Origin of the sequence: Flavobacterium sp. N1719 (assembly GCF_025947045.1) — a bacterium.
GTDB classification, from domain to species: Bacteria; Bacteroidota; Bacteroidia; order Flavobacteriales; family Flavobacteriaceae; genus Flavobacterium; species Flavobacterium stagni.
The window spans coordinates 1,903,158-1,960,828 of the sequence record NZ_CP109993.1 but is presented as its reverse complement, the minus strand read 5'-3'; the positions used below and the strand labels follow the sequence as shown (position 1 = coordinate 1,960,828).

Sequence of the window (57,671 nt, the reverse complement as noted above, 5' to 3'; positions counted from 1 at the left end):
AACGCACGAAAATTCAGTGGTTAATCGTTCCTGCGATTATTGGTGGTAGTGCCCTTTTAGCCGACGGTATTATTACACCACCCGTATCGGTTTCTTCTGCGGTTGAAGGATTACGCAACTTTAATCCCGATATCCCTACCATTCCTATTGTTATCAGTATTTTATTTGTATTGTTTACGATACAACAGTTTGGTTCCAAATTGGTTGGTAAATTCTTTGCGCCAATGATGTTGATTTGGTTTACCATGTTGGGCGTTTTGGGTGTTATTCAGATGACACAGAATTTAAATGTTTTTAAAGCCTTAAATCCGTACTATGCCTATCACCTTTTAACCAGCGATATAAGCGATCAGGGGTTCTTTATTCTAGGAGCTGTATTTTTATGTACTACCGGGGCTGAAGCCTTGTATTCGGATATGGGACACTGTGGACGTAAAAACATTCGAGTGAGTTGGATGTTTGTCAAAACTACGTTGATCTTAAATTACTTCGGACAAGGGGCTTATTTACTTTCTCATGAAGGGCTAACCTTGATGGATTTAGGGAGTTCGAACCCGAATCCGTTTTATTTAATCATGGCTAAATGGTTTCAACCTATCGGAATCGTAGTGGCAACTTTAGCGGCAGTAATTGCATCACAAGCTTTAATTAGCGGTTCATTTACCTTGATTAATGAGGCGATGCGCCTTAATTTCTGGCCAAAAGTTCGTATCAAATTCCCCACCGATCAAAAAGGTCAGTTATACATTCCGTCCATCAACTGGCTACTTTTTTTAGGTTGTGTTGGAATCGTGTTGTACTTCAAAGAATCCAGCAATATGGAGCATGCGTATGGTTTGGCCATCATTCTATGCATGATCATGACTACCATATTGTTGAACTATTATTTGATCATGAAAAGGGTAAAATGGTATTTTATTGCCCCATTAATCATCACTTATTTAGCCATCGAATTTAGTTTCTTAGCAGCAAACATTGTCAAATTCATGGACGGAGGTTTTGTAACGCTTTTCATCGCCTTACTTTTGATTGGCATCATGTCTACTTGGTATTTAGCGAAAAAGATCAGTAAAAACTACACCAAAATTGTAAAAATTGACAATTATAAAAAGGTTTTGGCTGAATTGAGTTTGGACTTATCCATCCCAAAGTATGCGACCCATTTGGTGTACATGACCAACTCCAACCGAACCGATGAGATTGAAGAAAAAGTGATGTATTCCATTCTTCAAAAACGTCCGAAACGCGCCGATATGTACTGGTTTATTCATGTGAATGTATTGAACGAACCGTATCGTAAAGAGTATAAAGTTACCGAGATTATTAAAGATGATTTATACCGTATCGACTTCTATTTAGGTTTCCGTGAAGCGACAAAAATCAACTTGATGTTTAAAGAAGTAATCAAAGACATGGTTCAAAATGGTGAAGTGGACATCACAAGTCGTTATGAATCTTTAAATAAAAACAACATTATTGGAGATTTCAAATTTGTATTGTCTGAGAAATTTTTGTCCAATGACAGTGACATTACTTTCTTTGAAAACATCGTAATGAATTCTTATTTCGTTTTGAAAAAATATTCCCTTTCCGAAGAAAAAGGATTTGGTTTGGATTCGAGTTCAGTGAAAGTCGAACAATTCCCGATGGTATTGCATGCGCCAGAACGCATCGAGATGCGCCGATTGGACCATCAAAATTGTGAATTAGAAAAAAATTAAAAATAAGGAAAAGCAGTTCGATTTGAACTGCTTTTTTTATCCAAATAATTCGCTTCGAAGTATTTTAAAATTCCTGTTTATCAAAATGAAAAAATGCCCTACATTTGCGGGCTTACTTTTTTTACAATGAGATTACACCGTAATTTAGTTTTTACTACGATAGATGCCCTTCATGCCATTTTCAATGAAGGCGAATATGCCGACAAAGTGGTTGCCCGTTCACTTAAAAAAGACAAACGCTGGGGAAGTCACGATCGAAAATTTGTAGCAGAAACCATTTACGACCTGGTTCGTTGGAAACGATTGTATGCAGAAATTGCGGAAGTAAAAGCTCCATTTGATCGGGATAAACTATGGCGAATGTTTGCCGTTTGGGCCGTATTACGTGGTTATCCTCTACCCGATTGGAAATATTTTGAAGATACCCCACAACGAAAAATCAAAGGTCGTTTTGACGAATTATCCAAAGTGCGTAAACTGCGCGAGTCCATTCCGGATTGGATGGACGAAATTGGAGTTCAAGAATTGGGTGAAGAAATTTGGACCAAAGAGATTGCAGCTCAAAACCGAATGGCTGATGTGGTGCTTCGCGTCAACACTTTAAAAACTACGCGTGAGAAAGTAAGAGCCCGTTTAATGGACTTGAACATTGTCACCGAACCCATACCCAATTTACCTGACGGGTTGATTTTACCTGAACGTGCCAATGTATTCTTAACCGATGTCTTTAAAGACGGTTGGTTTGAAGTACAAGATGGTTCATCCCAGTTGGTTGCTCCTTTATTGGATGTTAAACCCGGAATGAAAGTGGTAGATGCTTGCGCAGGTGCGGGAGGAAAAACCTTGCATTTGGCTTCATTAATGGAAAACAAAGGGCAAATCATTGCCATGGATTTGTACGAAAGCAAATTAAAAGAATCCAAATTACGTGCCCGTAGAAATGGCGCTCACAATATTGATTACCGCGTGATTGACTCCACAAAAGTCATCAAAAAACTTCATGAAAAAGCAGACCGTGTCTTGATTGACGCGCCTTGTAGTGGATTGGGCGTATTAAAACGCAATCCCGATTCAAAATGGAAATTGCAACCCGAATTTTTGGACAGCATCCGAAAAGTACAAGCTGAAGTTTTGGAAAACTATTCCAAAATGGTCAAGCCAGGCGGCAAATTAGTCTATGCTACTTGTTCTATCTTACCATCTGAAAATCAGGAACAAATTAAGCATTTTTTAAGCACTGAAACTGGGAAATCCTTTACCTTTGTCAAGGATGTAAAAGTCCTTGCCCACGAATCTGGATTCGACGGCTTCTACATGGCCTTATTAGAACGAAAATAAACTTAACGAATGAATAAAATTTTTACAGTATTGGCAACCTTTGCCATCGGGATTTTGTCGGCTCAAAACGGAGCCCCAGCAAATCCATATTACAACGGATTCAACTGGACATTAACCGGAATGAGTCTCAAAGATGCTTTAGCTACTAAAATTACAACTACACATACCAATGAATTAACTTACACCCCGGGTGTTTGGAACGCAATTAAAGCAGTAGATTTAGATCCAACAAATACAGCCAATGTATTATTGGTATATGGTTGGGAATCTGGAAGTGATGCCGACGTAACCAATGACCGCACCCGTGATAAAAATGCCAATAGTGGAAACAATGGCGACTGGAATCGCGAACATATTTATGCACAATCATTAGGAACACCCGATTTAGGTCAAATCGGACCCGGAGCCGATGCACACATGCTTCGTGCTTGTGATGTACAACGTAATGCTTCACGCGGAAATCGTTTGTATGCTACTGGTTCTGGCGCAGCATCATATACAATTGGAGCTAACAATTGGTATCCTGGCGACGAATGGAAAGGTGATATTGCTCGAATTTTAATGTATATGTACTTACGTTATGGTTCACAGTGTTTGCCTACAGCTGTTGTGGTGGGTTCTCCTGTCGCATCGGACAGCAATATGATTGACTTACTATTGCAATGGAACGCCGATGATCCGGTTACTCAAAACGAGGATAACCGAAACACTTACATGAACAATACGAGTAATACGTATGCACAAGGCAATCGTAATCCTTTCATTGATAATCCGTATTTAGCGACACGTATTTGGGGCGGACCTGTGGCACAGAACCGTTGGCCGAATATATTTTTGGCCAATGATCATTTTGATACAACTGATGTGGGTATTTTCCCAAATCCATCCAACAATCATGCGGTGTATGTACAAACGAATACAAGTATTGATCGCATTGCTGTGTATAATTTAAATGGACAAGAAGTGATGCACTTCGAACACCCTACTTTTGCCAATGAACAATTACAAATTGAAAATATACCGAGTGGTTTCTATTTCTTTAAATTAGAATCTGGTATGGAATCGGTTACCCAAAAAGTAATCGTCAACTAAAAAAAAGCCTCTGATAGTTCAGAGGCTTTTTTTTATTCTTCTTCTAACGTATGGGATTTGGAATAGGTGCGCCATTTCTCCACACATTCCACTAAATCATTCGGGATTTCTGAGTCAAATCGCATCATTTCTCCCGTTACAGGATGTACAAACCCTAATGTCTTGGCATGAAGCGCCTGACGCGGTAATACTTTAAAACAGTTCTCCACAAATTGCTTGTACTTGGTAAAGGTTGTTCCTTTAAGTATGGCATTACCTCCGTAACGTTCATCATTGAATAATGTATGTCCGATGTGCTTCATGTGCACACGGATTTGGTGCGTGCGACCCGTTTCTAATTTACAAGAAACCAAGGTCACATAGCCCAATCGTTCCAAAACTTTATAATGGGTAACCGCATGTTTTCCAATTTCAGGATCCTCAAAAACGGCCATTTGCATGCGATCGCGAACATGTCGGGCAATATTACCTTCAATCGTTCCTGCATCATCTTCAACATTTCCCCAAACCAAAGCCACATATTCACGCTCAGATGTTTTTTCTTCAAATTGCTTGGCCAGATGGGTCATCGCATGTTCGGTTTTGGCAACTACTAACAAACCTGAAGTATCTTTATCAATGCGATGAACCAAACCCGGACGTTCTGAACTATTTAATGGCAAACGGTTGCCATAATGATACGCTAAAGCATTGACCAACGTTCCTGTGTAGTTTCCATGCCCCGGATGCACCACCAATCCTGGTGGTTTGTTAATGACCACCAAAGCTTCATCTTCATATACAATATCCAAAGGAATGTCTTCGGGGATAATTTTATGTTCGAACGGTGGATGGGTCAACACGATACGAATAATATCGCCCGGTTTGACTTTGTAATTTGACTTTACTCCCACTTCATTGACCAACACATTACCGCTGTCAGCCGCATTTTGCAATTTATTTCGTGAAATATTGGGGATTTGCAATTGCAAGTACTTGTCAATTCGCATCAAACCCTGCCCTTTGGGCACTTCAAATCGAAAATGCTCAAAAAGTTCGTCCTCGGGTTCTAACCATGGGGTATTAGAATCCATCCGTTAAACTATCTTGGGGTTCGGTATCCGGAATAGAATCCGTTTCTGTTTCTTCAAAAACCACTTTTCCATCACCTAAAACGAGATCAATTTTGGAGGACTTCAATACTTTGGTGCCCGGTTTTATTTTTTTCCCATTCATCCACATCTCCAAGACCATGTCTTTTCCGATGTAGGGTTTATAGGTAATCTCACCTTCTTGTAAACCGACGGCTTTTAGAGTTGGAACCGCCTGACGATAGGTTTTTTCAACCAAATCAGGAACAGCAACCATCGTATAGGTTGACGCATTGATTTTCACATAAATGGTTCGTCCCCCTTTTACCTTACTACCTGCAGTAGGTTCTTGTTGAACGATGGTTAACTTCGGAAAATCAGCAATATAATCGACCGTATCAATAATTTCATATTCCAAATCCAATTCGTCTAATTTCTCCTCGGCTTGTTCGGGAGTCATTTTACTGAGATTAGGAACGGTAATTTCCTCTCCGTGATTGGTCACAAAGGTTATCCAATGAAAAAACAAAAAACCCAACACGGCTACAATTAACAAGGCCGCCGCTGCTTGGGCAAAAAAGACTTTACTGGTCAAATAATTCCGTAAACTCATACGATTCAATTTCTCGCAAAGATAGGATTTTAGTTGCAACAATTATGTTATTTTTGCGAGGTACAATTAAAAAATATCCCCGATGAACGTTGCAGTTGTAATGGGCGGATACTCCGATGAATCGGTAATTTCGCTTCGAAGTGGTCAGTTAATTTTAAACCAATTAGACCGTTCAAAATACAAGCCGTATGAAGTACATATTCTCAAAGAAGGATGGTCTGTTCTCATCGATGGGGAAAAAATCGCAGTAGACAAAAGTGATTTTTCATTTCAATTCGAAGGAAAAAAAATCAAATTTGATGTGGCTGTAAATACCGTTCACGGCACACCGGGAGAAGACGGCCATTTGCAAGCGTATTGGGAGTTAATTGATGTACCGTATACGGGTTGTAATTTTTACCAATCGGCACTCACTTTCAATAAAAGAGATACGTTATCGGTACTTTCGAAATTTGATATACCAAAGGCCAAATCGGTGTATTTACGATACGGCGACCCCATTCATGCGGAAGCATTGGTGGCGGAATTAGGTTTGCCTTTTTTCGTAAAACCGAATCAGTCGGGAAGTTCGCTGGGCGTTTCCATGGTTCAGTCAATCGACGAATTGGATAAAGCTCTTGCCTTTGCCTTTGCAGAAGATCATGATATTTTAATTGAATCGTATCTAAAAGGAACTGAAGTCTCCGTGGGTGTTTTGCGCTATCGCGGAGAAGTAATGGTTTTGGGGATAACCGAAATTGTTTCTCAAAATGCTTTTTTTGATTACGAAGCCAAATACCAAGGTAAATCCGAAGAAATAACACCTGCCCGATTGGATGCCGCCACTGAAGCTTTAGTAAAAACCACTGCTAAAAAGGCTTATGAGGCTTTGGGAATGACGGGCTTTTCGAGAACCGATTTTATCATCATGGATGGAATTCCGCATTTTATAGAGATGAATACCAATCCAGGGTTATCCCCACAAAGTATTTTTCCGCAACAAGCGGCTCATGCACAAATTGCTTTCAGTGATTTATTGGACAATGAAATTCGATTAGCTTTAGGAAGAAAAACAATCTGGGCTAAATTATGATTGTCATCTTAGGCACAAAAACGCACTTGCGTCATGCGGCAACGTTTCAAGGAAATTGCCCCCATTGTCATTTGAACCAAGTGGATTTCGAACTCCAATTGTATTGCGATTATACACATTTGACGTTTATTCCGCTATTTCCCGTTAAGCGTCACGGGGAAATTCATTGTACCCACTGCAATGCTTATATTGAATATGCTGATTTACCCCAATTGAGCAAATCAAAAGTAGATGCTATTGCCCATCAAAAAAGATTATTCCCTGTTTGGACTTTTACAGGCTCGGCAGTTCTACTAGTAGTGATTTGCTTATTTTTAAAAAATTGGTATGTAAAATCGCATACCGATTACCCGCTCGAGCAACTTCAAAAAGGCGATGTCGTTTTCTATGAAACGGAAAATGGTTATTATTCGACATTTAAAATTTTGGAACGAAAAGGAACCACATTTCAAGTGTTGGTCAATGAATATGTCCAAGACACCTATTTCGATTTAGAGGATTTGGATGTACCTTCTAACTACAGTAAACAAAAGGAATCGTTGACATTGGAAGACTTAAATGCGATGGAAGAAAATGGACGTATTGAAGGGATTGAAAAATCGAATTTGAATTCATATTAAATCGCTAACTTTACATTACTTATTCCAACAATTATGAAACGAGCAATTTTTCCAGGTTCATTTGACCCCATAACGTTAGGACACTTTGATATCATTCAGCGAGGAGCTTCCTTGTTTGATGAAATCATTGTTGCCATTGGGGTGAATGCCGAAAAAAAATACATGTTCTCATTGGAAGAACGCAAACGTTTCATTGAAGAAGCTTTTCGGGACGAACCCAAAGTGAGAGTGATCACGTATGAAGGGTTAACTATTGATTTGTGTAAAAAAGAAAAAGCAGATTTTATTCTCAGAGGTTTACGAAATCCCGCTGATTTTGAGTTTGAAAAAGCGATTGCCCATACCAACCGTAAATTGTCCCAAATTGAAACCGTCTTTTTATTGACTGCTTCGCGAACCTCTTATATTTCTTCCAGTATTGTTCGGGATGTATTGCGAAATGGTGGAGATTACACCGTTTTAGTGCCGGATTCTGTTCGGGTGAAAAAATAATTAAATCAAACTATTTTCTTCTTCAAAAAGTAATTTGATATTTTCATACGAATTACCCAGTGCATCGCGAACTTCTTCAGGAGATAACCAGGCTACTTTTTCAATGCCTTCATTCGCTTGAGGTGTTGGTGTCCCTTGAAAATTGGTTTTCATTTCGAACCAATGGGTAATTTTCAATCGGTATTTGCCACCACGTTTGAAGATATGATACGTTTTTTGAAGTTTACGGGTAATTTTTAATTGATTGACACCTGTTTCTTCTTCCACTTCACGTAAAGCGGTATCCTCTATGTCTTCATTTTTTTCAATGCCGCCTTTGGGTAAATCCCATTTTCCATTGCGATAGATAAAAAGAACCTTGCCTTCTGCATTGTAAACTAAACCACCGCCGGCCTTTTTCACAGGAATTTTCTCTTTTACCTTTTTTAAAATTTCTTTTTCATCCGGATAGTACAAATAGGCTTTCTTAATCTTGTTATTGAACATCTTTACAATAAGCTGCTCGATGTCAACGCTTTCCAACAAAAACAACTGAAAGTCGGTTTCCTTGGCGACCTCGTTTGTCAAAAAAAGTGGCTTATCGTTTACAAAAACTTTATACATTTGTACTATGATTTTTAATACTGCAACTGCCGAGAAAACTGCCGAATTGCTCTTACAAATAAACGCAATTAAATTAAATCCGTCAAATCCTTTTTTATGGGCTTCCGGATGGCACTCCCCTATTTATTGTGACAACCGCCTAACCCTTTCATTTCCAGCGATTCGAAATTTCATTCGCGATGAATTTGCCAAAAATATTGAAGAAAAATACGGCAAACCCGATGTTATTGCTGGTGTAGCCACTGGTGCAATTGGTATCGGAATTTTAGTGGCTGAAGAAATGGGACTTCCGTTTGTCTATGTTCGACCCGAACCCAAAAAACACGGACGTAAAAATCAGGTGGAAGGTTTCCTTCAAAAAGGGCAAAATGTGGTTGTCGTTGAAGATTTAATCAGCACGGGAAATAGTAGTTTACTTGCGGTTGAAGCCCTTCGTGAAGCAGGCGCCAATGTAAAAGGTATGGCCGCCATATTTTCCTATGGTTTTGAAATTGCCAAAGCGAATTTTGAAAACGCGAATGTGAATTTAAATACCTTAAGTGATTACGAACATTTACTTCCTTTAGCGGTAGAAAAACAATACATCAACGAAAACGAATTAAGCACATTAAAAGACTGGCGTATGCATCCAGACACTTGGAATGTCGCTGTAAAATAATATAATATGCAATTAGAAAGTCCGAAAGTCTCCGTATCCAAGTCAGCTGAATATCTATTCAACGCATTAACAGATGTCAAAAATTTTGAAAAATTAATGCCTGAAAACATTGCAAAGTTTGAAGTTACGGATGAAAACACCTTTTTATTTGGTTTAAGTGGGATGCCCGAAATCAAATTACGCTTGAAAGAACAAACGCCACACAGCTACATCAAATTAGGTGCTGCCAGTGATAAAGTTCCTTTTACGCTCATCGCCAATATTGAAAATACAGGACCCGAAAGTGCAAATGTACAATTGCAATTTGAAGGCGAATTCAATGCCATGATGGCGATGATGGTTAAAGGCCCGATCACCAAATTTCTCGAAACCCTTTCATCCAATATGGGCAAATTATAAAATAAAAAAATCCCGATTATCATCGGGATTTTTTTTTACACTTCGGCGATCTCATGAACCTGATCCTTTACCAATTGCTTTTGAATTTCTAAAGGTAATGGTTGATAGCCTCCCGTTTCTAATGTAAATCTAGCTCTTCCTTGGGATAAAGCGCGTATTTCTTTACCCAAATCATCCATAGCTTCATAAGGAACATGGGCATGTATTTTTGTGAAATGGCCTTCTGCATCCATTCCTTCAACGACACCTCGGTTTGTTTGTATCGCACTCATAAGTGATCCAGTTAAATTTTCTGGAGTATGAATTAAAATGTGATAATAAGGCTCTAAAAGCAAAGGATCGGCTTGATAAAAACAGGTTTTAAAGGCCATCATCCCTGCCGTTTTAAAGGCCAAATCATTACTATCTACACTGTGCATTTTTCCATCAAAAACAAGGACGCGTACATCCCGAACATAAGAGCCTGTTAATGGTCCCTCCTGCATTTTCTCCATAATTCCTTTTAGAATTGAAGCGTGAAATCGGGTGTCAATAGCACCGCCTACGATACAATTATAATACATCAATTTACCACCCCAAGGCAAATCAATCGATTCTGAACTTCGAATTGGATATCCTTTGGGCTCTTCGATTCCGTCATACCAAGGTTCGATTTTCATGGCAATTTCAGCAAACTGACCGGCACCTCCGGTTTGTTTTTTATGACGGTAAACAGTTTCAGCTGCTTTTCGAATCGTTTCACGGTAGGGAATTTTTGGAGCAACAAATTGCACGTGCAACTTAGCTGATTGTTCTAATTTCCAACGAATCACATATAAATGCAATTCACCTTGACAATGAATTAAGGTTTGTTTCAATTCGGGAGACACTTCAATTTTTATGGTAGGATCTTCTTCAATTAATTGATGTAACGCTTGAGATAACTTTTCTTCTTCTCCTTTAATTGTGCTTTCTACGGCTCGAGTTAAAACGGATTCAGGATAAGGAATTGGAGGTAATTCTACAGGAAATCCTTTCGCATGTAATGTATTGTGGGTATGGGTATTTTTAAGTTTTAATGTCGCACCAATATCACCTGCTACCATCTCATTAACTGAATTGCGTTTGTTAGCAACCATTTCGAAAATTTGATGAATACGTTCAACCTGACCTGTATTCTCATTGGTCAACTCGTCTCCAACTCGTATTTTTCCAGAAAGCACTTTGAAAAATGACAAATCCCCTACATGGGGTTCTGTCAGCGTTTTGTAGATGTAAATTGCAGTTGGTTCGTTTTCATTACATGAAATCGCTTTTCCTTCAATGGTAATTTCGTTGGGCATTTCATTTGCGGAAGGACAAACATGATCAATAAATTCCATTAATCGATTGACACCTCTATTTTTTAAACCCGACAAACAGAATACAGGAAATAATTCATGGTGAATTAACGCTTGATGCAAGCCTTCTTTCATTTCAACTTCTGTCAACGAACCCTGTTCAAAAAATCGTACCATCAAAGTTTCATCATAACCAGCAATGGCTTCTACTAATTCTTGATGCAACTGATTGGCTTTTTCTAAGTGAATATCAGGAATTTCTTCAACTGCAACCGTTCCATCAGTATCCGAATACCGGTACAATTTCATGTGCAATACATCAATTACGGCATCAAATGAAGCTCCCGAGTGAATAGGATATTGCACAATCACTACTTTTCGCCCAAAATGTTGAATGGCTTCTTGAACTGTAGCGTCAAAATCAGCCGATTCATGATCGATTTGATTCACTGCCAAAAGCATCGGTAATTTGTAGTTATCGGTATATTCCCATATAATATCCGTTCCGACTTCCACCCCGGTTACCGCATTCAATAGCATTACACCACAATCGGCAACACGCATGGCGCCAATAATTTCACCTGAAAAATCATCACTACCTGGAGTATCTAAAACATTGATTTTAAAGCCTTCCCATTGTGTAGCAATTAATTTCGAAAAAAAGGATTTTCCCTTTTCTTGTTCTAAATCGGTATAGTCTGCTAAGGTGTTTTTTTCTTCGATAGTTCCTCTTCTACTTAGAAATCCGGCATTATAAGCCATTGCTTCAGCTAATGTAGTTTTACCACTACCGGTATGGCCCACTAAAACAATATTTTTTATGTGTTGAATATCAAAATTTGCCATTGTACTTCGAATTTAAAGTTTATCCCTTCAAAGTTCCGAAGCTAATAGGAAATGAATCATGACATTCGTCATACATCTAATACAATAAGCGAATTTCTTTAACCCCAAAATGTTGAATTGTATCATCTTCCTGCATGACGTGCAAACGTCCGTTTGTATCGACATCTTGAATAATCCCCATAAATCGGGTCCCATCAGGTAATTCAAAAGGCATGGGAATTCCTTTTTTGAAAAGATGCGCTTTATAAAAATCCCATAAAACATCCGTTCTTCCTTCAACAATCAAGGTGGTATATTCAATCAACTGGTTTACAATTTCATGACAAAGTGAATCAGGATCAAACTCCTGACCTGACACGTTCAAAAGTGAGGTTGCCTGTGGCAGATGATCAAATTTTTGCTGATTCACATTGAGTCCGACACCAATCACAGCCTCAATTTCTGTGTCCGACTTGAATAAATTCTCTATTAAAATACCGGCGACCTTCTTTTGGGCTGACAGAATGTCGTTGGGCCATTTGATGCTTAACTTAGGAATTTTATGGGCTTCCAAAACGGTAAAAACGCTGCACGCTATGGCAATATTTAAGTGAAAAATAGATGCTGGCGATTGGATAATATTTTTAACCAAAATACTCATTATCAAATTTTTACCTGATTCTGTTTCCCATGTTGCACCCATTTGACCACGCCCGTTGGTTTGCATTTGTGCAGTGACTGTAGTGAAATTTTCAAGCCGATTTTGCCGTGAAATTTCTTTTAAATAATCATTGGTCGAACCTATGGCATCGAGTTTGATAAATTGCATGGGATAACGGATAAAAAAATGAAATTTAAACTTCTGTTAAGCCTCAAAAATAATGACAAAAAATAATACCTTTGCAAAATTAGACGCTATTTTAAATGACGAAAAAAGAAGTTAGTACCGATGTCCTCTTAGCAGGCATCATTAAAGGAATTGAAGAAGTTAAAGGAAATGAACTTGATATTCTGGATTTAAGAGAAATAGATACGGCTGTGTGTGATTATTTTGTGATTTGCACCGGTACTTCCAATACACAAGTAAATGCTATTGTGAACTCTGTTCAGAAAGTAGTCTCCAAAGAATTTAAAGAAAAACCTTGGCATGTTGAAGGAACTGACAACGGAGAATGGGTATTGATGGATTATGTGAGTATTGTTGTCCATGTATTCCAAAAAGAACCCCGAGACTATTACAATATTGAAGGATTATGGGGTGATGCCAAAATTACCCGAATAGAAACCAATTACTAAAAAAGCACGCTACATATTATGTCAGAAGATAAAAAACCGAATAACGGGATGCGTTTCAGCCCATGGTGGGTAACAGGAGCGGTTCTTTTCTTGCTTATTGCACTCAACATTATGGGTGGAACAGCCTTAGAAGATCCAACTTCGATAAGCGTATCTCAATTTGATGCCTTATTAAACAAAGGAGAAATTCAAAAAGTGGTAGTGTATAACAAGTCAAAAGCCGAAGCGTATTTGACTGAAAAAGCACAAAATAGCAAACAACATGAAAAAGTTGTCAAAGATGTTTTTGGATCCAAAAACAAAGGACCCCATTATGTTTTTGACATTGGAAATGACGAACTTTTTGAAAAAGAATTAGCTGATGCCGTAGCACATAAAAAATTAGTGAATTACCAATTTGAACAACGCAGTGATTGGTCAAGCTTTTTAGTCAATTTATTGCCTTTCATTTTACTGATTGGAGTTTGGTTGTACTTTATGCGTCGCATGTCTGGCGGCGGTGCCGGCGGTGGCGGTGGTCAGATTTTTAATATTGGAAAATCCCGCGCCCGTTTATTTGACGAGAAAAATGATGTAAAAGTAACCTTTAAAGATGTTGCCGGACTAGAAGGCGCAAAAGAAGAAGTGCAAGAAATTGTAGAATTCTTGAAAAATCCCGAAAAATATACTTCTTTAGGAGGAAAAATCCCAAAAGGTGCTTTATTGGTCGGACCTCCAGGAACCGGTAAAACCTTATTAGCGAAAGCGGTAGCTGGTGAAGCACAAGTTCCCTTCTTCTCTTTATCAGGATCTGATTTTGTGGAAATGTTTGTGGGTGTTGGAGCGTCTCGCGTTCGCGACTTATTCAAACAAGCAAAAGACAAATCTCCAGCTATTATTTTCATTGATGAAATTGATGCTGTGGGTCGAGCTCGTGGTAAAAATAATTTTTCAGGATCCAACGACGAACGGGAAAATACCCTCAACCAACTATTGACAGAAATGGATGGTTTTGGCACGAATACCCATGTCATTGTACTTGCGGCGACCAACCGTGCCGATATTTTGGACAAAGCCTTAATGCGTGCAGGTCGTTTCGACCGCCAAATTTATGTGGACTTACCGGACATTCGCGAACGTAAAGAAATTTTTGAAGTGCATTTGGGTCCGTTGAAAAAAGCCGAAGGTTTGGATACTGAATTTTTAGCTAAACAAACACCTGGATTCTCAGGGGCTGATATTGCTAATGTTTGTAATGAAGCGGCTTTAATTGCGGCTCGTAACAACAAAACATCAGTCGACAAACAAGACTTCTTGGATGCGGTGGATCGTATTGTAGGCGGATTAGAAAAGAAAAATAAAATTGTTACTGCTGAAGAAAAACGAGCAATTGCCGTTCACGAAGCCGGTCATGCTACGGTGAGTTGGATGCTTGAACACGCGGCTCCATTGATTAAAGTAACGATTGTACCACGAGGACAAAGTTTGGGTGCTGCTTGGTATTTACCCGAAGAACGCTTGATTGTTCGCCCCAACCAAATGCTGGATGAAATGTGTGCCACCATGGGCGGACGTGCGGCAGAGAAAGTCGTTTTTGATACGATTTCTACAGGCGCTTTATCCGATTTGGAAAAAGTAACCCGTCAAGCGAGAGCAATGGTGACCATTTACGGATTGAACGAGAAGATTGGAAATATCACCTATTACGACTCCAGTGGACAATCCGAGTACAATTTCAACAAACCCTATTCTGAAGAAACAGCTGTTTTAATTGATAAGGAAATTTCAGAATTGGTAGAAGGTCAATACCAACGAGCAATTCTATTACTTCAAGAAAACAAAGAAAAGCTATTGCAACTCGCTGATATTCTGATTGAAAAAGAAGTGATTTTCAAAGACGATTTGGAAACCATTTTCGGTAAACGTCCTTTCGAATCCAATCAAGATTCCGAAAGCGTTATCGCTGAATAAAATCTTATTAACAAAATTTTAAAAATCTTAATTCGAATCGTTTTTTGAATTAAGATTTTTTTATCTTTGAAATATTCCAACCTTTTTAAAGAATTATACCCAATATATGAGTCTTTTTAGAAAAATATTTGGTTCCGGCCACGATGATTCCGATGAGGAAAGCCAAAGTGAATATAATTCCCCAAAACCTTCTAACCTACCTGTAGATGAACAGTTCACCTTCAATTTCAAAAAAAATGGAGGAAAATTTATCTATTGTGAAAACTTAAACGAAGTCAAAGAACAATTTGAAAATATATTAGAAGAAAACGATTGGTTTGAAAAAGAAGTTTTGTGTTATGAATCCAAACTATTTCATCTACTTGATGAAAACCGACTTCCCTATCAATCGGTTACCCAACCCACTTTTTTGTTTGCCAGTTGTGAAAATTTAATCGCGGACGAAGGTTCCGTTTTGTTTTCTTCCAATCAAATTCGTCAAAATCGCGCCGAACAATTACCCGATAACATTGTAATATTAGCTACTACTAGCCAGATTTTAGAGTCTAAAAGCGATGGGTTGCGCATGATTAAAAAGAAATACGTCAAAGAATTCCCCACAAACATTACGACCATAAAATACTTTGAAAAAGCTAAAGAAGAAGATTTTTTAACCTACGGAAGTTGTTATAAGAATCTCTACCTACTTCTTTTAGAAGATTTGTAATAATGAATGAAACAGTAAAACGGGCCCTTTCGGGTACAGTTTATATCGTGCTTTTATTGGCCTCTATTCTGTATTCAACTGAAAGCTTTTTCCTTTTGTTTGGAATTTTCCTTCTGATTGCCATTTTTGAGTTTTCTAATTTAATTCAGGTCCGTAAAATCATCCCTTTGATTTCAGGATTACTGATATATGGCGGAATTACTTTGATCAGCCATTACCGCAAAGAAACTACTGCATTTTTGAGTTCGATAACACAAAAAGAAGTCGCAATTACTATAAACAGTACAACATTAGATTGGGTTTTATTAGTCGTGACACTCGTAGTTTCCATCAAATGCATCCTTTTTTTATTCTATGATTCCATTCAATCTGTGAGTACTTCCTCCAAGTACATCTACCTTTTGGGTTATATTATTTTACCTTTTATTTTTATAACTAAGATTTCGTTTGGGGTAAAAGAATACAATCCGAAAATTATCATCGGACTTTTTATTCTCATTTGGACCAACGATACCTTTGCATATATCGTTGGAAAATCTATCGGGAAACACAAATTATTGGAACGCATTTCTCCCAAAAAGACCATTGAAGGATTTTTAGGCGGTATTGTATTTGCGATTTTCGCCGGATTTTTAATTTCTAAATTCTTTATTCAAGCTTCACCAAAGTTCAGTCAAAAATCGATTATGATTTGGTGTAGTATCGCACTAATCGTGGGAGTTATGGGCACTATTGGGGATTTAATCGAATCCAAATTCAAGCGAATTGCTGGAGTGAAAGACAGCGGAAAAATAATGCCCGGTCACGGAGGTATTTTGGATCGCTTAGATAGTGTTATATTTGTAGCACCTTTTGTATTTTTGTTTTATCAAATTTTATATTATGTTTCATAAAGAAGGAGCTAAAATCATCCTGATTTCTACGTTTAGCTTTACAGTGTTATTGCTAGCATCCTCGCATTTTATCAGCAATTTTTGGATTTTAAAAACCGTTCAAATTCTACTGCTGTTTTTGCTTATTATGGTTTTGCAATTCTTCCGCAATCCCAAGCGCCATTTAGAAGTCAATGATTACCAAATTACGGCTCCTGTCGATGGAAAAGTAGTGGTAATTGAAGAAGTCTATGAAGCAGAATATTTTAAAGATAAGCGCTTACAAGTTTCTATATTTATGTCGCCCATCAATGTTCACGTTACACGGTATTGTACCAGTGGTAAAGTGAAATTTAGCAAATACCACCCTGGAAAATATTTAGTGGCTTGGGATCCTAAATCCAGTACAGAAAATGAACGTACAACGGTAGTGATTGAAAATCGCATTTTTGGCGAAATCTTATACCGTCAAATTGCGGGTGCACTTGCCAAACGCATTGTGAATTATGCCGAAGAAGGCATGGTGGTTCGACAAGGTGCAGATGCAGGTTTTATCAAATTTGGTTCGCGCGTTGACATTTATTTACCCTTAGGTACAGAAGTAAATGTCAAGTTAGGACAAAAAGCTATCGGTAACCAAACAATTATTGCAATTAAAAAATAATGGATAATCGAAGCATAGACGAACGTTTTGATGAGGCAGTTGATATTGCCAATACCATGTCACAGGCTGAGCTCCCTCAGGATGTGCAATTGCGTCTCTATGCCTTGTATAAACAATCTACCTTGGGAAGGGCCAACCATCGTTTTGTCTTTCCTCAAGATCTGCGGAATGCCTTTAAAATGAATGCTTGGATCCAAATCAATCATCTGACCCAAGACGAAGCCAAAGAACAATATATTGAAGCCATTTTAAGTCTCGCTAAAAAGAAATAATAGACCATGAAAAAGATAGAACTTGGAATAACACTGATTGCACTATTAGTACTGAGTTCGTGCAAACAAAAAAAATACAACGAAGTGGTTGAAGTACCGCTTCCCACCAAAGAACAAAAGGTTATTTTAGGAGATCCCGATGATGTAAAGGCTAACGAAGGTGCTTTTGAATTGATCAAACTACCTTTCAAATACGATGCTTTACAACCCAATATCGATGCGTTTACGCTTGAAATGCATTATTCCAAACACTATTTATCCCATACCAACAACCTCAATCAATTATTGGCTGGAACTGAATTGGAATCTTTGCCTATTGTTGATATTATAAAGAAAGCTGACCTATCCAATGAGGAACTACGCTTTAACTTAGGTGGCTATTACAACCATAGTTTGTATTTTGAAATTTTGACGCCCAAATCACAAGGTCAGCCCAAAGACACCTTGGCACAAGCCATTGATAAAGATTTTGGATCATTTGATGCTTTCAAAACACAATTTGAAGATTCGGCAAACAAACAATATGGTTCTGGTTGGACGTGGTTAATTGTCGATCGCGCTGGAAAACTTCAAATCACTTCTACCCCCAATCAAGACAATCCCTTAATGCCAAAAGCAGTGGTTCCAGGAACACCAATTTTAGGAATTGATGTATGGGAACACGCCTATTACTTGGAATACCAATACAAACGCAAAAAATATATCGATAACTTTTTCAATTGCGTGAATTGGGATAAAGTAGCTGAAAAGTATGAAGAAGTCTTATTAAAATAAACTTTATTTCATCGAAAGGTATTCAACTTTTACCGACAGCTATTTCGTGTTAAACGATTAAAAAAAAAATTCTACAGCTTAGTCCGTACTTTTAAAATATAGAAATCAGACTAAACGCAATAAACAACTTGACAATACATTATCTTTAAAGAAATTGTTTAGATGCGCACTGATTATTTACTACTAAAAAGTTCGCACTATGCTACAATTTTACTCAGCCTCCACCCGTATCGTCAACACCAAAAGAAGTGTAAGTGAATGTCTTGAAGTCGCACTTCAAGGTGTCACTGAATCCCCTTCTGTTCTGCTCTTTAATGCTTCCGTTGGGCATGATTTCAATGAAATGATTGAATATGCAAAATCACTGCAGCCTAATGCGCAAATCCTTGCCGCCTCTTGTTGTGGGGTAGTTGGTCGTGAAGGCGTTAGTGAATCTATGAAAGACATGGCTTTAATGGCCATTACCGGTGATGATTTTGCTATCGCAGGTAGTTCTCAAATCTTTGGATATAACTCTTATGAAGAGTGTCGCAAAATGGCGATTCAATTGAAAGAACAAAAAGAAGGAATCAACATGCTTTACTTTTTAGCTTCGGGAATTGATATTAATAATACGGAATGTATTCGAGCATTTGAAGAAATTCTTGGCGCAGAGGTTACCATCTTTGGGGCTACATCATCGGATAATATGAAAGGCTATGTGAGCTACCAATCTTTTGGAAATGAAGTAATGGAACACGGTGCTTTTGCCTTAGCCTTCTGTGACCCAACATTATCAATTGATACACAAGCTACCCATGGCTTTTTAGCAATCGGCGAACCCTTAACCGTAACCAAATCGCATGATAACATTATAGAAGAGTTAGATGGAAAACCCGCTTGGCCAACCTTTTTAGCCCGTTTGGGTCTACCAGAAACCGCAGAATGTGGCAATTCCATTCCTGTAGGTGCATTAGCTGAAGTTTTATCCAAAAGTGATGCAAAAGAATATGGTAACCGACATATCCTTCGGGTAGTTACTAAACACGAAGGTGATGCTATTTTTTATGCGACTTCTTGTCCGGTAGGCACACAGCTATGGTTGACTGTTCGAGATGAAGAGCGAATTTTTACCGAAATGGATCGAATGGTGAATGCAATGATAGAAAGAGCCCAAGGGAAAAAACCTATTGCTGTATTTCATGCGGATTGTTTGGCCCGCGGTCGTTACTTAACCAATCGAGTATTAAAAGAGGAACTGGTACATCAAATGCAAACGCCATTCTATTCCGATAATGTATGTCCTCCTTGGTTAGGAATGTATGGATTTGGCGAATTTGCCCGACTGAATGGAAAAAACACGTATCACAATTACACCACTGCATTATATGTAATCTACCGCTCCTAATTGCCCCAAAGTACCATGAACCACAAGAATCAACAACTTTTGCAAAGCGCTTATGACGAACTCCAACAACGAGTGACGCGCTTTTCTGCTGTGGAACAAAAACTAAAGGATACACAAGATCAATTGGATCATGAATTGAACTTGTATAAACGATTATCCCATTTCAACTCTACAGCTTTACAATTAAATAATGCCAATGCCATTAATCAATTAGCTGTAGAAACAATTGTTGATATTTTAGAAGTGGAAGCCGCTATCTTATGTGTTAAAGATTGTAGCACTGGTAGCAAATCAGTACATACAGAAGGAATTCCCAATGCTGACATTACAAAATTTGAATTTTACTCGATTACACAATTTGTAGACATCTTAGAAAATCCATCCAAAGTAAAGTTTGTAGATGAAACATTTTTTAGTCAGATCCCTGAATTAAAGGCTTATGCAAAAGGAGTCTTACTCATTTTGTCTGACGAAAAAGCGGCTATTGAAATCGGACTTTTAGGACTGATTAGTAAACAAAAAGCGCCGTTATTCAGAACTTTTTGCAGTAATCAAGAAACCATTTTTCAAATTTTTGGGCAACAATTTTTATCCCTTTCTAGCAGTCATATCCAAAGTACAAAAATTCAAAATCAATTGAATGAAATTAATATTTCTAAAATTGAATTAACCAAACTTTCCTTAATCGCACGCAATACCAACAATAATGTTGTAATTGCTAATGCGCATGGTGAAGTAGAATGGGTAAATGATTCCTTTATCAAAACTACAGGATATGAATTGGATGAAATCCGTGGAAAAAAACCCAAAGATTTTCTTAAAAGAGACGAGCAATCTGAAGAGGAACATGCACGGCTCATCAAAGCACTACAAGAAAAACAAAATGTAACCGTTGAACTTGTCAACTATACAAAATCAGGAGTCCCTTACTACAATCATATTGAAATCATTCCTGTTTTTGATAATGAAGGAAATCATATCAATTTCATTTCGGTTCAGAAAGACGTAACCCATGAAGTCAAAGCCCGCAATGAAATTTTAAAAATCAATAAACGATTTGAAACTATTGCCGAAAAATCACAAATTGGGATTTGGGAATGGGAAACATCAACCCAACAAACTATTTGGAATTCAATTCTAGAAGATCAATTGGGTATTACTCGAAAAATTTTACCTGAAGATTTCTATACTTATTGGAAAAGTTGCTTGCATCAAGAAGATAAAAATGGTGTTTTTGAAAAATTGCATGAGTTTATCAATTCCAATGAAACGTTGCTGGAATATGAATACCGAATCATTCGTAAAAACGACTTTAAAATTCGATTCATCAATTCCTTAGTAATAGCTGAACGCAATGCAAAAGGAGAAATTATTAAATTGATAGGAAGTAATTTAGATATTACTGAAAAACATGAAGCTGAAGTAAAAGTAGAGCAATTAAAACAATACTATGAAAGCCTATTCCATCATTCGCCTTCTCAAAAAATTGTATTAGATAATCAATTGAATATTTCCTTTATCAACAATTCGTTTTTAAAACAACAACCCGAATGGGAAGATTTCATTGGAAAAAATTTGTTAGACTTAACCCAACAATCGATGGGACGTCAACAAATGAAAAACCTGAGACGCTTGGTTCAAAAAGTCTCGGATGCCATCGATTTTAAAAAACTGATCCATTTCAGTGATACACTCATAACACCTTTAAACAAACAAATGTATCGATTAGTCAATGTATTCCCCTATTACATTGGTTCTGAATTACAGTACGTTATCATCAATGGTGTAGATATTACGGAATTGAAAAAAACACAAAAAACCATCGTAGGCAAAAATCAAGAATTACAAAAACTCAACAATGAATTGGACAATTTTGTATACCGTGTTTCCCATGATTTACGTGGGCCGCTTCTTTCCATTAAAGGTTTGGTAAATTTGATTTTAAGTGTAGAAGAACTGGATGACAACTTGCTTGAATATATCCATTTAATTGACACTAGTACCACACGTTTGGATGGAACTATTCAAGAAATATTAGAATTTTCTAGAAATGCTCGATTAGAAATTCACCGAGAAACGTTCAATGTTCGTGAAATGGTTCAAAGTATATTCGATGATTTACGTTTTGCTTCTGAAGATCAAATGACTATGACCTATGAAAGTTCATGCGGTGATTTTATAATCTCTGATAAATACCGTTTATCTACACTCTTAAAAAATATCATTGGAAATGCTGTGAAATATAGAAAAATTGGGCAAAATGACTCTTTTGTCCAATTCAAATTGGCTGAAACAGATCAAAAATACATCATCACCGTTGAGGACAATGGTGAAGGCATTGCCGAAGAAAATATTGGAAAAATTTTCAAAATGTTTTATCGAGGTTCCAATACCGGAATTGGCACAGGATTAGGACTTTACATCTGTAAAGAAATAGTCGAAAAATTAGGCGGAAGCCTAGAAGTAGTATCCGAATTTGGAAAAGGTTCAAAATTTATGATTACACTTTCCAAAAAATAACTAACTTTATAAGAAAAAACCTATGTTTTGTATTTTGATAGATGATGACGCGATTTTTAACTACATTCATGAAAAGACGATTCGTACACTTTGTCCTGAATGTATCGTAAAATCGTTCTTGTCCAGTCGACAAGCTTTGGAATTTGTCGTTCAAAATGCTATCGAAAACCCCAATCAAAAAGCTTGGATGTTTTTAGATATCAACATGCCCGAATTCAATGGCTTCGAATTTTTAGATAAACTACAAAATAGAGCTCCCGACTACATGGATAATAATAATATATTCATATTGACTTCTTCTTTAAACGAAAAAGATAAGAAGAAAGCCACTTTATATCCTGCCCTTAAAGGCTATTTAGAAAAACCGTTAAATCGTGAACAATTGGCTGAAATTTTAAATAAATAGCCCAAATCCTTTTTTGAAAAGCTAGTATATTTGAAAAAAAATATACCATGCAAAAAGTATACATGAGTTGGGCTATTGTCCTTCTATCATTAACAGCGTTTTCTCAAGAAACACATCTAAAGAACATAACCAAATTAACCTTTGGGGGCGATAATGCAGAAGCGTATTTCAGTCCGAACGGCTCTATGCTTACCCTCCAAGTCACCAATAAAGAACTCGGCGCTATTTGTGACCAGATTTATACCTTAAATCTAAACGAAAAAACCTATTCGCCCCAAAGTTTGAAGCGGATTTCCAATGGTAAAGGACGCACCACTTGCTCTTATTTTATGCCCGATGGTCAACATATCATTTTTGCCTCTACACATGGATCACAAAATGAATGTCCTCCCCCACCCAAACCGCGTGATGGAAAATACCTTTGGGCTATTTATCCCGAATTTGATTTGTATATCGCCGACTTAAACGGAAATATCGTCAAACAATTAACGAATTCACCCGGTTATGATGCTGAGGCGGTAGTGTCTCCCGATGGTAAGAAAATTGCCTTCACGTCTACCCGCTCAGGCGACCTAGAATTGTGGACCATGGATATTGATGGATCCAATTTAAAACAGGTAACTTTTGGCTTAGGCTATGATGGTGGCAGCTTTTTCTCACACGATAGCAAAAAATTAGTTTTTAGAGCTTCTCGCCCTAAAACGGAAGAAGCAATAGCCGAGTATAAATCATTACTGCAAGAAAATGTAGTGGCTCCCACCGAAATGGAAATCTATACCTGCAATGTAGATGGCTCCGATTTAAAACAAATCACCCACTTGGGTAAAGCCAATTGGGCTCCGTTTTTTCATCCTTCCGATCAAAAAATTATCTTTTCCTCCAATCATCATGCTACGCGGGGTTATGATTTTCAATTATACATGATTGATGTGAATGGTGCTCACCTGAAACAAATCACGTTTGAAAGTGAATTCAACGCCTTCCCCATGTTTTCACCCGATGGAAAAAAATTAGTTTTTTCCAGTAACCGCCAACAACAAGCCGCGCGGGAAACCAATGTGTTCATTGCCGATTGGGTGGATATTGACCCCGCAGAATACGTAGACGAAGTGGCTGCCAAAAAACACATCAGCTATTTGGCATCTGATGAATTGAAGGGCCGACTTGCCGGTTCAAAAGAAGAACAAAAAGCCGCAAAGTATTTAAATGATGAATTTAAGAAGTTGGGACTAAAATCCTATCAAGGGAAATCGTATTCCATTCCTTTTGAATACAAATACAAACTCAACCCAAAAGATTCGTTGAATCAACAGGAAGTATCTATAAAAGCAAATAATGTTGTCGCGTTTTTGGATAACAAAGCGGCTAAAACCATCGTAATCGGTGCGCATTATGATCATTTAGGCGTCAACGAACATGGGAATTCGACCAAAATGAATTCAAAAGGTGAAATCCACAATGGGGCAGATGATAATGCTTCGGGAGTTGCCGGCGTATTGGAATTAGCACGCATGCTTTCACAAAACAAATCCACCGAAAAAGCCAATTATATTTTTGCTTTATTTTCAGGAGAAGAAGACGGACTCATCGGTTCGAAAGCTTTGGCTGAAATTATCAAAACCCAATCGCCCAATACCGTTGCCATGATAAATATGGATATGATTGGTCGCTTAAACGACTCCAAAGATTTGGTGGTGGGTGGCACTGGAACCTGTCCCGAATTTCCAAAAATGATTGAACGCAACAAACCCGCCGGTTTCCATGTAACCCAGGATGAAAGTGGTACGGGTCCGACCGATCACACGTCGTTTTATCTAAAGGATATGGCCGTTTTAAACTTTTTTACCGGTACCCATAACGATTACCACAAACCTACCGATGATGAAGATAAAATCAATTATTATGGGGTTAAAAATGTCATCGAATATGTGGCGCGTTGTGTGCATGATCTTTCGAATTTAGAAAAAATCGAATTCACCAAAACCAAAGCCAATGCCGGCAAAACACGTCCGAAATATAAAGTAACCATGGGCATTATGCCGGATTATACCGAACATCCCGATGGTTTACACGTGGATGGTGTAACCGACAACCGTCCCGCTCAAAAAGCAGGTATTCAAGAAGGCGATGTGATCACCAAAATTGGAACTCTCGTCATCAAAGATGTTTACGGCTATATGGAAGCCTTAGCCAAAATCAATCCCGGTGATGAAGTTGAAGTGGTTTATACCCGAAATGGTGCTGCTCAAACGGTGAAAGTAAAATTTGAATAAAACAAAAAAGGAGCTGATTAGCTCCTTTTTTTATAGTATAAATATTCTATTCTTATTTCAAACCGGACAAACTGGCTTCTAGGGTTGCAATTTTAGCCAACGCATCGGCTTCTTTTTTGCGTTCCATTTCGATTACTTTCTCAGGCGCACCAGCTACAAACTTCTCATTGGATAATTTGGCTTGAACCGATTTCAAAAAGCCTTTGGTGTATTCCAACTCTGTCGCCAACTTTTCAATTTCAGCCGCTACATCAATATTTCCGGTAATTGGGATAAAATATTCGTTGGATTTCACGCGATACGATAAGGCGCCGTCTACTTTGTCATTAACATATTCAATAGCACCTACATTTCCTAATTTCGCCACAATAGCGTCAAAAACAGTAGAAGCCTTTTCTTTGTTGACTACCTTCAAATCGATACTGTCTTTAAACGGAATGTTTTTGTCTTTTCGAATGGTACGAATTCCTGAAATAACTTCTGTAGCAAAATCAAAGTCGGCTACCATTTTTGCATCATACGCAGCTGCCTTTGGCCACTGTGCAATAATCAACGCATCTTCAGCAGAGCGTTCTTTGATGTGTTGCCAAATCTCTTCAGTCAAAAACGGCATAAACGGATGCAACAATTTTAAATTGGCTTCCAAAATAGCAATGGCTTTGTCAAATGTAGTGCGATCTATCGGCTGTTGGTAACCCGGTTTAATCATTTCCAAGAACCAGGAACAGAAATCGTCCCAGAACAATTTATAAATGGCCATCAACGCATCGGAGATACGGTATTTATCAAAGTTGTCTTCAATTTCGACTAAGGTATGTTGCAATTTGGCTTCGTACCATTCAATCGCCACTTTTGAGGCTTCCGGTTGCGGAATATCCGCCACTTCCCATCCTTTGATGAGTCGGAACGCATTCCAAATTTTATTGGCAAACGCTTTCCCTTGTTGACACAACTCCTCATCAAAAAGAATATCATTTCCTGCCGAAGCACTCAACAACAATCCGACACGAACACCATCGGCTCCGAAACGTTCAATTAAATCCAAGGGATCGGGTGAATTCCCTAATGATTTTGACATTTTACGACCCAATTTATCGCGAACCAATCCGGTTAAATACACGTTGGTAAACGGTTTTGCCTCGGCATATTCATAGCCCGCAATGATCATACGTGCCACCCAGAAAAACAAAATATCGGGGCCTGTCACCAAGTCATTGGTTGGATAATAGTATTTATAATCTTCGTTATTAGGATCTAATATGCCGCCGAAAACGGCAATAGGCCATAACCACGAAGAGAACCACGTATCCAATGCATCATCGTCTTGACGTAAATCGGATGCCGTTAAATTCGCATCTCCAGTTTTAACTTTGGCCAATTCTAGCGCTTTTTCTGCCGTTTCTGCCACTACGAAATCTTCTTTTCCATCGCCGTAGTAGTACGCTGGAATCTGTTGGCCCCACCACAATTGACGCGATATATTCCAATCCCGGATGTTCTCTAACCAATGGCGGTAGGTATTGTTAAAACGACTAGGATATAATTTTACTTCTTCGGTTTCCAATACCGCTTTGATGGCCGGTTTTACCAACTCGTCCATGCGCAAAAACCATTGATCAGAAAGTCGGGGTTCGATTACCGCTTTGGTACGCTCTGAAGTTCCCACTTTATTGATGTGGTTTTCGGTTTTCACTAAGGCACCAATAGATTCCAACTCCACGGCAATTTCGTCACGAACGACAAAACGGTCTTTGCCGGCATAATGCAATCCGAAACTATTCAAACTCGCATCTTCGTTGAAGATATCGATGATTTCTAATTGATGGCGCTCGCCTAATTCTTTATCGTTAACATCGTGTGCGGGCGTGACTTTCAAGCAACCTGTTCCAAACTCAGGATCGACATAGTCGTCAAAAATGATTGGAATGACGCGGTTACAAATGGGCACAATGGCTTTTTTACCGCGCAAATGCTGGTAGCGTTCATCTTCGGGATGAATACAAATCGCGGTGTCGCCCAAAATGGTTTCCGGACGCGTAGTTGCGATGGTTACATACTCGTTAGAACCTTCTATTTGATAGCGCAAATGGTACAATTTCCCGTTGCGTTCTTCGTAGATTACTTCTTCGTCAGAAAGGGTTGTTTTGGCTTCGGGATCCCAATTCACCATGCGGTAACCGCGGTAAATCATTCCTTTGTTGTACAAATCCACAAACGAATGAATCACAGACGCCGACATGTCGGGATCCATGGTAAATTTTGTCCGACTCCAGTCGCAAGAACAGCCCAATTGCTTTAATTGTTCCAAGATGGTACCGCCGTATTTTTCGGTCCAATCCCAGGCATGTTTTAAGAACTCCTCACGAGACAAATCATTCTTATTAATTCCTTCACTCTTCAACTTTGCTACAACTTTAGCTTCCGTTGCAATAGAGGCGTGATCGGTACCGGGCACCCAACAGGCATTGAATCCTTTTAAACGCGCTCTGCGAATGAGTACATCTTGAATGGTATTGTTGAGCATATGACCCATGTGCAAAATTCCGGTGACGTTGGGTGGCGGAATTACGATGGTGTACGGCTTACGATGGTCCGGTTTGGAAGTGAAATAATCGTTCTTCATCCAATAGTTGTACCACTTTTGTTCGACGTCTTTGGCGTTGTACTGAGCTGGAATCATGAGTCAAGGGTTAATTATTTATATGAATTAAAAACAAAAGCGTCGCTATTAGCCCCGATAGAGCCGATATCCTCGAAGCGTAGCGGAGAGATAAAGGCGAAAGCGGGAGGATACTGGAAAAGAACACGGTAGATCTGCTCCAAAACATCCCAAAATTTTGGTACGCTTTTTGTTTCTGTGCCTGCAAAAGTACTGAAAATAGTACGTTACGAAAAATTTAAGATTTAAAATTTTGTACCCTAAATGAAAGTAGTAACTTTACACAAAATGCGAATTATGAAACGAATTTTACTTGCAGTTGTGCTTTTGCTTACAGGAATTGTAAGTGCGCAAACCGGACCAAAAATTGTGTTTAAAGACAAGGATAACACCGTTGATTATGGAACGGTGTCAAAAGATACCGACAGTGGCGAACGTGTTTTCGAATTTACAAATACGGGGGATCAACCACTCATCATTAAAAATGTGCAATCGACCTGTGGATGTACCGTACCGAGTAAGCCGGAACAACCGATTATGCCTGGAAAAACGGGGGAAATCAAAGTGAAATACAACATGAATCCCGGTCCCATTCGCAAAACCATCACCGTTGAAACCAATGCGGTGAATGTGGAAGGCGGTATGGTAGCCTTGAAAATTAAAGGAGAGGTAATTGTGAAAAACGAACCCAATCCGCTGGAAAAGAAAACGAATCTGTTGATGAACAAATCGTAATAGTGAGCCCGAATCTTCGGGCTTTTTTTATGGCAATAAATCTTTGAGTACCAAGGTGACCCGATACGGCTTGCCACTACGTTCAAGTTCCAAATCAATGGATTTCCCGTCTTGCATTTTGAAGAGGCTGTTGATTTGATCTAAGGTCATGTTTTGACATTCCTTCCCTTCTACTTTTAAAAGTCGGTCCCCACTTTTTATCCCTTGTTGCGCTGCAGGGGAATCTGTACGCACGCTCATCACGTAATAAATGGGCTTGAGTTCGAAATTCACTTTGATATTCGTACTCACCCGCTGGCCACTATTGTTAAATTGGTTTTGAGAATTAATCGATTTTTTTAAATCTTCATCGTATTCCTCGGCAATCCATTGCATGCCTTGGTGCTGGATTTCGATACCCGACATATTGTATTGAAATGGTGTGGCAAACAGACTGTTGGGTCGCATCAATACCCGTTGATTCGGGTAATCCCAAATCATGTGAAAACGTTTCAACACCTCATTCCCTATTGAACCGTTGCGCTTTTCAATGCCAAGAAGCAAGCGAACATAAGTAGAATCGGGAAATGAAACAATCGGACGTTTTACTTCAAAATCACCGATAGATACTGCTTGTAATCGACCTCGTTTTCCGTAAATATCACCACTCATTCCTTTACCCAAATAATCCACGATATGTTGCTCGGATAAACATTTAATATTGGGAAAAGTTTCTTGAAAAAACCAAGCTGCATCAGTGTTGCCGGTATCTAACAATTGAAAAGCCGACGCTTTTGTGTTTCCAAATTGCACCTGAATATTCATATAAGGCTTGTTCTGAATGAGGGATAATGGAATCGCTTGAAATTGTTCTTTGCGTCGCCGCAACTTTTGGATATCTTTTGCAATACTTATGGTTTGTTTGACATAATTGATGCGAATACTATAATTCTTAAAAAAATCATACCCTATTATCCCGTGAATAGGAACGCCAATTGACGTTGAAATATTGATTTCTTGGTCCAAAACCAAATAAATGGAATGATTCAAATCGACATAATCCCCTATACGCATTTCATTGTGTTTTGACCAAAAAGCATCAATAGCTTCTTTATTACCTATGCCTCTGATTTTGATTTTGGCCAACTCCTTAAACTCTAAATTTTCGGCATCTTCCAAACTGAAAAGCACGGTTCCATCAACTCCCGAATCCAATACAAAATTGAGTTTGACCCCATTCATTTCTACAGGAATAATAATTAAATTATTGATCCATTTGAAATCGAGGGTGGTCTTCTGACGTGTATTTTGTATCGTAAAACCTTGCTGTGCCAAAAGTAAGTTGGGCAGGAAGAAGAGAATGAAAAAATACTTCAGGCAGCGAATCATCTATTTTTTCTTTAAAATTACAAAATGAAGGACTATTTTATCCATGGAATAGTAAAATTAACGCTGAAAAATTTGCAAATTTGCAACGCTAAATAAAAGAAACCATGCCACACGTATCGCATAAAGGCAAATCCATGCCGGAATCACCTATTCGTAAATTAGTTCCTTACGCGGAAATTGCAAAGAAAAAAGGGGTAAAAGTATACCATTTAAATATTGGTCAACCCGATATCAAAACGCCTGATGTTGCGCTCAATGCAGTGAAAAACGCGGATATTCGTGTTTTGGAATACAGTCATTCGGCCGGATTTGAAAGTTACCGCACGAAATTATCGCAGTACTATAAAAACCACGGTTTACCCGTAGAATCGCAAGATATTATTATTACTACTGGAGGTTCGGAAGCGTTGCTGTTTGCTATTGGTAGTACCATGGATGCCGGTGATGAAATCATTATTCCCGAACCGTTTTATGCGAATTACAACGGATTTGCTACCGCTTCTGGAGTTACGGTTGTACCCGTAATTTCGACCTTGGAAGAAGGTTTTGCCCTTCCTCCTATTACTGCTTTTGAAAAATTGATTACGCCCAAAACAAAAGCCATCTTAATCTGTAATCCAGGAAACCCAACTGGTTATCTCTATTCCAAAGAAGAAATTCAACAATTGGCCGAAATCGTAAAAAAACACGATTTGTTCTTAATTGCTGATGAAGTATACCGCGAGTTCATTTATGATGAAGGTGTGCAGCATCATTCCGTTTTGAATGTAGCCGGAATCGAAGAGAATGCGATCATGATTGACTCGGTTTCCAAACGCTATAGCATGTGTGGCGCCCGTATCGGTTGTATCGTTTCAAAAAATAAGGAAGTAATGAGCACCGCGATGAAATTCGCCCAAGCGCGTCTGAGTCCGCCCACCTACGCACAAATCGCTAGTGAAGCCGCTTTGGAAACGCCCCAATCGTATTTTGATGAAGTGATCGAAGAATATAAAGAGCGTCGCGATATTTTAGTAGCTGGATTAGAAAAAATTGAGGGCGTAAAAGTAGCCACTCCAAAAGGTGCCTTTTATTGTATCGCCCAACTTCCTGTTGCCAATGCTGATGATTTTGCACAATGGTTATTGGAGTCTTTCGACCATAAGGGCGAAACCGTAATGGTGGCGCCTGCGGCCGGTTTCTACTCTACTCCTGGGGTCGGACTCAACGAAGTTCGCATCGCCTATGTCTTGAAAAAAGAAGATTTAAAACGTGCCATCGAAGTTTTGGAAGCCGCTTTAATCGCTTATAACGCAAAGTAAATTTGAATCTATAAAAGTTCAAACCTGCATCTTTCCGGTGCAGGTTTTTTTATTTTACCCCATTGCCTCATTACCTCATTGACACATCGACTCATTGACAAATAGTCTCATTAATTAGGGCGCTCCCCCTCGCACACTTTAATGCAAAAGAAAAAGTAATTGCACCTCGGGGTCGGGTCGTCCGTTACAATCTTGCCTCCGCTTCGCTCCGTCAAGGATTTCCACTTCCACCCCTAGCGCGAAAGGAATTATGATTTTTTAGAAGAAAGAAGAAAGAAGCAAGAAAAAAGAGTGGGTGCGAGTTCATGGCAACACCTTGTGAAACATCGTGAAAACCTTGTATTACCTTGTGCTCCAAAACCAATAATTTATAATTTAAAATATAAAATTTATAATAATAAAAAAAGCCGCCCTTTTACGAGCAGCTTCTATATCTAATCACTAATCACTAGTCACTAATCACTAATCACTAATCACTAGTCACTAACGTTTCAACGAGAAATGCGCCTTAAACTCTTTCCTCTCAGTTCCTTCAGTATACTCCACCTTAAACCAATAATCCGTTCCCGGCATCAAGTACCCATTATACGTTCCGTCCCAACCCGGTGAAGCCGGACTGATTTGCTTAATCAATTTACCCATACGGTCAAAGATGTAAATCTTTGCATCCACTTGGTTTTGTAAGCCCACTATATTCCACGTATCGTGAATACCGTCTCCATTCGGAGTGAAGTAATGCGGATAATCGATAATCGAAACACCACTAATCACTAAAGGATCACAGCTGTTGTCCATGCCTCCTTCGGTATCCCAAACCGTGATGGTGTGTTCACCTAGTGATACATTTTCAAAGACATTTAAGGTTTGTCTCGGACCGTCGTCTAAGCTGTACGCATACGTTCCATGACCGTCTACATTCACCGTGATGGTTTGTAAGTCGGAGAACGCATTGGTCACCACATAACCCACCGTACCTGCAGGTACCACAGCTTGACCCGATTGAATCACATCAAAACTCGCCGAAGCTTGGTTACATGGTAGCGTCGGATTCGTGCTGGTCATCACTACCGTGTAAGTGCGTGTAGCTCCACCCGTAGCCGCAGTGTCTACCAAATAGGTCGATCCCGTTCCAATGACAGTAGTCGGGTTGGATGCCTCATACCACTCGTAGGTAAACGTTCCTGGGATTAGGTTGCTCGCGGTCAACAACAACGGACGCACCACTTGATCCGTAAGGAAGTCCACACAAATCACATGGGAGTTATTCGCTGTTTCAATCACAGGCTCGGGTAACGGCGCAACGGTTGCATTAAAGGAAACCAAACGCGCACAACCCGTCAAGTTGTCCTCTACCCGAATCCAAATAGCATGGGTATACGCCATATAATTCACTAAATCGGCAATGGCATTGGTCTCATTCTCTGCATCCAATTGGGTGTTGTAGAAAGTTACCGTAAAGTCGGTTGCCGACTGTCCCGTTAAAATTGTTGTGACATACTGACTCAAATCCAAGTTGAATTGTCCATCATTGGTTCCGTCGGTATCGCACGTGTCGAATGGACCCGGTGCTGTAGCCAATGGTTTGGGATTCACCAAGATGTTGAATGTACCCACTACCGAGCGACAACCTGTAGTAGTATTGGTAGCAATCACCCACAATTGCTGTGGCGAACTGGTGTTTAAATAATTACTTGGATTCGGAATCAATACCGTATGTGCTGCATCTTCGTAGAAACTCAAGCTGTAGTTGCTCAGCGGAAGGGGATTCCCTGTAAGCAAATTGGCCTGACCCCAAGCGGTTAAATTAAACGCGGTGATATTATCGGTATCATCGTCACACTCTTGGTAATCGGCCACAGGCTGTACCAAAGTCGGCAACGGATTCACCGTTAAGGCTTGTTCAACCAGTATATAACAGTGTTCGTTGAACGAGTCAATGTTCAAGTTGCTCTCTACACGAATCCATACATTCTGATTCACGTTGGCCGCTGTTGGGGTAAGAATCTCATTGGTATTTGCCACCGCATCGTTATAACTCGGGTAATAATGCAAACTCACATTGGCTTGCCCGTTTAAGATATACCCCGCATTCACCGTCAAGTCAAAAATCTCATACCCATCGCCAGGGTTGGTATCGTCACACTTCGCTGCCAAAGCGGGTGGGTTGGTGCGCGGTGTAGGAACTGGCAATACACGTACGGTTAAAGTACGGTAGCTTTTACAACCTGTCGTATTATCCGTAGCCACCACGAAAATGGTCTGGTTAGCCGCTACTGTGTTGACAAACGCACTTGGGTTATTGATCGGTTGGGTATGCGCCGCATTCAAATAGAATGCAAGGGCATGCCCAGGAACCGTACCCACAAAGCTAACCAAATCAAAACTCGTAAACTGATTATTTGGTGTGGCATCATCATCACACAGCGCATACAGCGTAGGCGTGGTCAACACCAAAGAAGTGTTCACTTGTAAGTCAAACGAACCCACTGCAAAACAATGCGAGGATTTGTGCTCCACACGCACCCAAATGGTCGTCGTACCACAAGCGGTATAGTTGGTCGTATTCACAATCGGGTTGATACCCGCTGGTGAAGCTGACGCATCGGCCTGTGAAGTGTAATAGGTTACCGTATAGTTATTGGCTGCTGTGGTTTGTTGGGCCAAGACCGCAGGGGTTTGTGCCGCCAAGTTGAACGTTGTACAACCGTCTTGTGGGTTACTATCCACATCACAGTTGTTAATCGTCGGTAAGTTGGTTGGCGCTATCGGCGAAACATTCACTTGTAAGGTTACAGGAACTACCGTGTAACAACCAGTGGTAGGATCTTCGGCGCGCACCCAAATTATCTGTACAAACGGATCGTTATTGATAAACGGTTGGGTTAACGGAATTGCGTTAACGGGCGTTTGTGCATCTACTTGCGTAAGATGGTAGCTGATGGTATACAAAGCTGGGGTACCCATTAACAAGACAGGAGTTAACGTATTTAAATCAAACTGACCCACGCCGTCTTGGTTGTCATCACACACCACATACGGAGCCGTTGGTACGTGTGGTGCTGGCTTCGGATTCACAATCAAGTCCATGGTAGACACGACATAACATCCCGTCGTGGTATTGGTTAAACGAATACCAATAGTTTGGTTGTACGGCGCTCCGTTTTGATAGGCTGCCGGATTCGCAATCGCATTGGTATTGGCATTGGCATTGGCCAAGGTTGGATAAAACTTCACTTGAATACCCGTTTGTCCGTTTAATATAGTCGGTAATTGCGAATTCAAATTAAAGATTTCATAGCCCACTGGAGCCGTAGTCTCACACAATTCATATTGCGGGAAGTACCCTGCTGCAGGTAACAGCGGTAGTGGGTCAACGACCAAATTTACGGACACTACATCAAAACAGCCTGTAGTATTGTTCTGCACCCGAATCCACAATGTCGTCGAGGCCGAAGTATATGCATTCGTACCTGTTAAGGCATTTTGAGGAACCAAAGCATCGGCTTGTGAGGCATAATAGGTCACGGTATGCTGTGAAGCGGCTAAACTACCCAATACTTGTGGATTCACTACCGTATTCAAATTGAACACCGCAATACCATCCGTGTTATCGTCACATTTGTGGTAATCCGCTGGAGGTGTCGCTACTGGTTTTGGAACTACAACCAAACTCAAGGTTGTCAAAGTTGGACAAGCTGGAGCTGCAGGATCAAATACTCGGATATAAATCGTCTGTTGGTCGTAATCGTTGTTACAGAAAGGCACATTAGAAGGAATAGGATTGAATCCTGTTTGTGAGTCCGTTAAGGTCAAATGGAAGGTTACACTTACCGTTGAACTACTAGTCACTTCAGGAATCTTTGTATCCAAAATAAATGTACAAGCTACGCCGTCATTATTGTCATCACACTGAACATATGGTGTTGGTTGTGTCGCGATAGGCGCTTGGATTACTGTAATTGAACCCGATAAAGTTGCTGTACCACAAGCACCGCCTGTAGTTGTAATTGTATAATTATAAATACCAGGCACTGTTGGTACACCAGAAATCGTAGTTACTCCTCCACTGAATGAAGCAGTAACACCAGTTGGTAAACCGGTTACAGAAGTTCCAGTTGCCGTACCTCCATTCGTATAACGAATTACTGCTATCGATGAGAATGCACAAACGGATTGATTATCTGAACCGACAGGAGATGATAAAGTTATAGTAGCTAAAGGTCGAACAGTAATCGTTCCTGTTAATGAAGGTGAACCACAAGCTCCACCTGTAGTTGTCACCGTATAACTAAATGGAGAACCAACTGTTGTAGTGGGTGTACCTGAAATGGTAACCGCATTCCCTGTTACTGAGGCAGTAACACCAACAGGTAAGCCTGTAACAGTTGCACCTGTTGCTGTACCTCCAAAAGTATATACAATATTTGTAATTGCGCTATTTACACAAACTGTTTGATTGGCAGTAGCCGCATTAGAAGTTAACAACAAAGTTGCAAGCGGCTGAACTGTAATAGTTCCCGTTAAAGAGGGTGAACCACACGTACCTCCCGTTGTATTTACGGTATATGTGAATGGCGAACCGGTTAAAGTCGTAGGTGCGCCTATTATTGTAACTGTATTTCCTGTAACTGAAGCGGTAACTCCTGCCGGTAATCCAGAGACTGTAGCGCCTGTTACAGTACCACCAAATGTATATTCAATCGCTGTTATGGCACTGTTCAAACAAACTGTTTGCGCATTCGTTGTTGCCCCAGAGGTTAATACTAATGTATCGGTAGGTTTCACTGTGATGGTTCCTGTTAATGAAGGTGAACCACAAGCACCACCGGTAGTTGTTACTGTATAAGTAAAAGGTGAACCCGTTGCTGTAGTTGGTGTACCTGAAATAGTAACCGTAGTACCTGTTACTGAAGCGGTAACCCCAACTGGTAAGCCCGTAACAGTTGCTCCTGTTGCGGTTCCTCCAAAAGCATATACAATATTCGTAATTGGACTATTCACACAAACCGTTTGGTTGGCAGTAGCCGCATTAGACGTTAAAACCATTGTTGCAAGCGGCTGAACTGTAATAGTTCCCGTTAAAGAGGGTGAACCACATGTTCCTCCAGTTGTATTTACGGTATATGTGAATGGCGAACCGGTTAATGTCGTAGGTGCTCCTGTTATTGTAACTGTACTTCCAGAAACAGCATAAGTAACTCCTGCCGGTAATCCAGAGACTGTAGCGCCTGTTACAGTACCACCAAATGTATATTCTATCGCTGTTATGGCACTGTTCAAACAAACTGTTTGCGCATTCGTTGTTGCCCCAGAGGTTAATACTAATGTATCGGTAGGTTTCACTGTGATGGTTCCTGTTAATGAAGGTGAACCACAAGCACCACCGGTAGTTGTTACTGTATAAGTAAAAGGTGAACCCGTTGCTGTAGTTGGTGTACCTGAAATAGTAACCGTAGTACCTGATACTGAAGCGGTAACCCCAACTGGTAAGCCCGTAACAGTTGCTCCTGTTGCGGTTCCTCCAAAAGTATAAATGATATTTACAATACTTGAATTTTCACAAACCGTTTGGTTGGCAGTAGCCGCATTAGAAGTTAAAACCATTGTTGCTAGTGGTTGAACAGTGATAGTTCCTGTTAAAGAGGGTGAACCACATGTTCCTCCCGTTGTATTTACGGTATATGTGAATGGCGAACCGGTTAATGTCGTAGGTGCTCCTGTTATTGTAACTGTACTTCCAGAAACAGCATAAGTAACTCCTGCTGGTAATCCAGTAACTGTGGCACCTGTTACAGTACCACCAAATGTATATTCAATCGCTGTTAAAGCACTGTTCAAACAAACCGTTTGCGCATTAGTTGTTGCCCCAGAGGTTAATACTAATGTATCGGTAGGTTTCACAGTAATGGTTCCTGTTAATGAAGGTGAACCACATGCACCACCGGTAGTTGTTACTGTATAAGTAAAAGGCGAACCTGTTGCTGAAGTTGGTGCACCTGAAATAGTAACCGTATTTCCTGTTACTGTAGCGGTAACTCCTGCTGGTAAACCCGTAACGGTGGCTCCTGTTGCTGTACCTCCAAAAGTATATACGATATTCGTAATTGCACTATTTTCACAAACTGTTTGATTTGTAGTTGATGCATTTGATGTTAATACCAAAGTGGCTATAGGTTCAACTGTAATTGTTCCTGTTAATGAAGGAGCACCACATGTTCCACCAGTAGTACTTACTGTAAATGTATAAGGTGAAGCGACAAGCGTTGAAGGTGACCCTGAAATAATTACCGAATTACCCGAAACTGAAAAAGTCACACCTGCCGGTAATCCAGTCACTGTTGCACCAGTAGCTGATCCTCCAAAAGTGTAAACAATATTCGTAATCGGACTATTTACACAAACAGTTTGGTTTGCTAAAAAGGCTGTTGAACTAAGTACTAAAGTAGCTCCAACATTCACAGTAATTGTTCCTGTCAATGATTGAGTACCACAACCTCCTGTCGAAGTAACAGTATAATTAAATGGCGAACCTACATTTGTTGTGGGTGATCCGGAAATGGTTACTGTATTTCCAGTTACTGTTGCAGTAACACCAGCAGGCAAACCTGTCACCGTTGCTCCCGTTGCACCATTTCCAAAGGTATAATCAATATTTGTAATGGGAGAATTGATACAAACGGTTTGCGAAGTGGTCCCTGCTCCCGAAGCCAATGCTAATGAAACGTTTTGACTAATTGTAATACTTCCCGTTAGTGTTTGCGTTCCACAACCACCAGTAGTTGTAACTGTATATGAAAAAGGAGAACCAACTGCTGTCGTAGGTGAACCTGAAATGGTCACTGTAGTTCCCGTTACTGAAGCAGTAACACCTGCAGGCAATCCAGTTACAGTAGCTCCAGTAGCTCCATTACCCAAGGTATATATGATATTTGTAATGGGTGAATTAAGACATACCGATTGATTAGTTGTAGCCGCCACTGAGGTAAGTGTTAAAGTAACCTGAGGTTGAACAGTTAAGTTGGCTGACATAGAAGGTGTACCGCAACTACCACCTGTTGTTGTAATTGTGATGGTAGATGGTGATCCAACTGTAGTTGTTGGACTACCTGAAATTGTTATCGTATTACCAGAAATAGTTGATGTAACACCTGCAGGTAAACCTGTAACATTGGCTCCAGTAGCAGATCCTCCATAAGTATATATTAATGGTGTTATAGGACTGTTTACACAAACCGTTTGACTATCAGTTCCAGTAGCTGAAGTTAATACCAAAGTAGTTGTAGGATTAACGGTTATGGTTCCCGTTAGTGACGGAGTTCCACAACTTCCACCTGTAGTGGTAACTGTATAATTAAAAGGCGATCCTGTACTTGTTGTAGGAGTTCCTGAAATTACTAAAGTGTTCCCCGAAACGGCTGCAGTAACTCCTGCAGGTAGGCCTGAAATATTGGCCCCTGTTGCTGATCCTCCAAAAGTATATTCAATATTGGTAATGGCAACATTATCACAAATTGTTTGATTAGAAGTTGCTGCAGCAGAAGTAAGCACTAAAGTAGCTATTGGCTGAACCATAATCGTACCTGTCGCAGTAGGTGAACCACATGCACTACCCGTTACAGAAACGGTATATGTTAGGGGTGTAGCGGTTGTAGCAGTGGGTGTACCTGTAATGGATATATTACCTGCTGAAATGGCCGCAGTTACACCTGCTGGCAAACCGGTTACTGTTGCGGTAGCTGTTGGGTCATAAGTATACGTTATCGGTGTAATTGCAGTTCCTAAACACAGCGTTTGATTCGTTGTAGCAGGTGCTGAAGTTAATGACAATCCATTTAAAGAAGTAATCGTCACTATTATTTCCTGATAAGGTCTACAAGTTAATAAAGAAGGCGTTGGATTTGCAATGGCATAAATATAATAGGTTCCCGTGGCATTAGGAAGTGAACCAACAGTTCCTAAAACACCTGGATTATACGTTGCAATACTAGAGGCATTTGGCGTTGCATTTCCGAGTAAAGTTCCACCAGTATACATATTTGAACCCACTTGTGGTGTGGTAAAATAAACATAAGAAATAGCATTAGTCCCAGCAAACGTTGTGCTCACTGATAAAGGATCCATATCTGCGCCTAGACATAAGGTTTGTGCAGGTGACGGACTCGTTATTGTTGGACAAGTACTACAGTCAATCATAGAAACACTAAAAGGTTTGATACGAATACAACCTGTATTCACATTATACAAACTCATGTAAATGATTTGACTATTTCCTGAGGTCAATAAATAAGAAGAAGGATTTGCAATATTATTTGATGCTAAATTTTCAGCATCCGATTGATTCAAATAATAATACACTTCATATTCTCCTGTCCCTAATAATGGCCCTAATACAGGAGCTTCATTCTGAGTCAAATCAAATGTATTATTGGGGATACAATTTGTTAATGATGGTGCGTTAGAAGTATCATCCGAACTCACTTCAATCGTAATAGGCCGTGTCACTGTGCGTACACCACCACAAAGATTGTATTTCACATTGGCGGTATAGGTTGTTGTTGTAGTAGGACAAACAGAAATGGAAGGAGTTGTACCAATTACTGTAGTTCCGTTCAACCATTCGATAGAAGTCAATGACGGACCTGATGGTGTAAATCGCCAAGATTCATTGGTTGTCGTCCATGTTCCAGTATTTCTACCGGGTGCTGCTAAACCTAGATTGCCAAGTTCATTTTGAATTCCGATAACACCACTTCCACTATTCCATCCTGCACATACAGATCTTCTTTTTACGTGAATATCAATGATGTTAGTGCTTTCATGTAAAACCAACTGACTTTCTTGTAAGCCCTGACCTGTTCCACATGAAAACAACGGCATGTTTTTAACATTTACAATCAACTTACGACAAGGGGCAACCCCATCAACGATATAATTAATGGAAACTGCAGGCGTAGAAGGTACTGCAGGATTCGTATCCTGCATTGGAAAATAAATAGATGCTCTAAATTCAGCAATTGCATTCGCTAATGCTGGAATAGATTGTGTAAACGCCCAAGGACTAGTTCCTCCTGTACATGCAGCATTATTAGCAATAAATGTTAAATAGGTATTCGTACTTAATTGAAACTGGTTATAACATTGACCGTAAAAACTGAATTGAAATGGTATGTTTACAACGGATGTATACGCATCATCAATAGCACAAAGTGCAGTTGGGAAATTACCCAATGCTTGCTCTGGTGCATACGGAATTGAAGCTACTGTGTAGTTCGTTGTGTTTTTAATATCAATAAAGCTAGAACTAAGTACTGTACAATTTGTATTTTCACATAACGTATAATCTTCAGCAGAAACTGTCATTGCATCTTGTACACAACAATCCAAATCAAAACTAAATACCCCTGGCACTAAAGATGTAGCTGTACAACCTGTTGTAGTATTGGTAATCGTCACAGAATAATTTCCTGCGATAGTCGTAGGGAAACTGGCCACATTCCCAGGTGCTGGTACACCAACCGGTACTGTCCAAGCATAATTATAGGTGCCCGGAAATGATGGTGTAGCTGTTATGACTCCAGGTGATGTATCCCCCGTACATTTCACGATGTTATTCACCAAAACTGCAGGAGGCGGATTAACGGTAATCGTATAACTTTTTACATCATTGGCACATCCATTGAAAGCACCTGTAACAGTGATTGTGGTTGTTTGAGGAACAGTTGTATTGTTCGTAGCTAAAAACGAATTGATATTCCCCAATCCTGAACTACCTATAGTAATGCTAGAATTAGAATTGGTCCATGTAAAAGTTGTACCTGGTAACGAACTAGTAAATGTTTGCACAGGAACTGTTGCGCCATCACAATAGGTTTGATTACTAGGTACACTTATCGATAATGTATTCACAGTTACAGTAACAGAGCTTGTAGCATTACAAGTAATTGCTGTTGTAAAAGAAATATCATCTAATGCAAAATCATTTCCTGAAGCCGCCGTATTGGTGTCGTTAATAGCAATTTGTGCAGTAGTACTTGCTCCTGAATTCCAGTTATACGTCACTTGTGTCCAGTTGCCACAAACAGTAGTGGTTGGAGCTTGTGCCGTACCTAAAGCAGTACCGTTAATTTTTACCTGTAATGTAGCATAATTATTAGGTGATAAAGTTTGTACCCAATACGAAAAGGTATAATTGGTATTGTTGGTAACCGGAATCGTTTGACTCCACACTACATCATTTCCTGAATTTGATACCGAAGCATCAACAACCATCATATTACCAGAACCATTGGTATGATCAGGGCAGTTTACAAAAGAAGTGTACCAAGCATTTGGGTTATTGACAACACCATATAACTGTTGTGCTCCCGAAGTGTTGATCGGAGTTACATACACATAATCCGTTGCAAACCCAATATTTCCTAAACTAAAATCACCATTATATACTAAATTCTTATTAAAATTCGCTACCGATGAAACCGTATATGTCGTGGTGGTTGTCGGACTCACAGTGGGTGTCGCACTCGTTGGTGTAGTTAACGAGGGATCGGCCGGAGAAGCCGTCCACGTATATGAAGTACCACCCGCAACCGACAATGTTGTATTTCCTCCTGCACAAATAGTTGAATTTGGAGAAACTGTTAATGGATTTGGAGCACCCGTTAATTGAACATTATTCTGAGAAACCGTATTACCCGCTGTATCTGTAACACTCACCGTGTAATTTCCGACAGGTAAATTGGTAAAAACTCCGGTGGTATTGTTTAAGTTCACCGGACCAGCGATGGTATAATTTGTATACGGTGCTGTACCTCCATTACCATAAACGGAAATTGAACCCGTGGCAGGCGTTGCACAATAAGGTGTTACCACTGAATAACGTACCGTTAAGGGTTGAGGAGGTGGAATCACCGCCAAGTCATCTATAGCAAAATCATTACCTACAAAACTTGTATTGAAATTACGCAATTCAATATTGACACAAGCATTTGTAGGAGTAAACGTATACACGCGTTGTTCCCAACCTGCAGTTGTAACAGGAGCTAACGTACTTGCCGGACTTGTAACCACCGTCGCATTGTTAAATACGACACGAATATCGGCTTGCGTTGCGGGATTGGTTACAGTTGTAGAAATGGATCGAACCCAATAACGAAAGGTGTAAGTCGCACCCACCGTCAATCCACAAACACCTCCGCCACTATTCCCAGCTTTCCAAAAACTAGGATTACCACCATCATTACTTCCATCAATGATCATCATTTTACCACTTCCAGATGTATGATCACCCGTAGTAATAAAATTAGTGGTATTAAAGGGTTGTGGATTTGTAGTAAAACTATAATCCCCAGCAGCAGTCGTACCTGAAGCGGTAGCTACATAGTTATATCCCGTTCCATTAATGTTAAATCCTACTCCTACTCCACCCGATTCAAAATCTCCATTATTCAACAGATTTTGAGCCTGTAACACATTAACAAACAGAACAATAAATAGCAATTTTAGGGTAAAAATTCTCATTCGCGCGTAATTTTTAAAGGGCTAAAAATAATTAAATTTAAAGTAACATTATCTTAAAATACGTAAATTTTAATTTTGAATGAGAATCTGCAACATCTTACCCATTTATGGTTATCTTTGCGAATCAAAAATTGCTTTATAACTTTAACAAATATCAATGATTTCTGAGGACAATTTACAGGATGAAATGGGCAATAATCACATTGCTACCAACGAAAATACTCCCCTTCGCGCTGACGCATTTCAGCTATCAGACGAACAAAAAATTGAATCAATAAAAAAAGATGTTGAAAACATTCTTAACACCTTAGGAATGGACCTTACCGACGACAGTTTGAAAGGCACACCCAACCGAGTGGCCAAAATGTTTGTCAAAGAAATATTTGGAGGATTAAATCCCAACAAGAAACCAGGCTCTTCAACATTTGAAAACAAATACAAATACAATGAAATGTTGGTTGAAAAAAACATCACCGTTTATTCAACCTGTGAGCATCATTTACTCCCCATCGTAGGGAGAGCACACGTGGCCTATATCTCTAATGGAAACGTTGTCGGACTTTCAAAAATGAATCGTATTGTCGATTTTTATGCGAAACGTCCTCAAGTACAAGAACGTTTGACCATTCAAATTGTCCGTGAATTACAACAAGTTCTAAAAACAGACGATGTGGCATGTATCATTGATGCCAAACACCTTTGTGTGAATTCTCGTGGTATCCGCGATATTGAAAGCAGTACGGTAACCGCTGAATTTGGTGGTAAATTCAAAGAAGATGCCGTTCGCCAAGAATTTTTAGAATATATTAAACTAGATACGCGTTTCTAATCGATTATCATGACTAAATTATATCAAAACCATACGCTCAAAATTTACAATTCACTAACCGGAACGAAGGAAACATTCCAACCCATCACCGAAGGAAATGTAGGAATGTATGTTTGTGGACCAACCGTGTATAGCAATGTACATATGGGAAATTTACGTACCTTCATGAGTTTTGATATGATTTACCGCTACCTCATGCATTTAGGGTACAATGTTCGCTATGTTCGAAACATCACCGATGCGGGTCACCTTACCGATGACGGGAATGTAGACAACGATCGCTTTGTGAAACAATCGCGATTGGAAAAATTAGAACCGATGGAAGTGGTTCAGAAGTATACAGTGGATTTTCATCGGGTGTTGGAACTTTTCAATTTCCTTCCACCGAGTATTGAACCCACGGCTACCGGACATATTATCGAACAAATCGAACTCACCCAAAAGTTAATTGATAAAGGTCTGGCTTATGTGAGTAACGGTTCTGTGTATTTTGATGTGTTAGAATACAATAAACGCGGACTCAATTACGGCGAACTTAGTAACCGTAATGTGGAAGAACTATTAGCCAACACACGTGATTTGGACGGACAAAACGAGAAGAAAAATCCGCAAGACTTTGCCTTGTGGAAAAATGCCTCACCCGCACATATCATGCGTTGGAACTCACCTTGGGGAGAAGGTTTCCCGGGTTGGCACCTTGAATGTACCGCTATGAGTACGAAATATTTGGGCGAAACATTTGACATTCATGGCGGCGGATTAGACTTAAAATTTCCACACCACGAATGTGAAGTCGCACAAGGAAAAGGGTGCAATGAAAAAAGTCCGGTCAACTACTGGATGCATGCGAACATGCTGACCATGAACGGCCTGCGCATGAGTAAATCTACCGGAAATTATATCCTCCCAATGGAACTCCTCGAAGGTAAAAACGACTTTTTCGATAAGGCTTTTGATCCTGCTGTGGTCCGTTTTTGCTTTTTGCAAGCCCACTACAGAAGCGTTTTGGATATTTCCAACGAAGCCATGTTGGCCAGTGAAAAAGGCTATAACCGTATGATGGAAGCCTTGGATTTACTTGAAAAATTAAGTCCGGCGCCTACATCAACGTTATCCATTGCTGCATGGGTTGACCAGTGTTATGAAGCCATGAACGATGACTTCAACACTCCTATTCTCATCGCACACCTTTTTGAAGGCATTCGTTACATCAATTTGGTGAACGACCAAAAAGAGCAATTAACTGCGGAAGATATACAATTACTCAAAACTACGCTTCATGCATTTATCCATGAGGTATTGGGTATAAAAAACAGTAAGAAAACGGCTTCAAACACCGATAAATTAAGCGGTGTAGTTGAAATGTTGATTGCGATGCGAAACAATGCCCGCGCCAACAAAAACTGGGCGTTATCTGATGAAATTCGCGACCGACTCAGTGAATTAGGTATTCAATTGAAAGACGGAAAAGAAGGCACCACCTTTACGTTGTAATTATGATAAAGAAAATAATAGCCTACCCGATAATTGCACTCATCCGCTTTTATCAAACGGCTATTTCGCCTTTCACACCTTCAACTTGTCGCTTTCATCCTACCTGCTCCCATTATTTTATAGAAGCAGTGCAAATCCACGGACCACTTAAAGGAAGTTATTTAGGTATAAAACGAATTCTTTCCTGTCACCCTTGGGGAAAAACCGGTTATGACCCTGTGCCACCTAAAAAAAATACCGATAAATAACATAATTTTAAATACATCCAAAAAATAAATACTTATTTTTGGTTATAATCAAACATCCCCAAAAACTATGATTTGGAATCCCGCAGAAGGCTTTCACCTCGGCCCTTTAAACATTCGTATTTACAGCTTAATGTTCGTCATCGCCTTTGCGTTGGGTTGGTACATTATGAAACGCATTTACGAAAATGAAAAAGAGTCGCTGGATAAACTCGACACGCTTTTCATTTGGACTGTATTAGCTACACTCTTGGGTGCGCGCTTGGGACATGTATTTTTCTACGAATGGGAATACTTCCGCAATCATCCTGCTGAGATTTTATTGCCTTTCCAATTTGAACCCGAATTCCAATTTACGGGTTTTGCAGGTTTGGCTAGCCATGGTGCAGCGATTGCCATAATCATTACTATGTATTTTTACAGCAAAAAAGTCATTAACCGACCGCTATTGTGGGTTTTGGATAGAGTCGTTATTCCTGTAGCTTGTGGCGCTATATTCGTGCGTATTGGCAACTTCTTCAATTCAGAAATCATTGGAAAAGTAACCAATGCCAACAGCTTTCTCGCTACTCGATTTGTTCACGATACCTTTCCTGCACAAATCATCATGGAAAAAACAGGCCAGGCTACTCCAGAAGCCGCTTATCATGCTTTAGTTCACGATCCCAAATTTGCTGATCTCTTGGCGCAAGTACCTTATCGTTACCCTGCACAATTGTATGAATCCTTCTGCTATATCTTTGTTTTCTTTATCTTGTTTTACTTGTATTGGAGGACGAAAGCAGCCGAAAAACACGGACTCATTTTTGGAGTTTTCCTGATTTTATTGTGGACCGTTCGCTTTGTGGTCGAATTTGTAAAAGAATCCCAAGGAGGTCTAGAGAAAATCGACGGATTCAATCAGTTCTCAACCGGTCAATGGCTGAGTATTCCTTTTATCCTGGTTGGACTCTATTTCCTCTTCATGGCGGAACGACCTCTACCCGATGACATCGATATTTAAAGTGATACAACCTCCTTCAGGAGGTTTTTTTTATGCCTTTTGTTACCCTTATTCAACTAAACAAAAAACCCTCACGTAACTTGAATTCCTTGGATTGCCCTTTTACTCCTTTAAACCTTAACATCTATTAAACTAATTAAACTTAATGCCTCATTACACTTAGCACACTGTAAATTCATACTTTAATACACTCCTCTTTTCACCCTTTACACCTTTACACTTACTACACCCTTTACACTTTCTACACCCTTTACACTTTCTACACCCTTTACACTTTCTACACTCTACAAAGCACTATCCTTCCCTGCTACTCCAAAAAAAAACCACTCGAAGAGTGGTTTTCAATGTATGTCTACAATCAATTATTCTTGATCTGTAAAGTGACGTTTTTCAATATCATCGATATCGCTTTGTTTCATGGTATCTACCAATACCGGTGTTGCAATAAATAACGATGAATACGTACCGATTACGATACCAATAAGCATCGCAAATACGAATCCGCGAATCGATTCCCCACCGAAGATAAACATGATTAACAATACCATGATCATCGTTAATGAAGTATTCAATGTACGGGATAACGTTGTATTAATCGAAGCATTTACCACATCTTTGAAGTGACCCTTACGGTTACCTGCCAAGAACTCACGAATACGGTCAAATACAATTACGGTATCGTTCATTGAGTAACCAATTACGGTCAAAATCGCCGCGATGAAGTGTTGATCCATTTCCATGTGGAAAGGTGCATATTTGTATCCTAAAGAGTAAACACCCAATACGAAGATTACGTCGTGGAATACGGCTGCTAACGCTCCTAAGGAATACTGCCATTTGCGGAATGAAACTACCAAGTACAAACCTACAATCAACATCGCACCAATAACCGCCCAGAACGAGTTGGTTTTGATATCTGCTGAAATGGCTGCTCCTACTTTAGAAGCTTGCAACACCCCAACTTTTTTACCGTCGTAAGTATTGATGAATTGCTCATATTTTGTACCTGGGAAGTATTTAGACAAGGCGTTATATAACTTCTCGTTAACTTCTTTATCAGTGTTTTCTGATTCTTCCTTGATTTTGTATTTGGTTGTGATTTTCAATTGGTCATCATCACCAAATACTTTGGCTTCTACAGTTGTTCCAAATTCTTTGGTTAACTCTTCAGAAATAACTGAAGCATCCACAGTCTTTTCAAATTTAATTTGGAATGTACGTCCACCCACAAAGTCAACGCCTTCATCCAATCCATTAAAATAGAAGGATACACAGCTTACAATGACAACTAACGTCGAGAAGATATACGAATATTTCTTAATGCCGATGAAGTCAAAGTTAAATCCTGTAAACCAGTTCTTTGTTAAGTTGGTTGTAAATGCTAACGGTTTATTGTTGGCCACATCTCTGTCGATGAAGATACGCGCAATAAAGATGGACGTAAACAACGACGTGAAAATACCAATCAACAATGTAGTTGCGAAACCTTGAATGGGTCCTGTACCGAAAATGTAAAGAATTGCTCCTGTTAAAACGTGGGTAACGTTGGCATCAATAATCGAACGCATTGCCCCTTTCCAACCGTAAGAAGTCACCACAGCTTCTCCTAACGATTTTCCATCGCGCAATTCTTCTTTCGCTCTTTCATAAATAATGATGTTAGCATCAACCGCCGTACCCAAGGTCAATACGATACCTGCAATACCTGGTAACGTCAATACCGCACCTAAACTAGCTAAGATACCAAACAAGAACAATAAGTTTACTAATAAGGCAATGTTAGCGTATAGACCTGCTCTACCGTAGTAGAACATCATCCATAAACATACCAATACCAAACCAACAATAGATGAAGTAGTACCCGCATCAATCGCTTTTTGTCCTAAAGACGGACCTACAACTTCTGACTGAACGATTTCAGCTGCAGCCGGTAATTTACCCGCACGCAATACGTTTGCTAAGTCTTTGGTTTCAGCCACATCAAAGTTTCCTGAAATTTCAGAACGACCACCCGCAATTGGACCTGTTGATACACCCGGTGCAGAATACACTACGTTATCCAATACAATAGCGATAAATCCTTTGTCTGTATAAGCCTTACCTGTTAATTCTTCCCATGTTTTAGCACCTTGACCGTTCATTTGCATAGAAACCGCTGGTTTACCCAATTGGTCAAACGTGTCACGAGCATCTACAATCACACCACCACTTAAAGGAGCTACATTATCTTTGTTTCCTTTTAAAGCATACAATTCAAAAGTTTGTGATTCTTTTTTTGTTTTTGGATCAACCGATACATTGGCTTTACTCCATACAAATTTCGCGAAACGCTTGTCTGCTGGGATTAAGTTACGAATGTCTGCACGACGCAAATATTCTCCCACTTTAGCCGTATCTTTTGCAGCAACAACACCTAATACAGGACCACCACCGTAAGTCATACGACTTTTCAACGGACCTAAATCAGCGGTGTTTTTTGATACTGAATCTTTCGATTTGTTACCCAACATCGCTTTTAACGAGTCGTTTACAACCGTTTTGTCTTCTGTTGTTTTTGCTGCTACATCCGAAGTGCGTAACGCTTGGTTAGCCGTTTCAAAAAACGTTCCCATTTCTTCCAAACGGTAGGTTTCCCAAAACTCCAATTGTGCAGTAGATTGTAATAATTTTTTAATACGGTCAACATCTTTCGCTCCTGGTAATTCTACCAAAATACGACCGGTCTGACCCAATTTTGCGATGTTCGGTTGAACAACCCCAAATTTATCGATACGTTTGCGCAATACCCCAAAAGCAGAATCTACCGATTCGTCCACTTTACGACGGATCACTTTCTTCACTTGGTCATCCGACATTTTGAAGTTGATCTCGTCCGATAGGTTTTTGTTAGCGAAAACATCAGGAGAAGCTAATTTTGTCCCTGTTCCTGCCGCAGCTTCATCAAAAGCACGGAAGAACGCGTCCAAATACGACTCATTACCTTGTTGAATTTTAGCAGCATTATCCAAAGCTTTGTTGAAAACCGCATTTTTAGAGTCGCTTGACAACCCTTTCAATACGTCTTTCACAGAGATTTGAAGAATCACGTTGATCCCCCCCTCTAAGTCCAAACCTTTGTTGATTTGTTTGTTGCTTACATCTTCATAGTTGTAGTCGGCAAAACCAAGACTAAAAACATCTACTTTTTTCAAAGAATCCAAGTATTGTACTTCCAATTCGGATACTTCCGGAAGTGGCTGACCTGGAGCAGCTTTTTTCTTGATTTCGGCCAATTTTTGCTCGGCAAATGCCTTGGCGTCTTTCTTAATTCCATTCGCTACGAAAGTGAATGAAAGCTGGTAAATACTTACCAAAGCAAATAAAATTGCAAAAAACTTAACGAGTCCCTTATTCTGCATTACTACTAAAAATTAATTAATTTTTGTTAACTCTTCACCAAAAACAACTGCCGTAGGCTAACCCGTTGATTCTCAGAAAAAACCAACACCCTATCCCACAGACAGATTTTTTGAAACGTGCAAATATAAAATTAACCGAATGATTAACAAATTATTTAGACACTTATTATTAAAAAAAAGACCGCAAAAATGCGGTCTCTTCTAAATATTTCAAGGATTATTAACCCAAAATCGATTTCAAATCGCCATTCATCGCGCGCACCGCATCGGCACTTTTCGCAAACAAGGCTTTTTCCGCATCGTTTAAGGCAACATCCACAATTTGTTCTACCCCGTTTTTACCAATAATACAAGGCACACCCATACAGATGTCGTCTTGACCGTATTCCCCTTCTAAAAGTACCGAACAAGGAATCATTTTTTTCTGGTCGTTCAAAATAGCATCCACCAAATACGCCACTGAAGCGCCCGGTGCATACCAAGCGGAAGTTCCTAATAATCCCGTTAAGGTAGCGCCACCAACCATCGTATCAGCCGCTACTTTTGCCAAAGCCTCTTCCGATAAGAATTGTGAAACAGGCACACCATTGTACGAAGCCAAACGCGTCAACGGAATCATGGTCGTATCGCCGTGTCCGCCAATCACCATCCCTTGAATGTCATTGGCTGGCTTGTCCATCGCTTGCGACAAGAAATATTTGAAACGTGAGCTATCCAATGCACCACCCATACCGATGATACGGTTTTTCGGTAAGCCCGTAGCTTTTAACGTTAAATAGGTCATTGTGTCCATCGGGTTGGAAACCACCACTACAATCGCATTGGGAGAATGCGCCAACAATTGTTCTGCCACTCCTTTAACGATGCCCGCGTTGATACCAATCAACTCTTCACGGGTCATCCCCGGTTTTCTCGGAATTCCCGAAGTAATTACCACCACATCACTTCCAGCTGTTTTGCTGTAATCATTGGTGCTTCCAACCACTTTAGTATTGAATCCTAAAGTCGTTTGCGTTTGCATGATATCCATCGCTTTCCCTTCTGCAAAGCCTTCTTTGATATCTACGACCACAATTTCACTGGCAATTCTTCGGTGAGCAATCGCGTCTACGCATGTTGCGCCTACGTTTCCTGCTCCTACTATCGTAACTTTCATTGTAAAATGTAATTAATAAGTTTGTATTATTTTTTTATTTTTTGAAGCTATTCCCGCTGTCCGTTTCAATCTTTTTTGTTTTACCGTAACCGGATAAAACAAAAAAGGATTTCCACTACCATCGGGGCTAGGACATCCTTTTTCAAATTTCGTTAGGCATCAATTTTCGCGTATACTGCATTTTTCTCGATGAAGTCGCGACGCGGTGGTACCTCATCCCCCATCAACATCGAAAAGATGCGGTCGGCTTCGGTGAGGTTATCAATCGTCACCTGGCGTAGCGTACGCATACTTGGATCCATCGTAGTTTCCCACAACTGCTCCGCGTTCATTTCTCCCAAACCTTTATAACGTTGTACACTGGTGCTTCCTCCCATTTGCTGCGAAATCAAATCGCGTTGGTCGTCGTTCCAAGCATACTCTTTTTTATTTCCTTTTTTCACCATATACAACGGTGGTGACGCAATATATACGTGTCCCGCTTCAATCAACTCACGCATGAATCGGAAGAAGAAGGTCAAAATCAACGTCGAAATGTGGCTACCGTCCACGTCAGCATCCGTCATGATGATAACTTTGTGGTAACGCAATTTCTCCAAGTTCAAGGCCTTACTGTCTTCTTCAGTACCAATGGTGATTCCGAGTGCGGTAAAGATGTTGCGTATCTCTTCGTTTTCAAAAACTTTGTGATGCATCGCTTTTTCCACATTCAAAATCTTACCACGTAACGGTAAAATCGCCTGGAAGTTACGGTCGCGACCTTGTTTAGCCGTTCCACCCGCCGAGTCCCCCTCGACCAAGTAAATCTCACATTTTGCCGGATCTTGTTCAGAACAATCGGATAATTTACCCGGTAATCCGCCACCGCCTAAAACGGTTTTGCGTTGCACCATCTCGCGCGCTTTCTTCGCTGCGTGACGGGCTTGTGCCGCTAAAATTACTTTCTGAACAATGGTGCGGGCGTCATTCGGATTTTCTTCCAAATAATTCTCCAACATTTCCGAAACCGCTTGTGATACCGGTGAAACTACTTCACGGTTCCCCAATTTGGTTTTGGTTTGCCCTTCAAATTGCGGTTCGGCCACTTTCACCGAAATAATGGCTGTCAATCCTTCACGGAAGTCGTCCCCTGAAATCTCAAATTTCAGTTTGTCCAACATTCCCGAAGCATCGGCATATTTTTTCAACGTACGCGTTAATCCCATACGGAATCCTTGAAGGTGCGTACCTCCTTCGTGCGTATTGATGTTGTTTACATACGAAAAGATGTTCTCGGAGTAACTGTCGTTGTAGACTAAGGCTACTTCTACCGGAATCTCGCCTTTGTCATTCTCCATATTGATGACGCTAGCAATAATCGGCACACGGTTACCGTCTAAGAATTTAACGAATTCTTTCAACCCTTCTTTCGAATGGAAGGTTTCTCCTACCGGATTGCCTTTATCGTCGGTATGACGCATATCGGTCAAGGTAATCGAAATGCCTTTATTCAAAAACGACAACTCACGCATACGTGCGGCTAAGGTATCGTACGAATATTCTAAAGTTTGGGTGAAAATGGTTCCATCGGGTTTGAATGTTACCGTAGTTCCGCGCTTTTCTGTAGTACCAATTTGTTTTACGGGATACAACGCTTTTCCGCGCTCGTATTCTTGTTCCCACACTTTTCCTTCACGGAAAACCGTAGCACGCAAATGATCAGAAAGGGCATTCACACAGGAAACCCCTACCCCGTGCAAACCACCGGAAACTTTATAGGAATCTTTGTCAAATTTACCCCCAGCACCAATTTTGGTCATAACCACCTCAAGGGCAGATACACCTTCTTTTTTGTGTAGGTCCACAGGGATACCACGACCGTTGTCTTCAACAGTAATGGAATTATCAGTGTTGATGGTTACGCTGATGGTGTCACAGTGACCCGCCAACGCCTCATCAATGGAATTATCGACAACTTCGTAAACCAAATGGTGTAAACCTCGCACTCCGGTATCTCCGATGTACATGGACGGACGCATCCGTACGTGCTCCATTCCTTCTAACGCCTGAATACTATCGGCGGAATACGCGTTCTTTTTTACTTCTTCGCTCATAAAAAAATCTCGGAATTTTGTATAACACGCAAATATAAAAAATCAAAGACGATTTTAAAGTGATTTAAGGCATTTTATAGGGTAAGTTATCAACATTTATGTTTAATATCCTTTTTGCTTTTTAAATCCAAAATAAAGCTATAAAAACACCTATTTTCAATCGCTTTTCTAAACTATTGATTTTTAAGGTACTAATTTCCACAATTCTATACCTCATTTTCAAACCGGGTTTTAAACAATTCCTAAGGATGTTTTTACTCCTTACCTTTTGGGTTAAAAAAGAAAACACCCGCAACTTGCATTACGGGCATTTTTCAAACAAACAAACTAAACTTCAATATATAATCTGACGATTATGCGGAGATCGGATTTTTTGCAATTTCGGTATCGGCCTGAACGTGAGCCGCATTGGCACGTCCGCTCGGGTCCTGGTTTTCTTGCCATTTGGGTATCCACTTGCGTACGGTTTGTGCCGCACTCATTTGTGGGAAATGTTTATGGAATAAGGTGCGGTAGAAATAGGCTTCCTTCGTCGCTGGTGTATTGTACGGGAACAAGTCCGCTGCTTGCTCCATTTGTGCATCGGTAACTTGCGCCGAACAGTAGTCGATTAAGGTGTCAATCCAGTTATAGCCCACTCCATCCGAGAACTGTTCCTTCTGACGCCACAATACTTCTTGTGGTAAATAGGGTTGCTCCGGGGTATCGAAGGCTTTGCGCAAAATGTATTTTTCAACCCCATCATAGGTTTTGGGCAATTTTTCTTCGCCCTTAATCAACATCGCATAGTCCAAAAAGGCTTTGTCCAAAAACGGTACGCGTGCCTCCAATCCGTGCGCCATGGTCGACTTGTCAGCGCGTAATAAATCGGCCGTAAATAACTTCTGAACGCGTTCGATGGTTTCTTTGGTAAAATCAACCGTGCTGGGCGCATTTCTAAAATACAAATAGCCGCCAAACACCTCATCGGCACCTTCACCTGATAACACCACCTTAATGCCTTTTTCGGTAATGGCTTTGGCCAAGAAATACATCGGTGTACTCGCTCGAATGGACGTCACATCATAGGTTTCCAAATGCCACACTAATTTTTCTAAAATTTCAATCCCTTGTTCGATAGTAAAGTGAATCTCATGGTGTTCAGTACCCAAAAACTCAGCTACTTTACGTGCCGCTACCGCATCGGGCGCATGGGGATCTAAACCAATTGAAAACGAATGCAAGGATTTGCCTTGTTCTTTCAACAAACGCGAAGCGATAGATGACGTTAATGAAGAATCCAATCCTCCAGAAAGTAATACCCCAATTGGCACATCACTCATCAATCGTTTACGCGTGGCTTCGGTCAATTTTTCGCGAAGCAAGGCCAAATCGGCTTCTTCTACACAAGCCGTATAATCTTCGTATTGGGGTTTGTAGTATTTCACAAAACCCGTTTCAGGGGTGTAATAATGTCCGGGAGGAAAAGTGGAAAACGTTTTGCATTGATCCGCCAACGGTTTCATCTCAGACGCAAAATACATGCGTCCACGTTCGTCCATACCATAATATAAAGGTTTCACTCCAAGTGGATCGCGACCTGCAATGTAATCATCGCCATCAACCACCACAAAAGCGAAGTCCCCATCCAATTGGTCGACAAAGTCGTATCCAAATTCTTCATACAAATGCACAATCACTTCCGAATCGGATTTGGTGCGGAATGCATGTCCTTTCAATACGCCTTCACGCAATGCTTGATGGTTGTAGATTTCGCCATTATGTACCATCCAAGCCGACTTCGAACCTTGAATGGGTTGTTTGCCCGAGTGCAAATCGATAATTGATAAACGCTCATGGCTTAAGATATGTCCATTTTCAGTAACATGGATATCACTTTCATCGGGACCGCGATGGGCCATACGCTTTGAAAGTGCTTTCACCAATTGCTCGTCTTTTCCTTTTCCTATAATGGCTAAAAATCCACACATACTCGTATTCTTTTATTATTGTTTTATTGTGAAAGCAAAATTGTGGTTTAGATTATATTTTTAAAACTATAAATCTAAATTTAGTTTATTATTAAAACAATAATCAAGAAATACCATACAATATAAAAGAAAACCGCTCATTTCTGAACGGTTCTTTTTAGAATTTGAAAGTTGCTTACTTTTCCTCTACATACCCTTTTGCAGAGAAAGGTAAAGTAGGCAGTAGTGCATTGAGCCGCATTCCAGCAACCTCTCGTTGTGTCTTATCGGGTAAATTATATACGTAATTCATATATAAATAGTAAAACAATTGTCGGTTGTACACATCTAAGTCGGATGCCGAAACGGCTTCTAAGATTGTTCGTTCTATACGCTCCCGATCTTGGGATTCCGCCAAAGCACGGCCCATGCGACTGATCGAACTGTAATAGTGGTTTGGTGAGGGATTGTCGATTCGCAAAGTTATGCCGACAATCAAATCAATCAGATTAATATCAAGCACCTCCAACTCACGGATATAGGTTTTACGTCCCGCATAGGCATAACTTCCATCGCTGACACGATCAAAGCGATCGTTCATAATATCCAAATGACTTCTAAGGAAAATTTCCCATTTGGTCGTTTCTGCGGCTAAAACAGCAATTTCTTGAGCATGAATGCGCGGTCCTTGGTCCATACTGCAACCGCCAATCACCCGACGTCGACGTTTCATTTCTAAAGCTTCTCGTCCACCAAGTGTCCAAGCAACCACCCTTTCTAAGTCGGCGTCAGAACGCGAGTTATGTATCGCATCTTCATAGGCAGCTCGTAATAGACTGCTAAATTTTTTGTCGGATGTATAGAGCTTTTGAACCTGCTCGGCTAAATGGGAATCCCAAATACTATCCTGCTCATAATTATACTGGTAATTCGCATCATTTTCAGCCCTTAATTGTTGTCGCTCTTCTTTAGTCATTCGTTGTAAACGCCGATATAATCGGGAGGGTCTGGGGGGTACATAAGGAAATGCGGCCGCAGTGGTATCAACAACTGTAGTATCGACGATTGCAGTATCGACAGCTGTGGAATCTACCGTGACAAAATCGATATCCGTGATTGAATCATAGGGAGAAGTCGCTGTACTATCTGGCATCTCATATTCATTCAACTGAGATAAGGTAAATCCTAACTCGTAATCGTAAGGCCGCGGTTTTACACGGGGATACTTTTTTTCCAAATAATTCCAAAACTTCAAAAAAGCTTTGGTGTGCTTGCGATCAAATCGTTCATAATTAACTTTCTCGGTTAACATCACCGTTTGCGTAGTATCAATCATGCACAAAGCATATTGAATGGCTCGAGAATAATGGGACGGAATGGGATTCGATTCGGGCGAGGACAAAAAATACATCGCCGATAAATGCTCACTTTTATCATATTCATATACCTTGTAATGATATACCCATTTTTGCTTTAAGGGACCCGAAAACTGAGTTTTGTATTCGTCTTTAAGAAGTTCTACTTCATAATCCTTTTGTTGCAAAACATCCAACATCCGCCAACTAATCATTGTCCGTTTTTCGTAATTGATGTATTCTTGTTGAAGAATTGACAAAAGTGAACTGTGTTCGGGTTGATACTTTTGAATAAAAACATCAGCAGACATCCCTGACTTTAAATCAGCCACAGCTTCTTTACAGCGAGGTCCTTCTAATTCAACATAATACCCTTGAGCTTGGGGTAAACTTTGAAAATTTTTAGAAAGATCGCAGACTTTAAATTTGAGATTCAAGGAGTCAACAATATGTTTCAATTTTCCAACGGCTGTTTCCGAATAAATAAGGCCGTTATCATGTACTTTAAATTCACCGTAAGACTGTGAACAAACAAAAGGTGCGATGCACAAGGCAATAAGGGTTACGTAATACTTCATGGCGGTTGATCTTTAGTAGATAACTAAAAAATCGCCGCAATAGTATATTGATTTCCATTAATTTGTGTGGTAAACCCCACCTCCTGCCCCATCAAAGCACTTCCTAATGGCGCTTGGGGAGACACTGCAATGATGGTTTTTCCGTCGAAGGTGATTTTGGGTAAGGCTGCAGCAATAAATAACCACATTCCATTCACTGCTACCAAACTCCCCAAGGCAACTTTAGTAGTTACTAGACTGGGATCCAAACGATCGATGATGGCTTTTTGATCGAGGACTTCTTTCAGCTTACTGTTCAGTTTTTCCTGTTCCAAATGCATCATGGACAAGGCGGTTTCATGTTTATCGCCTGCCGAACCTTTAGCATCGTTTTGTGCCCCTTCGGTTAACTGCGCAATCATGTCTTTGAAGACGTCAATGCGGTCTTGTAACAATTGTTGGTAGCGAACTTTTATCTGGTCTTTCATACGCATAAAAAAAAACCTGTAAACAAGCGCTTACAGGTTGGTAAATATAGTTTTTCTGAAATTAGAAATCAAACTTGAAGTTGGCACCCAATAACACCTGAATCCCTTGCACGGGATAATTCAACCATTTTTGGTAATTCTGATTGGCTAAATTATTGCCTTTTAAGAAAAAGGTCATGCGCTCGTTATGCTTGTACCCCAAATGAGCATTTAAGTCAAAATAACTCTTTAACGTGATGATTTCTGGTGTGTAGGGAACTAATGGCAATACCGCTGAATTGTATTGGAATTTGTATTCTTTACGATCACCTACAAAAAATACCGAACCTCCCGTATACCATTTTTGAGTGATGGCAATATCTAACGTAGAGGCTACGCGGATACTCGGTAAATTCCAGGCTTCTTGCTCGGCAGAAGTTTTGTAACTGTTGATCGTGGCATTGGCGCCAAACTGCACATTTTTCGACAAGTCGGCTTTCAATTCCCCAAAGAGGCTTAATGTATTCAACTTATCATAGACCACTCCAAATGTATTGCCTAAAGCATAATCTTTAGGATCTACAACTCCCGCATCATATATAT

At 39.9% G+C, this 57,671-nt stretch carries 40 protein-coding genes (2 of these 40 cut by a window edge); 25 read left to right on the top strand and 15 right to left on the bottom strand.

Annotated features, from left to right (window positions below; all coding sequences use genetic code 11):
* From OLM45_RS08370 to OLM45_RS08360, 3 genes are all read left to right on the top strand, one after another.
* Window positions 1–1,721, top strand: partial view of a KUP/HAK/KT family potassium transporter gene (locus OLM45_RS08370; protein WP_264509539.1) — the 3' portion only. The gene continues 277 nt to the left of window position 1, outside the view; only the last 1,721 of its 1,998 coding nucleotides appear in the window; its start codon lies beyond the left edge, outside the window; its stop codon occupies window positions 1,719–1,721.
* A gap of 126 nt (window positions 1,722–1,847) precedes the next feature.
* On the top strand, window positions 1,848–3,059 hold the full coding sequence (locus OLM45_RS08365; RefSeq protein WP_264509538.1) for an RsmB/NOP family class I SAM-dependent RNA methyltransferase: 1,212 nt from the start codon (window positions 1,848–1,850) through the stop codon (window positions 3,057–3,059).
* A gap of 9 nt (window positions 3,060–3,068) precedes the next feature.
* On the top strand, window positions 3,069–4,151 hold the full coding sequence (locus OLM45_RS08360) for an endonuclease (RefSeq protein ID WP_264509537.1): 1,083 nt from the start codon (window positions 3,069–3,071) through the stop codon (window positions 4,149–4,151).
* A 32-nt stretch (window positions 4,152–4,183) separates the two neighbouring features.
* Here the strand turns inward: OLM45_RS08360 and OLM45_RS08355 are convergent, their stop codons facing one another.
* Entirely contained in the window at window positions 4,184–5,224 is a 1,041-nt protein-coding gene (locus OLM45_RS08355; RefSeq protein ID WP_264509536.1) for an RluA family pseudouridine synthase, read from the bottom strand.
* Window positions 5,214–5,834 carry a PASTA domain-containing protein gene (locus tag OLM45_RS08350; RefSeq protein ID WP_264509535.1) on the bottom strand — a complete coding sequence of 207 codons (621 nt, stop codon included), beginning with the start codon at window positions 5,832–5,834 and terminating at the stop codon, window positions 5,214–5,216. Before OLM45_RS08350 ends, OLM45_RS08355 begins: the two co-directional genes overlap by 11 nt.
* Window positions 5,835–5,916: 82 nt before the next feature.
* Here OLM45_RS08350 and OLM45_RS08345 point away from each other — a divergent pair, with 82 nt between their 5' ends.
* The 3 genes from OLM45_RS08345 to coaD are packed head-to-tail and all read left to right on the top strand — an operon-like array spanning window position 5,917 to window position 8,018.
* Window positions 5,917–6,906, top strand: a complete 990-nt coding sequence (locus OLM45_RS08345; protein WP_264509534.1) for a D-alanine--D-alanine ligase — start codon at window positions 5,917–5,919, stop codon at window positions 6,904–6,906.
* Window positions 6,903–7,526 carry a hypothetical protein gene (locus OLM45_RS08340; RefSeq protein ID WP_264509533.1) on the top strand — a complete coding sequence of 208 codons (624 nt, stop codon included), beginning with the start codon at window positions 6,903–6,905 and terminating at the stop codon, window positions 7,524–7,526. Before OLM45_RS08345 ends, OLM45_RS08340 begins: the two co-directional genes overlap by 4 nt.
* A gap of 33 nt (window positions 7,527–7,559) precedes the next feature.
* Window positions 7,560–8,018, top strand: coding sequence for a pantetheine-phosphate adenylyltransferase (gene coaD, locus OLM45_RS08335; RefSeq protein WP_264509532.1), 459 nt, complete (start codon window positions 7,560–7,562; stop codon window positions 8,016–8,018).
* Here the strand turns inward: coaD and OLM45_RS08330 are convergent, their stop codons facing one another.
* Complete coding sequence (locus OLM45_RS08330) at window positions 8,019–8,621, bottom strand: NUDIX hydrolase (RefSeq protein ID WP_264509531.1); 603 nt, start codon at window positions 8,619–8,621, stop codon at window positions 8,019–8,021.
* Between the two features lie 7 nt (window positions 8,622–8,628).
* Between OLM45_RS08330 and pyrE the strand changes: the two genes are divergently transcribed.
* Both pyrE and OLM45_RS08320 read left to right on the top strand, forming a co-directional pair.
* The gene (gene pyrE / locus OLM45_RS08325; RefSeq protein WP_264509530.1) at window positions 8,629–9,279 is read left to right on the top strand and encodes an orotate phosphoribosyltransferase; all 651 of its coding nucleotides are present in this window, start codon (window positions 8,629–8,631) and stop codon (window positions 9,277–9,279) included.
* Between the two features lie 6 nt (window positions 9,280–9,285).
* The gene (locus OLM45_RS08320) at window positions 9,286–9,678 is read left to right on the top strand and encodes an SRPBCC family protein (protein WP_264509529.1); all 393 of its coding nucleotides are present in this window, start codon (window positions 9,286–9,288) and stop codon (window positions 9,676–9,678) included.
* A gap of 35 nt (window positions 9,679–9,713) precedes the next feature.
* Here the strand turns inward: OLM45_RS08320 and OLM45_RS08315 are convergent, their stop codons facing one another.
* On the bottom strand, window positions 9,714–11,843 hold the full coding sequence (locus OLM45_RS08315) for an elongation factor G (protein WP_264509528.1): 2,130 nt from the start codon (window positions 11,841–11,843) through the stop codon (window positions 9,714–9,716).
* Window positions 11,844–11,919: 76 nt separating this feature from the next.
* Window positions 11,920–12,651: a biotin--[acetyl-CoA-carboxylase] ligase gene (locus tag OLM45_RS08310; protein ID WP_264509527.1), complete on the bottom strand. Its 732-nt coding sequence runs from the start codon at window positions 12,649–12,651 to the stop codon at window positions 11,920–11,922.
* Window positions 12,652–12,746: 95 nt separating this feature from the next.
* Between OLM45_RS08310 and rsfS the strand changes: the two genes are divergently transcribed.
* From rsfS to OLM45_RS08255, 11 genes are all read left to right on the top strand, one after another.
* Complete coding sequence (rsfS, locus tag OLM45_RS08305) at window positions 12,747–13,118, top strand: ribosome silencing factor (protein ID WP_129462279.1); 372 nt, start codon at window positions 12,747–12,749, stop codon at window positions 13,116–13,118.
* 18 nt (window positions 13,119–13,136) lie between these two features.
* Complete coding sequence (ftsH, locus tag OLM45_RS08300) at window positions 13,137–15,068, top strand: ATP-dependent zinc metalloprotease FtsH (protein WP_264509526.1); 1,932 nt, start codon at window positions 13,137–13,139, stop codon at window positions 15,066–15,068.
* 106 nt (window positions 15,069–15,174) lie between these two features.
* Window positions 15,175–15,774: a lactate utilization protein B/C gene (locus OLM45_RS08295; protein ID WP_264509525.1), complete on the top strand. Its 600-nt coding sequence runs from the start codon at window positions 15,175–15,177 to the stop codon at window positions 15,772–15,774.
* Window positions 15,775–15,776: 2 nt separating this feature from the next.
* Window positions 15,777–16,667 (top strand): phosphatidate cytidylyltransferase, encoded by an 891-nt coding sequence (locus OLM45_RS08290; RefSeq protein WP_264509524.1) that lies wholly within the window; start codon window positions 15,777–15,779, stop codon window positions 16,665–16,667.
* Window positions 16,657–17,310 carry a phosphatidylserine decarboxylase family protein gene (locus OLM45_RS08285; protein ID WP_264509523.1) on the top strand — a complete coding sequence of 218 codons (654 nt, stop codon included), beginning with the start codon at window positions 16,657–16,659 and terminating at the stop codon, window positions 17,308–17,310. The genes OLM45_RS08290 and OLM45_RS08285 overlap by 11 nt, the downstream gene beginning before the upstream one ends.
* Entirely contained in the window at window positions 17,310–17,582 is a 273-nt protein-coding gene (locus OLM45_RS08280) for an acyl-CoA-binding protein (RefSeq protein WP_264509522.1), read from the top strand. The genes OLM45_RS08285 and OLM45_RS08280 overlap by 1 nt, the downstream gene beginning before the upstream one ends.
* Before the next feature lie 6 nt (window positions 17,583–17,588).
* Window positions 17,589–18,356 (top strand): superoxide dismutase, encoded by a 768-nt coding sequence (locus tag OLM45_RS08275; protein ID WP_264509521.1) that lies wholly within the window; start codon window positions 17,589–17,591, stop codon window positions 18,354–18,356.
* Window positions 18,357–18,555: 199 nt separating this feature from the next.
* Complete coding sequence (locus tag OLM45_RS08270; RefSeq protein ID WP_264509520.1) at window positions 18,556–19,743, top strand: FIST signal transduction protein; 1,188 nt, start codon at window positions 18,556–18,558, stop codon at window positions 19,741–19,743.
* Between the two features lie 15 nt (window positions 19,744–19,758).
* The gene (locus OLM45_RS08265) at window positions 19,759–22,263 is read left to right on the top strand and encodes a PAS domain-containing protein (RefSeq protein WP_264509519.1); all 2,505 of its coding nucleotides are present in this window, start codon (window positions 19,759–19,761) and stop codon (window positions 22,261–22,263) included.
* 22 nt (window positions 22,264–22,285) lie between these two features.
* The gene (locus OLM45_RS08260) at window positions 22,286–22,669 is read left to right on the top strand and encodes a response regulator (RefSeq protein ID WP_264509518.1); all 384 of its coding nucleotides are present in this window, start codon (window positions 22,286–22,288) and stop codon (window positions 22,667–22,669) included.
* Window positions 22,670–22,716: 47 nt separating this feature from the next.
* Complete coding sequence (locus OLM45_RS08255; protein ID WP_264509517.1) at window positions 22,717–24,942, top strand: M20/M25/M40 family metallo-hydrolase; 2,226 nt, start codon at window positions 22,717–22,719, stop codon at window positions 24,940–24,942.
* 52 nt (window positions 24,943–24,994) lie between these two features.
* Here OLM45_RS08255 and OLM45_RS08250 read toward each other — a convergent pair whose 3' ends face one another.
* The gene (locus tag OLM45_RS08250) at window positions 24,995–27,622 is read right to left on the bottom strand and encodes a valine--tRNA ligase (RefSeq protein ID WP_264509516.1); all 2,628 of its coding nucleotides are present in this window, start codon (window positions 27,620–27,622) and stop codon (window positions 24,995–24,997) included.
* Window positions 27,623–27,898: 276 nt separating this feature from the next.
* Here OLM45_RS08250 and OLM45_RS08245 point away from each other — a divergent pair, with 276 nt between their 5' ends.
* Window positions 27,899–28,336: a DUF1573 domain-containing protein gene (locus tag OLM45_RS08245; protein ID WP_264509515.1), complete on the top strand. Its 438-nt coding sequence runs from the start codon at window positions 27,899–27,901 to the stop codon at window positions 28,334–28,336.
* Window positions 28,337–28,363: 27 nt separating this feature from the next.
* Here OLM45_RS08245 and OLM45_RS08240 read toward each other — a convergent pair whose 3' ends face one another.
* Entirely contained in the window at window positions 28,364–29,704 is a 1,341-nt protein-coding gene (locus OLM45_RS08240; protein WP_264509514.1) for an aspartyl protease family protein, read from the bottom strand.
* Between the two features lie 104 nt (window positions 29,705–29,808).
* On the opposite strand from OLM45_RS08240, the gene OLM45_RS08235 reads away from it, so the two are divergent.
* Window positions 29,809–31,005 (top strand): pyridoxal phosphate-dependent aminotransferase, encoded by a 1,197-nt coding sequence (locus OLM45_RS08235; protein WP_264509513.1) that lies wholly within the window; start codon window positions 29,809–29,811, stop codon window positions 31,003–31,005.
* 483 nt (window positions 31,006–31,488) lie between these two features.
* Here the strand turns inward: OLM45_RS08235 and OLM45_RS08230 are convergent, their stop codons facing one another.
* A complete protein-coding gene (locus tag OLM45_RS08230) occupies window positions 31,489–42,522 on the bottom strand; it encodes a T9SS type B sorting domain-containing protein (protein ID WP_264509512.1) in 11,034 nt (3,677 codons plus the stop codon).
* A 157-nt stretch (window positions 42,523–42,679) separates the two neighbouring features.
* Here OLM45_RS08230 and folE point away from each other — a divergent pair, with 157 nt between their 5' ends.
* The 4 genes from folE (at window position 42,680) to lgt (ending at window position 46,093) form a co-directional block, all read left to right on the top strand.
* Window positions 42,680–43,351 carry a GTP cyclohydrolase I FolE gene (gene folE / locus OLM45_RS08225; protein WP_264509511.1) on the top strand — a complete coding sequence of 224 codons (672 nt, stop codon included), beginning with the start codon at window positions 42,680–42,682 and terminating at the stop codon, window positions 43,349–43,351.
* Between the two features lie 9 nt (window positions 43,352–43,360).
* Window positions 43,361–44,845 (top strand): cysteine--tRNA ligase, encoded by a 1,485-nt coding sequence (gene cysS / locus OLM45_RS08220; RefSeq protein ID WP_264509510.1) that lies wholly within the window; start codon window positions 43,361–43,363, stop codon window positions 44,843–44,845.
* A gap of 2 nt (window positions 44,846–44,847) precedes the next feature.
* Window positions 44,848–45,093: a membrane protein insertion efficiency factor YidD gene (gene yidD, locus OLM45_RS08215; RefSeq protein ID WP_206733876.1), complete on the top strand. Its 246-nt coding sequence runs from the start codon at window positions 44,848–44,850 to the stop codon at window positions 45,091–45,093.
* Between the two features lie 67 nt (window positions 45,094–45,160).
* Window positions 45,161–46,093, top strand: a complete 933-nt coding sequence (gene lgt / locus OLM45_RS08210) for a prolipoprotein diacylglyceryl transferase (RefSeq protein WP_264509509.1) — start codon at window positions 45,161–45,163, stop codon at window positions 46,091–46,093.
* 362 nt (window positions 46,094–46,455) lie between these two features.
* Here lgt and secDF read toward each other — a convergent pair whose 3' ends face one another.
* From secDF to OLM45_RS08175, 7 genes are all read right to left on the bottom strand, one after another.
* Window positions 46,456–49,491 carry a protein translocase subunit SecDF gene (gene secDF / locus OLM45_RS08205; RefSeq protein WP_264509508.1) on the bottom strand — a complete coding sequence of 1,012 codons (3,036 nt, stop codon included), beginning with the start codon at window positions 49,489–49,491 and terminating at the stop codon, window positions 46,456–46,458.
* 220 nt (window positions 49,492–49,711) lie between these two features.
* Window positions 49,712–50,647 (bottom strand): malate dehydrogenase, encoded by a 936-nt coding sequence (locus OLM45_RS08200; RefSeq protein ID WP_264509507.1) that lies wholly within the window; start codon window positions 50,645–50,647, stop codon window positions 49,712–49,714.
* 152 nt (window positions 50,648–50,799) lie between these two features.
* Window positions 50,800–52,740 (bottom strand): DNA topoisomerase (ATP-hydrolyzing) subunit B, encoded by a 1,941-nt coding sequence (gene gyrB / locus OLM45_RS08195; protein WP_129461006.1) that lies wholly within the window; start codon window positions 52,738–52,740, stop codon window positions 50,800–50,802.
* A 353-nt stretch (window positions 52,741–53,093) separates the two neighbouring features.
* Window positions 53,094–54,710 carry an asparagine synthase B gene (asnB, locus tag OLM45_RS08190; RefSeq protein WP_264509506.1) on the bottom strand — a complete coding sequence of 539 codons (1,617 nt, stop codon included), beginning with the start codon at window positions 54,708–54,710 and terminating at the stop codon, window positions 53,094–53,096.
* A gap of 175 nt (window positions 54,711–54,885) precedes the next feature.
* Window positions 54,886–56,622 carry a hypothetical protein gene (locus OLM45_RS08185; protein ID WP_264509505.1) on the bottom strand — a complete coding sequence of 579 codons (1,737 nt, stop codon included), beginning with the start codon at window positions 56,620–56,622 and terminating at the stop codon, window positions 54,886–54,888.
* Window positions 56,623–56,645: 23 nt separating this feature from the next.
* Window positions 56,646–57,089 (bottom strand): hypothetical protein, encoded by a 444-nt coding sequence (locus tag OLM45_RS08180; protein ID WP_319799968.1) that lies wholly within the window; start codon window positions 57,087–57,089, stop codon window positions 56,646–56,648.
* Between the two features lie 61 nt (window positions 57,090–57,150).
* Window positions 57,151–57,671, bottom strand: the 3' end of a protein-coding gene (locus tag OLM45_RS08175) for a TonB-dependent receptor (protein ID WP_264509503.1). It continues 1,249 nt past the right edge of the window; only the last 521 of its 1,770 coding nucleotides appear in the window; its start codon lies beyond the right edge, outside the window; it ends in the stop codon at window positions 57,151–57,153.

Excerpts from the sequence above, each read along its gene's own strand:
- OLM45_RS08185 (WP_264509505.1), bottom strand. The coding sequence starts at position 56,622 with ATGAAGTATTACGTAACCCTTATTGCCTTGTGCATCGCACCTTTTGTT.
- gyrB (WP_129461006.1), bottom strand. The coding sequence starts at position 52,740 with ATGAGCGAAGAAGTAAAAAAGAACGCGTATTCCGCCGATAGTATTCAG.
- OLM45_RS08340 (WP_264509533.1), top strand. The coding sequence starts at position 6,903 with ATGATTGTCATCTTAGGCACAAAAACGCACTTGCGTCATGCGGCAACG.
- OLM45_RS08315 (WP_264509528.1), bottom strand. The coding sequence starts at position 11,843 with ATGGCAAATTTTGATATTCAACACATAAAAAATATTGTTTTAGTGGGC.
- OLM45_RS08320 (WP_264509529.1), top strand. The coding sequence starts at position 9,286 with ATGCAATTAGAAAGTCCGAAAGTCTCCGTATCCAAGTCAGCTGAATAT.
- rsfS (WP_129462279.1), top strand. The coding sequence starts at position 12,747 with ATGACGAAAAAAGAAGTTAGTACCGATGTCCTCTTAGCAGGCATCATT.
- OLM45_RS08330 (WP_264509531.1), bottom strand. The coding sequence starts at position 8,621 with ATGTATAAAGTTTTTGTAAACGATAAGCCACTTTTTTTGACAAACGAG.
- coaD (WP_264509532.1), top strand. The coding sequence starts at position 7,560 with ATGAAACGAGCAATTTTTCCAGGTTCATTTGACCCCATAACGTTAGGA.
- OLM45_RS08180 (WP_319799968.1), bottom strand. The coding sequence starts at position 57,089 with ATGAAAGACCAGATAAAAGTTCGCTACCAACAATTGTTACAAGACCGC.
- OLM45_RS08235 (WP_264509513.1), top strand. The coding sequence starts at position 29,809 with ATGCCACACGTATCGCATAAAGGCAAATCCATGCCGGAATCACCTATT.
- OLM45_RS08285 (WP_264509523.1), top strand. The coding sequence starts at position 16,657 with ATGTTTCATAAAGAAGGAGCTAAAATCATCCTGATTTCTACGTTTAGC.
- lgt (WP_264509509.1), top strand. The coding sequence starts at position 45,161 with ATGATTTGGAATCCCGCAGAAGGCTTTCACCTCGGCCCTTTAAACATT.
- OLM45_RS08255 (WP_264509517.1), top strand. The coding sequence starts at position 22,717 with ATGCAAAAAGTATACATGAGTTGGGCTATTGTCCTTCTATCATTAACA.
- OLM45_RS08290 (WP_264509524.1), top strand. The coding sequence starts at position 15,777 with ATGAATGAAACAGTAAAACGGGCCCTTTCGGGTACAGTTTATATCGTG.
- folE (WP_264509511.1), top strand. The coding sequence starts at position 42,680 with ATGATTTCTGAGGACAATTTACAGGATGAAATGGGCAATAATCACATT.
- ftsH (WP_264509526.1), top strand. The coding sequence starts at position 13,137 with ATGTCAGAAGATAAAAAACCGAATAACGGGATGCGTTTCAGCCCATGG.
- pyrE (WP_264509530.1), top strand. The coding sequence starts at position 8,629 with ATGATTTTTAATACTGCAACTGCCGAGAAAACTGCCGAATTGCTCTTA.
- OLM45_RS08250 (WP_264509516.1), bottom strand. The coding sequence starts at position 27,622 with ATGATTCCAGCTCAGTACAACGCCAAAGACGTCGAACAAAAGTGGTAC.
- OLM45_RS08200 (WP_264509507.1), bottom strand. The coding sequence starts at position 50,647 with ATGAAAGTTACGATAGTAGGAGCAGGAAACGTAGGCGCAACATGCGTA.
- OLM45_RS08265 (WP_264509519.1), top strand. The coding sequence starts at position 19,759 with ATGAACCACAAGAATCAACAACTTTTGCAAAGCGCTTATGACGAACTC.
- OLM45_RS08365 (WP_264509538.1), top strand. The coding sequence starts at position 1,848 with ATGAGATTACACCGTAATTTAGTTTTTACTACGATAGATGCCCTTCAT.
- OLM45_RS08355 (WP_264509536.1), bottom strand. The coding sequence starts at position 5,224 with ATGGATTCTAATACCCCATGGTTAGAACCCGAGGACGAACTTTTTGAG.
- OLM45_RS08310 (WP_264509527.1), bottom strand. The coding sequence starts at position 12,651 with ATGCAATTTATCAAACTCGATGCCATAGGTTCGACCAATGATTATTTA.
- OLM45_RS08350 (WP_264509535.1), bottom strand. The coding sequence starts at position 5,834 with ATGAGTTTACGGAATTATTTGACCAGTAAAGTCTTTTTTGCCCAAGCA.
- OLM45_RS08280 (WP_264509522.1), top strand. The coding sequence starts at position 17,310 with ATGGATAATCGAAGCATAGACGAACGTTTTGATGAGGCAGTTGATATT.
- OLM45_RS08230 (WP_264509512.1), bottom strand. The coding sequence starts at position 42,522 with ATGAGAATTTTTACCCTAAAATTGCTATTTATTGTTCTGTTTGTTAAT.
- OLM45_RS08295 (WP_264509525.1), top strand. The coding sequence starts at position 15,175 with ATGAGTCTTTTTAGAAAAATATTTGGTTCCGGCCACGATGATTCCGAT.
- yidD (WP_206733876.1), top strand. The coding sequence starts at position 44,848 with ATGATAAAGAAAATAATAGCCTACCCGATAATTGCACTCATCCGCTTT.
- OLM45_RS08240 (WP_264509514.1), bottom strand. The coding sequence starts at position 29,704 with ATGATTCGCTGCCTGAAGTATTTTTTCATTCTCTTCTTCCTGCCCAAC.
- asnB (WP_264509506.1), bottom strand. The coding sequence starts at position 54,710 with ATGTGTGGATTTTTAGCCATTATAGGAAAAGGAAAAGACGAGCAATTG.
- OLM45_RS08275 (WP_264509521.1), top strand. The coding sequence starts at position 17,589 with ATGAAAAAGATAGAACTTGGAATAACACTGATTGCACTATTAGTACTG.
- cysS (WP_264509510.1), top strand. The coding sequence starts at position 43,361 with ATGACTAAATTATATCAAAACCATACGCTCAAAATTTACAATTCACTA.
- OLM45_RS08360 (WP_264509537.1), top strand. The coding sequence starts at position 3,069 with ATGAATAAAATTTTTACAGTATTGGCAACCTTTGCCATCGGGATTTTG.
- secDF (WP_264509508.1), bottom strand. The coding sequence starts at position 49,491 with ATGCAGAATAAGGGACTCGTTAAGTTTTTTGCAATTTTATTTGCTTTG.
- OLM45_RS08270 (WP_264509520.1), top strand. The coding sequence starts at position 18,556 with ATGCTACAATTTTACTCAGCCTCCACCCGTATCGTCAACACCAAAAGA.
- OLM45_RS08345 (WP_264509534.1), top strand. The coding sequence starts at position 5,917 with ATGAACGTTGCAGTTGTAATGGGCGGATACTCCGATGAATCGGTAATT.
- OLM45_RS08260 (WP_264509518.1), top strand. The coding sequence starts at position 22,286 with ATGTTTTGTATTTTGATAGATGATGACGCGATTTTTAACTACATTCAT.
- OLM45_RS08245 (WP_264509515.1), top strand. The coding sequence starts at position 27,899 with ATGAAACGAATTTTACTTGCAGTTGTGCTTTTGCTTACAGGAATTGTA.